General features: G+C 72.9%; 59 protein-coding genes and 1 pseudogene (2 of these 60 cut by a window edge). 25 read left to right on the top strand and 35 right to left on the bottom strand.

The window, feature by feature from the left end:
• Window positions 1-267: the end of a carbamoyltransferase HypF gene (hypF, locus tag ACZ6Q9_RS20755; RefSeq protein WP_396829405.1), read on the top strand. The gene continues 2,019 nt to the left of window position 1, outside the view; 267 of the gene's 2,286 nt are visible here — the last part of the coding sequence; its start codon lies beyond the left edge, outside the window; the stop codon is at window positions 265-267.
• A 16-nt stretch (window positions 268-283) separates the two neighbouring features.
• On the opposite strand, the gene hypE is transcribed toward hypF, so the two are convergent.
• Window positions 284-1,435, bottom strand: a complete 1,152-nt coding sequence (hypE, locus tag ACZ6Q9_RS20750) for a hydrogenase expression/formation protein HypE (RefSeq protein WP_396829404.1) — start codon at window positions 1,433-1,435, stop codon at window positions 284-286.
• Between the two features lie 101 nt (window positions 1,436-1,536).
• Here hypE and ACZ6Q9_RS20745 point away from each other — a divergent pair, with 101 nt between their 5' ends.
• Window positions 1,537-2,646 (top strand): RNA-guided endonuclease InsQ/TnpB family protein, encoded by a 1,110-nt coding sequence (locus ACZ6Q9_RS20745; protein ID WP_393449528.1) that lies wholly within the window; start codon window positions 1,537-1,539, stop codon window positions 2,644-2,646.
• A 120-nt stretch (window positions 2,647-2,766) separates the two neighbouring features.
• On the opposite strand, the gene hypD is transcribed toward ACZ6Q9_RS20745, so the two are convergent.
• From hypD to ccsA, 17 genes are all read right to left on the bottom strand, one after another.
• On the bottom strand, window positions 2,767-3,894 hold the full coding sequence (gene hypD / locus ACZ6Q9_RS20740; protein ID WP_393449531.1) for a hydrogenase formation protein HypD: 1,128 nt from the start codon (window positions 3,892-3,894) through the stop codon (window positions 2,767-2,769).
• 11 nt (window positions 3,895-3,905) lie between these two features.
• Complete coding sequence (locus tag ACZ6Q9_RS20735; protein ID WP_393449534.1) at window positions 3,906-4,178, bottom strand: HypC/HybG/HupF family hydrogenase formation chaperone; 273 nt, start codon at window positions 4,176-4,178, stop codon at window positions 3,906-3,908.
• Between the two features lie 21 nt (window positions 4,179-4,199).
• Complete coding sequence (locus ACZ6Q9_RS20730) at window positions 4,200-4,301, bottom strand: DUF6893 family small protein (RefSeq protein ID WP_393449537.1); 102 nt, start codon at window positions 4,299-4,301, stop codon at window positions 4,200-4,202.
• A gap of 33 nt (window positions 4,302-4,334) precedes the next feature.
• A complete protein-coding gene (locus ACZ6Q9_RS20725; protein ID WP_393449540.1) occupies window positions 4,335-4,538 on the bottom strand; it encodes a hypothetical protein in 204 nt (67 codons plus the stop codon).
• A 14-nt stretch (window positions 4,539-4,552) separates the two neighbouring features.
• Window positions 4,553-5,167, bottom strand: coding sequence for a DUF5947 family protein (locus ACZ6Q9_RS20720; protein ID WP_393449543.1), 615 nt, complete (start codon window positions 5,165-5,167; stop codon window positions 4,553-4,555).
• The gene (locus tag ACZ6Q9_RS20715) at window positions 5,164-5,775 is read right to left on the bottom strand and encodes a hypothetical protein (protein WP_396829403.1); all 612 of its coding nucleotides are present in this window, start codon (window positions 5,773-5,775) and stop codon (window positions 5,164-5,166) included. The genes ACZ6Q9_RS20720 and ACZ6Q9_RS20715 overlap by 4 nt, the downstream gene beginning before the upstream one ends.
• Window positions 5,768-7,567 carry a nickel-dependent hydrogenase large subunit gene (locus ACZ6Q9_RS20710; RefSeq protein ID WP_393449549.1) on the bottom strand — a complete coding sequence of 600 codons (1,800 nt, stop codon included), beginning with the start codon at window positions 7,565-7,567 and terminating at the stop codon, window positions 5,768-5,770. Before ACZ6Q9_RS20710 ends, ACZ6Q9_RS20715 begins: the two co-directional genes overlap by 8 nt.
• A complete protein-coding gene (locus ACZ6Q9_RS20705; protein ID WP_393262416.1) occupies window positions 7,564-8,688 on the bottom strand; it encodes an NADH-quinone oxidoreductase subunit B family protein in 1,125 nt (374 codons plus the stop codon). The genes ACZ6Q9_RS20710 and ACZ6Q9_RS20705 overlap by 4 nt, the downstream gene beginning before the upstream one ends.
• Window positions 8,685-9,224 carry a hemerythrin domain-containing protein gene (locus ACZ6Q9_RS20700; RefSeq protein WP_396829402.1) on the bottom strand — a complete coding sequence of 180 codons (540 nt, stop codon included), beginning with the start codon at window positions 9,222-9,224 and terminating at the stop codon, window positions 8,685-8,687. The genes ACZ6Q9_RS20705 and ACZ6Q9_RS20700 overlap by 4 nt, the downstream gene beginning before the upstream one ends.
• Window positions 9,224-9,580, bottom strand: a complete 357-nt coding sequence (locus ACZ6Q9_RS20695) for a hydrogenase/urease maturation nickel metallochaperone HypA (protein ID WP_393262411.1) — start codon at window positions 9,578-9,580, stop codon at window positions 9,224-9,226. Before ACZ6Q9_RS20695 ends, ACZ6Q9_RS20700 begins: the two co-directional genes overlap by 1 nt.
• Window positions 9,573-10,157, bottom strand: a complete 585-nt coding sequence (locus tag ACZ6Q9_RS20690; RefSeq protein WP_396829401.1) for a hydrogenase maturation protease — start codon at window positions 10,155-10,157, stop codon at window positions 9,573-9,575. The genes ACZ6Q9_RS20695 and ACZ6Q9_RS20690 overlap by 8 nt, the downstream gene beginning before the upstream one ends.
• Window positions 10,154-11,560: a hypothetical protein gene (locus ACZ6Q9_RS20685; protein WP_396829400.1), complete on the bottom strand. Its 1,407-nt coding sequence runs from the start codon at window positions 11,558-11,560 to the stop codon at window positions 10,154-10,156. The genes ACZ6Q9_RS20690 and ACZ6Q9_RS20685 overlap by 4 nt, the downstream gene beginning before the upstream one ends.
• Window positions 11,561-11,824: 264 nt before the next feature.
• Window positions 11,825-12,712, bottom strand: coding sequence for a cytochrome c-type biogenesis protein CcmH (locus ACZ6Q9_RS20680; protein WP_396829399.1), 888 nt, complete (start codon window positions 12,710-12,712; stop codon window positions 11,825-11,827).
• Window positions 12,709-13,248: a TlpA family protein disulfide reductase gene (locus ACZ6Q9_RS20675; protein ID WP_396829398.1), complete on the bottom strand. Its 540-nt coding sequence runs from the start codon at window positions 13,246-13,248 to the stop codon at window positions 12,709-12,711. The genes ACZ6Q9_RS20680 and ACZ6Q9_RS20675 overlap by 4 nt, the downstream gene beginning before the upstream one ends.
• Window positions 13,245-15,185, bottom strand: a complete 1,941-nt coding sequence (locus ACZ6Q9_RS20670; RefSeq protein ID WP_396829397.1) for a heme lyase CcmF/NrfE family subunit — start codon at window positions 15,183-15,185, stop codon at window positions 13,245-13,247. Before ACZ6Q9_RS20670 ends, ACZ6Q9_RS20675 begins: the two co-directional genes overlap by 4 nt.
• Entirely contained in the window at window positions 15,175-15,582 is a 408-nt protein-coding gene (locus ACZ6Q9_RS20665) for a cytochrome c maturation protein CcmE (protein ID WP_396829396.1), read from the bottom strand. The genes ACZ6Q9_RS20670 and ACZ6Q9_RS20665 overlap by 11 nt, the downstream gene beginning before the upstream one ends.
• On the bottom strand, window positions 15,579-16,340 hold the full coding sequence (gene ccsA, locus ACZ6Q9_RS20660; protein ID WP_396829395.1) for a cytochrome c biogenesis protein CcsA: 762 nt from the start codon (window positions 16,338-16,340) through the stop codon (window positions 15,579-15,581). Before ccsA ends, ACZ6Q9_RS20665 begins: the two co-directional genes overlap by 4 nt.
• Before the next feature lie 202 nt (window positions 16,341-16,542).
• Here ccsA and ACZ6Q9_RS20655 point away from each other — a divergent pair, with 202 nt between their 5' ends.
• The 9 genes from ACZ6Q9_RS20655 to qcrB are packed head-to-tail and all read left to right on the top strand — an operon-like array spanning window position 16,543 to window position 25,219.
• Entirely contained in the window at window positions 16,543-17,517 is a 975-nt protein-coding gene (locus ACZ6Q9_RS20655) for a cytochrome c oxidase subunit II (RefSeq protein ID WP_396829394.1), read from the top strand.
• Between the two features lie 21 nt (window positions 17,518-17,538).
• Window positions 17,539-19,467: a cytochrome c oxidase subunit I gene (gene ctaD / locus ACZ6Q9_RS20650; RefSeq protein ID WP_396829393.1), complete on the top strand. Its 1,929-nt coding sequence runs from the start codon at window positions 17,539-17,541 to the stop codon at window positions 19,465-19,467.
• On the top strand, window positions 19,464-20,093 hold the full coding sequence (locus ACZ6Q9_RS20645; RefSeq protein WP_396829392.1) for a heme-copper oxidase subunit III: 630 nt from the start codon (window positions 19,464-19,466) through the stop codon (window positions 20,091-20,093). Before ctaD ends, ACZ6Q9_RS20645 begins: the two co-directional genes overlap by 4 nt.
• Window positions 20,093-20,482, top strand: coding sequence for a hypothetical protein (locus ACZ6Q9_RS20640; RefSeq protein WP_396829391.1), 390 nt, complete (start codon window positions 20,093-20,095; stop codon window positions 20,480-20,482). The genes ACZ6Q9_RS20645 and ACZ6Q9_RS20640 overlap by 1 nt, the downstream gene beginning before the upstream one ends.
• Window positions 20,479-21,357 (top strand): cytochrome c oxidase assembly protein, encoded by an 879-nt coding sequence (locus ACZ6Q9_RS20635; RefSeq protein WP_396829390.1) that lies wholly within the window; start codon window positions 20,479-20,481, stop codon window positions 21,355-21,357. The genes ACZ6Q9_RS20640 and ACZ6Q9_RS20635 overlap by 4 nt, the downstream gene beginning before the upstream one ends.
• Entirely contained in the window at window positions 21,357-21,746 is a 390-nt protein-coding gene (locus ACZ6Q9_RS20630) for a c-type cytochrome (protein WP_393262377.1), read from the top strand. Before ACZ6Q9_RS20635 ends, ACZ6Q9_RS20630 begins: the two co-directional genes overlap by 1 nt.
• Before the next feature lie 4 nt (window positions 21,747-21,750).
• Window positions 21,751-22,605: a cytochrome bc1 complex diheme cytochrome c subunit gene (gene qcrC, locus ACZ6Q9_RS20625; RefSeq protein WP_396829389.1), complete on the top strand. Its 855-nt coding sequence runs from the start codon at window positions 21,751-21,753 to the stop codon at window positions 22,603-22,605.
• Entirely contained in the window at window positions 22,602-23,465 is an 864-nt protein-coding gene (locus ACZ6Q9_RS20620) for a ubiquinol-cytochrome c reductase iron-sulfur subunit (RefSeq protein ID WP_396829388.1), read from the top strand. Before qcrC ends, ACZ6Q9_RS20620 begins: the two co-directional genes overlap by 4 nt.
• The gene (qcrB, locus tag ACZ6Q9_RS20615) at window positions 23,462-25,219 is read left to right on the top strand and encodes a cytochrome bc1 complex cytochrome b subunit (protein ID WP_396829387.1); all 1,758 of its coding nucleotides are present in this window, start codon (window positions 23,462-23,464) and stop codon (window positions 25,217-25,219) included. Before ACZ6Q9_RS20620 ends, qcrB begins: the two co-directional genes overlap by 4 nt.
• Before the next feature lie 104 nt (window positions 25,220-25,323).
• On the opposite strand, the gene ACZ6Q9_RS20610 is transcribed toward qcrB, so the two are convergent.
• The 9 genes from ACZ6Q9_RS20610 to ACZ6Q9_RS20570 form a co-directional block, all read right to left on the bottom strand.
• A complete protein-coding gene (locus ACZ6Q9_RS20610; RefSeq protein WP_393449598.1) occupies window positions 25,324-26,193 on the bottom strand; it encodes a PhzF family phenazine biosynthesis protein in 870 nt (289 codons plus the stop codon).
• Window positions 26,190-26,420, bottom strand: a complete 231-nt coding sequence (locus ACZ6Q9_RS20605) for a hypothetical protein (RefSeq protein WP_393449601.1) — start codon at window positions 26,418-26,420, stop codon at window positions 26,190-26,192. The genes ACZ6Q9_RS20610 and ACZ6Q9_RS20605 overlap by 4 nt, the downstream gene beginning before the upstream one ends.
• 99 nt (window positions 26,421-26,519) lie before the next feature.
• Window positions 26,520-27,428 (bottom strand): inositol monophosphatase family protein, encoded by a 909-nt coding sequence (locus ACZ6Q9_RS20600; protein ID WP_396829386.1) that lies wholly within the window; start codon window positions 27,426-27,428, stop codon window positions 26,520-26,522.
• 550 nt (window positions 27,429-27,978) lie between these two features.
• Window positions 27,979-29,043 (bottom strand): N-acetylmuramoyl-L-alanine amidase, encoded by a 1,065-nt coding sequence (locus tag ACZ6Q9_RS20595; RefSeq protein ID WP_396829385.1) that lies wholly within the window; start codon window positions 29,041-29,043, stop codon window positions 27,979-27,981.
• A 386-nt stretch (window positions 29,044-29,429) separates the two neighbouring features.
• On the bottom strand, window positions 29,430-30,590 hold the full coding sequence (locus tag ACZ6Q9_RS20590) for an MFS transporter (RefSeq protein ID WP_396829384.1): 1,161 nt from the start codon (window positions 30,588-30,590) through the stop codon (window positions 29,430-29,432).
• 50 nt (window positions 30,591-30,640) lie between these two features.
• Window positions 30,641-31,033, bottom strand: coding sequence for a universal stress protein (locus ACZ6Q9_RS20585; RefSeq protein ID WP_393262355.1), 393 nt, complete (start codon window positions 31,031-31,033; stop codon window positions 30,641-30,643).
• Window positions 31,030-32,535, bottom strand: coding sequence for a tripartite tricarboxylate transporter permease (locus ACZ6Q9_RS20580; protein ID WP_393262352.1), 1,506 nt, complete (start codon window positions 32,533-32,535; stop codon window positions 31,030-31,032). Before ACZ6Q9_RS20580 ends, ACZ6Q9_RS20585 begins: the two co-directional genes overlap by 4 nt.
• On the bottom strand, window positions 32,535-33,281 hold the full coding sequence (locus ACZ6Q9_RS20575; protein WP_396829383.1) for a tripartite tricarboxylate transporter TctB family protein: 747 nt from the start codon (window positions 33,279-33,281) through the stop codon (window positions 32,535-32,537). Before ACZ6Q9_RS20575 ends, ACZ6Q9_RS20580 begins: the two co-directional genes overlap by 1 nt.
• A 5-nt stretch (window positions 33,282-33,286) precedes the next feature.
• Complete coding sequence (locus tag ACZ6Q9_RS20570; RefSeq protein WP_396829382.1) at window positions 33,287-34,288, bottom strand: Bug family tripartite tricarboxylate transporter substrate binding protein; 1,002 nt, start codon at window positions 34,286-34,288, stop codon at window positions 33,287-33,289.
• Window positions 34,289-34,387: 99 nt separating this feature from the next.
• Between ACZ6Q9_RS20570 and ACZ6Q9_RS20565 the strand changes: the two genes are divergently transcribed.
• From ACZ6Q9_RS20565 to ACZ6Q9_RS20525, 9 genes are all read left to right on the top strand, one after another.
• Window positions 34,388-36,082, top strand: coding sequence for a sensor histidine kinase (locus ACZ6Q9_RS20565; protein ID WP_393449619.1), 1,695 nt, complete (start codon window positions 34,388-34,390; stop codon window positions 36,080-36,082).
• On the top strand, window positions 36,079-36,753 hold the full coding sequence (locus tag ACZ6Q9_RS20560; RefSeq protein WP_393449622.1) for a response regulator: 675 nt from the start codon (window positions 36,079-36,081) through the stop codon (window positions 36,751-36,753). Before ACZ6Q9_RS20565 ends, ACZ6Q9_RS20560 begins: the two co-directional genes overlap by 4 nt.
• Before the next feature lie 182 nt (window positions 36,754-36,935).
• Window positions 36,936-38,075, top strand: coding sequence for a CapA family protein (locus tag ACZ6Q9_RS20555; RefSeq protein WP_396829381.1), 1,140 nt, complete (start codon window positions 36,936-36,938; stop codon window positions 38,073-38,075).
• A 115-nt stretch (window positions 38,076-38,190) separates the two neighbouring features.
• A complete protein-coding gene (locus ACZ6Q9_RS20550) occupies window positions 38,191-38,628 on the top strand; it encodes a DUF6463 family protein (RefSeq protein ID WP_396829380.1) in 438 nt (145 codons plus the stop codon).
• A gap of 374 nt (window positions 38,629-39,002) precedes the next feature.
• Entirely contained in the window at window positions 39,003-39,608 is a 606-nt protein-coding gene (locus ACZ6Q9_RS20545; RefSeq protein ID WP_396829379.1) for a winged helix-turn-helix domain-containing protein, read from the top strand.
• A gap of 169 nt (window positions 39,609-39,777) precedes the next feature.
• Window positions 39,778-40,416: a nucleoside/nucleotide kinase family protein gene (locus ACZ6Q9_RS20540; RefSeq protein ID WP_393262334.1), complete on the top strand. Its 639-nt coding sequence runs from the start codon at window positions 39,778-39,780 to the stop codon at window positions 40,414-40,416.
• A 162-nt stretch (window positions 40,417-40,578) separates the two neighbouring features.
• A complete protein-coding gene (locus ACZ6Q9_RS20535; RefSeq protein WP_393262331.1) occupies window positions 40,579-40,977 on the top strand; it encodes a TraR/DksA family transcriptional regulator in 399 nt (132 codons plus the stop codon).
• A gap of 44 nt (window positions 40,978-41,021) precedes the next feature.
• Window positions 41,022-41,894 carry a DUF72 domain-containing protein gene (locus ACZ6Q9_RS20530; protein WP_396829378.1) on the top strand — a complete coding sequence of 291 codons (873 nt, stop codon included), beginning with the start codon at window positions 41,022-41,024 and terminating at the stop codon, window positions 41,892-41,894.
• A gap of 301 nt (window positions 41,895-42,195) precedes the next feature.
• The gene (locus tag ACZ6Q9_RS20525; protein ID WP_357695769.1) at window positions 42,196-42,624 is read left to right on the top strand and encodes a DUF2267 domain-containing protein; all 429 of its coding nucleotides are present in this window, start codon (window positions 42,196-42,198) and stop codon (window positions 42,622-42,624) included.
• A gap of 112 nt (window positions 42,625-42,736) precedes the next feature.
• On the opposite strand, the gene ACZ6Q9_RS20520 is transcribed toward ACZ6Q9_RS20525, so the two are convergent.
• A complete protein-coding gene (locus tag ACZ6Q9_RS20520) occupies window positions 42,737-43,483 on the bottom strand; it encodes a PIG-L deacetylase family protein (RefSeq protein WP_393449640.1) in 747 nt (248 codons plus the stop codon).
• Window positions 43,484-43,741: 258 nt separating this feature from the next.
• Here ACZ6Q9_RS20520 and ACZ6Q9_RS20515 point away from each other — a divergent pair, with 258 nt between their 5' ends.
• Entirely contained in the window at window positions 43,742-44,077 is a 336-nt protein-coding gene (locus ACZ6Q9_RS20515; protein ID WP_393449643.1) for a hypothetical protein, read from the top strand.
• A gap of 9 nt (window positions 44,078-44,086) precedes the next feature.
• On the top strand, window positions 44,087-45,355 hold the full coding sequence (locus ACZ6Q9_RS20510; RefSeq protein ID WP_396829377.1) for a cupin domain-containing protein: 1,269 nt from the start codon (window positions 44,087-44,089) through the stop codon (window positions 45,353-45,355).
• Window positions 45,356-45,421: 66 nt separating this feature from the next.
• Here the strand turns inward: ACZ6Q9_RS20510 and ACZ6Q9_RS20505 are convergent, their stop codons facing one another.
• From ACZ6Q9_RS20505 to ACZ6Q9_RS20485, 5 genes and pseudogenes are all read right to left on the bottom strand, one after another.
• Entirely contained in the window at window positions 45,422-46,087 is a 666-nt protein-coding gene (locus ACZ6Q9_RS20505) for a hypothetical protein (RefSeq protein WP_396829376.1), read from the bottom strand.
• Window positions 46,084-48,747, bottom strand: coding sequence for an FtsK/SpoIIIE domain-containing protein (locus ACZ6Q9_RS20500; protein ID WP_396829375.1), 2,664 nt, complete (start codon window positions 48,745-48,747; stop codon window positions 46,084-46,086). The genes ACZ6Q9_RS20505 and ACZ6Q9_RS20500 overlap by 4 nt, the downstream gene beginning before the upstream one ends.
• Before the next feature lie 193 nt (window positions 48,748-48,940).
• Window positions 48,941-50,047: pseudogene (locus tag ACZ6Q9_RS20495) on the bottom strand (hypothetical protein); the annotation flags it as partial.
• 9 nt (window positions 50,048-50,056) lie between these two features.
• On the bottom strand, window positions 50,057-50,317 hold the full coding sequence (locus ACZ6Q9_RS20490) for a hypothetical protein (protein WP_089000636.1): 261 nt from the start codon (window positions 50,315-50,317) through the stop codon (window positions 50,057-50,059).
• A 124-nt stretch (window positions 50,318-50,441) separates the two neighbouring features.
• Window positions 50,442-50,846 carry a hypothetical protein gene (locus tag ACZ6Q9_RS20485; protein WP_396829373.1) on the bottom strand — a complete coding sequence of 135 codons (405 nt, stop codon included), beginning with the start codon at window positions 50,844-50,846 and terminating at the stop codon, window positions 50,442-50,444.
• 214 nt (window positions 50,847-51,060) lie between these two features.
• On the opposite strand from ACZ6Q9_RS20485, the gene ACZ6Q9_RS20480 reads away from it, so the two are divergent.
• From ACZ6Q9_RS20480 to ACZ6Q9_RS20470, 3 genes are read left to right on the top strand one after another with little or no spacing between them, the layout of a single operon-like run.
• Window positions 51,061-53,616 carry an ATP-dependent Clp protease ATP-binding subunit gene (locus tag ACZ6Q9_RS20480; protein WP_396829372.1) on the top strand — a complete coding sequence of 852 codons (2,556 nt, stop codon included), beginning with the start codon at window positions 51,061-51,063 and terminating at the stop codon, window positions 53,614-53,616.
• Window positions 53,617-53,630: 14 nt separating this feature from the next.
• Window positions 53,631-53,801 carry a hypothetical protein gene (locus ACZ6Q9_RS20475; protein WP_350686336.1) on the top strand — a complete coding sequence of 57 codons (171 nt, stop codon included), beginning with the start codon at window positions 53,631-53,633 and terminating at the stop codon, window positions 53,799-53,801.
• Window positions 53,801-54,151 (top strand): DUF3140 domain-containing protein, encoded by a 351-nt coding sequence (locus tag ACZ6Q9_RS20470; RefSeq protein WP_350704392.1) that lies wholly within the window; start codon window positions 53,801-53,803, stop codon window positions 54,149-54,151. The genes ACZ6Q9_RS20475 and ACZ6Q9_RS20470 overlap by 1 nt, the downstream gene beginning before the upstream one ends.
• 69 nt (window positions 54,152-54,220) lie before the next feature.
• Here ACZ6Q9_RS20470 and ACZ6Q9_RS20465 read toward each other — a convergent pair whose 3' ends face one another.
• A complete protein-coding gene (locus tag ACZ6Q9_RS20465; protein ID WP_393262304.1) occupies window positions 54,221-54,463 on the bottom strand; it encodes a hypothetical protein in 243 nt (80 codons plus the stop codon).
• A 19-nt stretch (window positions 54,464-54,482) separates the two neighbouring features.
• A protein-coding gene (locus ACZ6Q9_RS20460) for a LysR family transcriptional regulator (RefSeq protein ID WP_393262302.1) crosses the window boundary here: on the bottom strand, window positions 54,483-54,778 show its 3' end. Its footprint extends 700 nt past the window's final position; only the last 296 of its 996 coding nucleotides appear in the window; the start codon falls outside the window, past its right edge — the gene reads right to left on this strand; the stop codon is at window positions 54,483-54,485.

Below are 54,778 nucleotides of genomic sequence, written 5' to 3'. Positions count from 1 at the left end.
CGGATCGCCGCGCGCTTCCACCACGGACTGGCGGACGCCGTGGTGCGGGCGGCCGGAGCCGTCCGCGAACGCACGGGTCTGGCAAGCGTCGCGCTGTCCGGCGGCGTCTTCCAGAACGTGCTGCTGCTCGACCTCGTGGTGTGCGGCCTGGAGGCGGAGGGGTTCCGGGTGCTCGTGCACTCGCGGGTGCCGCCCAACGACGGCGGTATCTCCCTCGGCCAGGCCGTGGTGGCCGCGGCCCGGCACCGGGCCACCCCGTCCGGCTGAGCCGACGACCGCCGCGTCAGCAGATGCGCGGCAGCGGATCCCCGACCAGCATGTCGACGATGCGGGTGCCGCCGAACACCGTCTTGAGCAGTACGATCCCGGGCGGGTCGGCGGCGACCCGGCCGATGACCGCGGCGTCCTCGCCGAGCGGATGCCCCCGCAGCGCCGAGAGCGCCACGTCCACCTGCGCGCCGTCCACCACGGCGATGAAGCGTCCCTCACAGGCCACGTGGAGCGGATCGATGCCGAGCAGTTCGCACGCCCCGGTCACGGCGGGACGTACCGGTACGGCCGCCTCGTCGACGACCACGGCGACCCCTGCCGCCTGCGCCACCTCGTTGAGGATGGTCGCCACTCCGCCGCGGGTGGCGTCGCGCAGCAGCCGCACCCCGGGGGCGGCGTCCAGCAGGGCCGCCACGAGACCGTGCAGCGCCGCGGTGTCGGAGACGAGGTCGGCCTCGATGTCCAGCTCGCCGCGGGCGAGCATGATCGTGACACCGTGATCACCGATCGGCCCGGAGACGAGGATCGCGTCACCAGGGCTGATCTGTGCGGCGCCCAGCATCACCGGCCGTTCCACCACGCCGATCCCTGCCGTGTTGACGTAGCAGCCGTCGGCCTTGCCGCGCTGCACCACCTTCGTGTCGCCGGTGACCACCTGCACCCCGGCCCGCTGCGCCGCGACGGCCATCGAGGTGGCGATCCGACGCAGGTCGGCGACCGGAAAGCCCTCCTCGAGGATGAAGCCGGCCGACAGGTACAACGGGCGGGCGCCGCTGACCGCGAGGTCGTTGACCGTGCCGTTCACGGCGAGGTCGCCGATGTCACCCCCGGGGAAGAACAGCGGGGACACGACGTGCGAGTCGATGGTGAAGGCGAGCCGGCCGCCAGCCACGGAGAGCACCGCCCCGTCGTCGAGCGCCTCGAGCGTCGGGTTGCGGAACGCCTCGACGAACAGCCCCTCGACCAGGGTGTGGGTCGCCTTCCCGCCGGCGCCGTGCGCGAGGGTGACGAGATCCTCCCTGATCTTCGGCTTGCGCCGGCGCGCCCGTTCGATGCGCTGCAGGACCTGCTGCTCGGGCGACAGTCGCCCGGGCTCCCGGTCGACTGCCGCTTCGGCCTCGGCCACCGCGCGCTCGGCCCACCCGGCGGTACGTTCTGTCGTCATCAGAGTTGCGGCGTGGGAACCCGGCCGTTCAGGGCCGGGAGGAAACGCCGCTCCCTCCCCTCAATGATCGCGTAACACAATGGACCGCTAGAATGTGAAATGTGGGCGGGGTGGTGAAGAGGGCATACAAGTACCGCTTCTATCCCACCGGTGAGCAGGCCGAACAGCTCCACCGCACCTTCGGGTGCGTGCGTCTGGTCTACAACAAAGCCCTCGAGATGCGGACCCGCGCATACGCCACCCAACGCCGCTCGATCAGCTACGCGGAATCGTCGGCGGCTCTGACCGAATGGAAACGCGGCGAGGATCTGGCGTTCCTCAACGAGGTGTCCAGCGTTCCGCTGCAACAAGCGTTGCGGCATCTGCACGCCGCCTACGCGGCGTTCTTCGCCAAACGCGCCCGATACCCCCGTTTCAAGTCCAAGAGGAAGTCCCGGGCCAGCGCCGAGTACACCCGGTCGGCGTTTCGCTGGCGGGACGGGCAACTGACTCTCGCGAAGATGGACGCCCCGCTGGACATCGTGTGGTCGCGTCCGCTGCCCGAGGGCGTCGTACCGTCCACCGTCACCGTGTCTCGAGACGCGGCCGGCCGCTGGTTCGTGTCCCTGCTTGTCGAGGACCCGACCGTCGAGGCGCTCCCATCGGTGGATACGGCGGTTGGCGTCGATGTGGGGCTGACCAGCCTGGTGACCTTGTCCACTGGGGAGAAGGTCACCAACCCCCGTCACGAGCGGGCCGACCGGCGGAAACTCGCCAAGGCCCAGCGGGAACACGCGCGCAAGGAGAAAGGCTCGGCCAACCGGGCCAAAGCCCGACTCAAGGTCGCCAGGATTCACGCTCGAATCGCCGATCGGCGCCGGGACCACCTGCACAAACTGTCGACTCGACTCGTCCGTGAGAACCAAACGGTCGTGATCGAAGACCTGACGGTGCGGAACATGCTGCGTAACCACCGGCTGGCTCGCGCGATCTCCGACGCGGCCTGGTCGGATCTGCGGGCCATGTTGGAGTACAAGGCCGCCTGGTACGGGCGCACCCTGGTGACGGTGGACCGCTGGTTGCCGTCGTCCAAGCTGTGCGCGGACTGCGGGCAACTCACCGAATCCCTGCCGTTGACCATCCGTACGTGGCAATGCCCGTGCGGTGCGACCCATGACCGGGACATCAACGCCGCGAGAAACCTCCTGGCCGCCGGGCTGGCGGACAGGTGAAACGCCTGTGGAGCTGATGTAAGACCTCAACGGAGTCCCTCCGGGCGGGCAGTCGGCGACGAAGCAGGAAACCCCACGGGCGACCAGGGGGAATCCCGGCCCTCCAGGGCCGGGAGGATGTCAAACCCGCGTCGCCTCCGCCACCCGCTGCCGCGTGAAGCGGCCGAAGTTGTAATACGCGGCGCAGGCGCCTTCCGACGAGACCATGCACGTGCCGATGGGTGTCTCCGGCGTGCACGCGGTGCCGAACACCTTGCATTCCCAGGGCTTGAGCACACCCTTGAGCACCTCGCCGCACTGGCAGGCCTTCGGGTCCGCCACGCGCACCCCGGGAACGTCGAAGATCCGCTCGGCGTCGTAGGCCGCGTACTCGTCCCGCATCCGCAGCGCCGAGTGCGAGATGAACCCGAGACCGCGCCACTCGAAGTGTGGCCGCAGCTGCATGACCTGGCCGATCGCCTCCAGCGCCCGCAGGTTGCCGTCCCAGGGCACCACCCGGGTGTACTGGTTCTCCACCTCGCAGCGGCCCTCGGCGAGCTGCGTGAGCAGCATGAAGACCGACTGCAGGAGGTCCAGCGGCTCGAAACCCGCGCAGACCAGGGGCTTGCCGTAGTCGTGGGCGATGAACTCGTACGGTCGGCACCCGATCACGGTGGAGACGTGCCCGGGGCCGAGGAAGCCGTCGAGGCGCAGGTCGGGTGAGTCGAGGATGGCCTTGATCGCCGGAAGGATGGTGACGTGGTTGCAGAAGACCGAGAAGTTGTCGATCCCTTCGGCGGCCGCCCGCAGCACGGTCATCGCGGTGGACGGCGAGGTGGTCTCGAACCCGATCGCCATGAAGACGACCTTGCGGTCGGGGTTGGTCCGCGCGACCTTCAGCGCATCCAACGGCGAGTACACCATCCGGATGTCCGCGCCGGCCGCCTTGGCGTCGAGGAACGAGCCGCTGCCGCCGGGGACCCGCATCATGTCGCCGAACGCTGTCATGATGACGCCCGGCTGGTGTGCGATGGCGATGGCGTCGTCCACCCGGCCCATCGGGATCACGCAGACCGGGCAGCCGGGGCCGTGCACGAGCGAGACGTTCTCGGGCAGATAGTCCTCCAGCCCGTGCCGGTAGATGGTGTGCGTGTGCCCGCCGCAGACCTCCATGAACTTGTACTGCCGCCCGGGCTCGCACAAGGCGGCGATCTGCGTGGCCAACGCCTGGGCCTTGTCCGCATCGCGGTACTCGTCGACGAAACGCATCTGGTGATTCCCTAGCTGATATCGGATTCGGCGAGCGCCTGCAGCTCGTCGGTGTAGGCCTGTCCGAGGCCGTTCAACATGGCCAACGTGGCGGCCGCCTCGGTTTCGTCGATCTTCGACATGGCGAAGCCGACATGGACGAGCACCCAGTCGCCGATACCGACCTGGTCCGGGCCGAGCAGGCCGATGTTGATCGCCCGCCGAACACCCACCACGTCGACGATGGCGAGGTCGTCGCGGCCCGCCTTGATTTCGACGATCTCGCCCGGGATTCCAAGGCACATCGAGCTACTCGTCCTCTCCGGTCACATCTTTTCGATCTTGATGTAGCGCCGCAGCGCGGGAAGTTCCTTCCAGAACATCCCCATGACGGCCGCGCCAACCAGCAGCACCAACAGCTTCCGCACAGCTCACCTCCTTCGGGTCTCCGCCGGGCCGGTTCAGCCCGGCGGCAGGTTCGGCATGATCGGCAGGATCGGCTCGTGCTTTCCGGGTCGGATGCCGGTGGAGCGACGGGCGTCCACCGTCCCGTCCTCGTGATGGCCTGACTGCTTCCTCCGCCGCGAGTTGCCCTCCTCCACACCCTTGGTGTGCGCCGGGGCGTCGAGTTCGACATCGGGATCGCCCACCCGGATCTCGCCCATTCCCGCCTCCTTCATCAGTCGTTGCCGGACGGCCGATCGTGTCGTCGGCCGAGATCGTCGAAGAACCCGGGAATCTCCCGCCACACCGCGCTTCCCCCCGACATGCCCGTCCAGTGCCGGCGGATCAGCGCGACAAGTCGGAAGCAGTCGTCGACCGGCACCACCCACTGTTGGCCGTCGCCGCGCGGCGGCCCCGTCCACACCAGGAACGCCTCGACCCGTGGCTTCAGCTCGGCCAGCGCGGGTGACAGTGCCTCGATCGCCCGCCAGGCGCCGGCATCGATCTCCGACTCGGTGGTGCCGAGCGGACTCGGGTAGTGACCGAGCACTCGGCCGTCCTGCCGCTTCACGAAGAACACCAAACCGACCGGCACGCCGAGTTCGGCAACGGACAGGCCGGTCAACCGTCTGCCGTGGGTGGGGACGAGCTGGTACCGGCCGGCGCCGGCCGCCTCGCGGTCGAACAGAAGGGAGCACGGCGTGCAGGCGCACATCAGCTCCCCGTCCTGCTCGTCCCACACGTGCCGGTGTTCCGGGCCGACCGGCCCGGCGCACATGCCGCAGCGCTCGACCGCCGCCGCGCGCTGTCTCGCGCGACGGATCGCCCGCTGCAGGGCGCCGGCCGTCATGCCGTGCTGTCCAACGCCAGCGGCCCCGCGGCCTGCTCCACCTCGCTCGTCGTCGCCTCCGCGGTCCGGTCCGGCCGCTGCCACAGGGCGGCGACCGGGATCAGCGCCGGAGCCGGCGCGGGCGCCGCCACGTCCACCGCGGACAGCTCCGGCGCGAACGTCAACACCTGTTCCCGCACCAGGTCACGCAGCGCAGCGCCGCCACCGCCGCACGAACTCGCCGACAGGCTGATCCGCGCCACCTCGTCCTGGACACCGACCAACGCGATCTCGGCACCCTGCGCGCGCAGCTGCGGCCGGAGATCGTCGACCGCACGGGCCACGCGCCCTTCCAGCGGATCCGGGTGGATGCGGTGCAGCAGCAGCAGGTGCCGCAGCAGCTCGTCGTCGGTGAGCCGGTCGAGCGGGCCGGCGCTGTCGGCGGCGAGATCGGTGACCCGGGCCAGCGCCTCGCCGTACACCTCGGTCAGGATCTCGACCGCTTCCAACGCCAGCTCGGCGGTGCGGCCGGGGGTCTGCTCGAGCTGGCCGAGCACAGCGTCCAAGCGGGCCAGCCGCGGCTCGACGGCCGCGTCGTCGAGACGCTGGAGGTCCGGCTGCTCACCCATGGGACGCGCCGAACATCGGCGAGTGGATCTTTTTCAGGGTACGACCGCCGCCGACGTACATGTGCACCCCGCACGGCAGGCACGGATCGAAACTGCGCACCGCCCGCATGATGTCCACACCCTTGAAGTTCTCCGGGCCGTTCTCCTCGAAGATGGGCATGTTCTGGATCGCGTCCTCGTACGGACCGGGTGTGCCGTAGCTGTCGCGGGGACTGCCGTTCCACGGCGTGGGCGGGTACGGATGGTAGTTGGCGATCTTGCGATCCCTGATCACGAGGTGGTGCGACAGGGTGCCCCGGACGGCCTCGTGGAAGCCGCAGCCGATGGCCTCGTCCGGCACGTCGAACTCGGCGAAGACCCGCATGTCGCCGCCGCGCATCCGCTCCATCGCCCGTTCCAGGAAGTACAGCGACATCGCCGCGGCGTACGCGATGAAGTAGGCCCGTGAGCGGTCCCGCTCCAGCGCGTTCGACCAGCGCGGGATCTTCCACTCCAACGTCATCTCGGGCAGCCGCTGGCTCTTCGGAAGCGAGATCAGCACGCTCTGCCCGGTCGACTTGACGTACGGGGTGTCGACCATTTTCGCGAGCGCCGTGGTGTACAGCCGGGCGAAGCAGCCGCCTCCGGTGTCCAGCGCGAGATGCTCCCCGCTGCTCCTGTCGAACCAGCGGGGGCTCATCACCCAGCTGTACTTGTCGTCGAAATCGCGTTTCTGCGGGTCAGGCAGGGTGGTCTGGTTCCAGGGATGGCGGATGTCGACCGGATTGCCGAGCGGGTCGTACTTGACGAACGGTTCCTCCTGGCCGGCCCAGTCCTTGTAGTAGGAGCTGCCGAGCAGGATCCGGATGCCGAGGTTGATGTCGACCAGGTCCGTGGTGAGCAGCTTGCCGTCGACGACGATGCCAGGCGTGACGTGCATCGCCCGTCCCCAGGTCGTCATGGTCTCGTAGCGGTAGTCGACGACGTCGGGGTTCTGGAACGCGCCCCAGCAGCCGAGCAGGACCCGGCGGCGACCGACCTCCTCGTAGCCGGGCAGCGCCTCGTACCAGAAGTCGAAGATGTCGTCGTTCATGGCGACGGCCTTCTTGACGAAGTCCAGGATGCTGATCAGCCGGCTCAGGTAGTCGGTGAACAGCGTCGGCTGCGGCATCGTGCCGACGCCGCCGGGATAGACCGTCGACGGGTGGACGTGCCGGCCCTCCATCAGGCAGAACATCTCCCGGGTAGTCCGACTGACCTTCAGCGCCTCCTTGTACACCTCGCCCTCGAACGGGTTGTAGGCCCGCATGATGTCGGCGATCGTCCGGTAGCCGTGGATGTCCCGGCCCGGTGCCGGGGTCTTCTCGGCGCGGGCCAGCACACTCGGGTTGGTCTGCTTGACCATCGCCTCGCAGAAGTCGACGAAGACGAGATTGTCCTGGAACAGGGTGTGGTCGAACATGTACTCGGCGGCCTCGCCGAGGTTGATGATCCACTCGGCCAGGGGCGGGGTCTTGATGCCGTACGCCATGTTCTGCGCGTAGACGGAGCAGGTCGTGTGGTTGTCGCCGCAGATGCCGCAGATCCGGCTGGTGATGAAGCCGGCGTCGCGGGGATCCTTCCCCTTCATGAATACCGAGTAGCCGCGGAACAGCGACGACGTGGTGTGGCATTCGGCGACCACGCGGTTCGCGAAGTCGATCTTCGTGTAGACGCCGAGGTTGCCGATGATCCGGGTGATCGGATCCCAGGCCATCTCCACCAGTTCGCCGGGTTTCTGGCCGGTGGCCTTCTTGGCTTCCGTCGCTGTCACGGTCGGTACCTCTCCTCTGCTGCCTGACGCCGGGGGTCCGCCGGGCCGTACGGGCGCCACCGGGGGTTGTAGCCGCTGGTGAGCTCCGGGCCGTTGTGGTGCCACTTCGGTTCCTTGTTGGCGGTCACGTTGGTGATGCCGCGCAGCCGGCGGATCAACGCGCCGTACGGCTTGATGAGCAGCGTCGACAGGCTGCCACCGGGAGGCATGTCCATGAACGGCATGAACTTGTCGGGGAATCCCGGCATGGTGCAGCCGATGCAGATGCCGCCGACGTTGGGGCAGCCACCGACGCCGCCCATCCAGCCGCGCTTCGGGACGTTGCAGTTGATGACCGGCCCCCAACAGCCGATCTTCACCTGGCACTTGGGCGAGTTGTAGTCCTTGGCGAAGTCGGCCTGCTCGTAGTAGGCGGCCCGGTCACAGCCCTCGTGCACGGTCTTGCCGAACAGCCACTGCGGCCGCAGCATGTGGTCCAGCGGCGGAGGCGGGGCCGAGCCGGCGGCGTGGTAGAGCACCCAGGTCAGGGTCTCCATGAAGTTCTCCGGCTGGATCGGGCAGCCGGGCACGTTGACGATCGGCAAGCCGCCCTGGGACCGGAAGTCCCACCCGAGATAGTCGGCCAGGCCCATGCACCCCGTCGGGTTGCCCGCCATGGCGTGGATGCCGCCGTACGTCGCGCACGTGCCGGCCGCGACGACCGCCCAGGCCTTCGGCGCGAGCCGGTCGATCCACCAGTTCAAGGTCAGCGGCTCACCGGTGTTCTCGTCGTTGCCGAACGACGTCCAGTACCCGTCGCCGTTGATGTTCTCGTTCGGGATCGATCCTTCGATGACGAGGATGAACGGCTCGATCATCTCCCCACGAGCCGCTTTCCGGTACGGCGCCAGGAACTCCTCGCCGCCGGCCGTCGGCGACAGCACCTTGTTGTGCAGGTTGACCCTCGGCAGACCGGGAACGAGCCCGAGGACGATGTCCTCGATCGCCGGCTGACCGGAGGCGGTCATCGACACGGAATCTCCGTCGCAACTCATGCCCTCGGAGATCCAGAGAACAGTGACCTCGTCAAACCCGTTCTCGTGCGGGATCACCGCGCCGGTGTCGCGCATACCCTGCGTCATGTGCGGGGCCTCCCTTGCATCCGGTCCCGAAGCCGGTCGTAGATGGCTGCCAGCGGCGCCGCGAGGGCCAGCGCCGGAGGCCTGTCCGGTGCGTGCGGGTGCGGACGCGTGGGAGCGCGCTGCTTGCCCCGGTCGATCTCCTGCCCCAGCTCGCGGAGTGCCTGTTCGTCCGCCTGCCGGCACAGCAGCGGCATGAGCTGGTTCTCGTCGTCACGCACGTGCCGGGCGACGGCGGACGCCAGCCGCTCCATCAGCTGGTCCTGCGCCGGATCGCCGACCCCGCACCGGTCCAGTTGAAGCAGCAGCTCCTTGATGGGCGCATGCCCCGCGAGGTGTCCGTCGACCTGCCCGTCGTCCAACACCTTCGCGGCGAAGGGATAGAAGAGGACCTCCTCGAGCGCGGCGTGCTTCGACAGCTCCCGGATGAGGACGTCGACCACCCCGCGCCGCTGGGCGTCGGAGGCCGCCGCCCGATAGTCTCGGAACAACTGCTCGACCACGCGGTGGTCATGCCGCAGCAGTTCGACGGCGTCCATCAGGCCGGCTTTCGTGCGCCGGAGTTCACGGTGATGGACTCCAGGACGACGTCGTCGCTGCCGGTGACATCGATGTCCACGCCGCCGCACCCCGGACAGGCGACCATCGCGAGGTGGTCGTCGACCGGCCCGCTGCGACCGCAGTCATGGCACGTCACCGTCATCGGCTCCAGGACCAGGTCGACGGCGGCGTCCGCGGCGATGGTGCCGGCCGCGGCCAACTGGATGCCCTGCGCGACGATCTCCGGGTCCACCGGGTGACCCCCGATCCGCACCCGTAGCCCGGTGACCCGGCGGCCCGCGGCTCTGCGCACCGCGGCGGTCACGATCGCCTCGGACAGCCCCGTCTCATGCATGCGCGGTCACCTCCCTCTCGGCTGACGTCTGCTGGGTCGTCTCCCGCTGCTCCGCCGCGGCACCGAGCCGTGCGGCTTCCTCCTCCACGACCCCGACCACCATCCGGGCTGCCTCGTCGAGAGCCTCGGCGACCGGCGCCGACAGTTCCATGCGCTCGTCCATGACAGCGGGCTGGCATCCCACGACCAAGACGCGGCCGACGGTGCCGCCCAGGCTGCGCAGCAACCGGAGCACCGACTCCGGATCCATCCCGTGCCCGTCGGCTGCCGGTGCCGCCAGCGCGTCCGCCGGCCCCAGCGTCCAGCCAGGGTCGTCGAGGTCCACGTGGAGGACGGCCAACGTGCCAGGCGCCTCGTTCAGTGGCAACGCGTCCACCATGACCAACACGTCGTGGCGGCCGTCCAGCAGATCGTAGGCCAGATGCATCCCCCGGATGCCGTAATCGGACACATCCACCATCTCCGGCAGGACAGCGTCCCGGAGGCGCCGGACGACCTCGACGCCGAAGGCGTCGTCGCCGAGGAAGATGTTGCCGATGCCGGCGACCAGGATCCGCCCGCTGCCGTTGCTCCTCACGGCGCCTCCACCTCGCCGGCCAACGGCTCGACCTCTTCGGCACGGAAATGGCGTAGCCGCCCGTACCACTGGTGCAGTTCGGCGCCCGGGTCGTCGTCCACCGTCACGGCCAGGAACCGTGACCCGTCGACGTCGAGCAGGACCTGCTCCACCCGGCCGGTGCGGCCCTCCAGAAACATGTCGTGCGCGTCGGTGCCGCGTTTCCGGGGGCGCAACCGAACCCGGCTGCCCCGGGACAGCAGGGTGCCATCGACCAGGACGGTGTCGCTCTCCGGCGCGATCCCCGCATCGGCACCGGGCTCCCACCAGCGTGGTGAGGTGGCGGTACCGCCGTCTCGCCGCACGGGCTCCAGGCTCCGAACGGCGCCGTGCAACCGCGCGAACACCTCGGGCGGCATGGCGTCGACGCGGTCGAGGATCGCGGCGGCCCGGGGATCGGTGGCCCGCACCTCCCGCTTCTCGGCGTCGGTGAGCGTGAGCGTACGCAGCGAGAGGATCTCGTCGATCTCGGTCGCGTCGTGCAGATCGCCCGGGCTCTCCGGTGCGATCTGCGGATGGTCGTAGAGGATGATCGGCGACGAGAGCAGGACGTCAGCGGTGCCGACCTCGCCGGCCAGCACGGGGAAGGTGTGCACGTTGCGGCATTCCTTCGCCGCGTGCGCCGCCCACTCGGGCGGGTCGAGCAGTGACAGGAATCGACCCTGACTGACGGAGGCCAGGGTGTGGGTCGCCAGCAGGCAACACCGCAACGCCTCGTCGCGTGGGCTGGCTGCCGGAGTCGTCCGGTCCGTGTTCTCGACGTGTATCCGGAGCCGCAGCAACCGGAAGGGCGCCTGACACGGCACGGCGGAGATGGTGACCGATGCGGACAACGGCCATCGCCGGCGCACCACCCGCCCCGCCGGTTCGCCCCGATCGTCGACCAACAGGTCGACGTCCTCGCCGCCTGGGACCCGGATGTCGAGGCGACGGCCGCGGCGCAGGTCGGCGACCGACGCTTCGAGGTCGAACTCCTGTGGTACGGCCTCGTCGAAGCTGAGTTCCACGCGGCTCCCGGCATTTCTCCTGTCGACAGGCCGGTAGCCGCCGTCGGCCGTCCGCTCCTCGGCCACCCGTCTCTGCAGGTGCAGGAAGCGCACCCTGATCCGGACGACTGCGGTGTCCGGGACCTCCATCAGGCACTCGGTCTGCTGCCACGGTGACTCGGCCGAACCCGCCACCGTGCTGTCGCCGAGGCCCTGCGCATCCGCCCAGGCGGGGGGCACGAGGACACCGAACTGCCAACGGACGCGGTTCTTGCCCGAAGACCGCCGATAGGGGTAGAGCAGGTAGCCCTCGTACAGGATCGCCTCCGCGACCGCCTCGGCGCCGTGGATGCCACCGCCGCGCGGATGCGTCTGCATGGTGCTCCCTCCTCCGTGGCGCACGGAACCAGCTCCGGTGGGCTGTCACCCCGGTCTAGTCCATCCGGCCGGGTGGCCGTAAGTGCTCGTCGTCCCTGTGTGCCGACAGCACTCACCGGATCGGGTGAGCAGCTCCGAACCTGGGGATGCTCGTTCTGCCGACGGACGACAGGCCGACGGCACAAGCGGGCGCAGGGGGAGCGAGGCGGGCGCCGGTGCCGCCCGGCGAACGAGGTCGCCCGCGTGGGTGGGCACGGGCGAGTGTCAGGGGAGCAGCCGGCGGATCTCGGCGGCGGCGGGATGGTTCGGGGCGGCGGCCAGGAAGCGGCGCAGGGTCACCTCGGCCTGGGCCCGGTCGGACCGCCGCTGGGCCAGCCCGAGCACCAGCAGCGCGTCCGGCGAATCGGGGACGCGCGCCAGCACCTGCCGGGCCTCCCGTTCCGCGCCGGCCGTGTCACCGGCGCGGACCAACGCGAATCCCAACCGCAGCCGCACCCCGTCGTCGGGACGGGTTCGCAACGCCTGCCGGTACAGCTCCGCCGCCGCGTCGAAGCGGCTCTGCTGCTCCAGGTCCCGGGCGAGCAGCACGGCCACCGCCGCCGGATCCGGTGGCTCGCCGCCCTCGGTCGACCCGTCGAGGCGGGCCCCGGCGGCCGCCACCGCCACGACGACGGCGACCAGACCGAGCGAGCCCGCCCGCCAGGCCAGGCGGGCCGCCGCGCCGATCGGCGCCGGTTCCGTCGGTGCCGGCGCCGGCGCCCCCCGCGTACGGGGGCGCAGCGTCCGAACCGCGGCGTACCCGGCGCCGACCAGCGCCAGCGCTGGTACGACCCACAGCAGCAGCCCGGGACCGCGCACCGGCGGATCGGCCAGCACCTCCTCGCCGTAGCGCTGCACGAACCAGCGCCGGATGTCGTCAGGGTCGCGGCCCCGCGCGAGCTGGTCGGCCACCACCTGCCGCATGGCGGCGGCGATCGGGGAACGCGAGTCGGCCACCGACTCGCCCTGGCAGGACGGGCAGCGCAATCCGACGGCGACCGACCGGACCGGATCCTGCCGTGGTGCGGGCTGGCCCGCACGAACCATTCCGAGGACCGCCGCGGCCAGCAGGACGGCCAGCACGGCTCCGCCGAGGGCGTGACGCCGCCTCATCCGGCCAGCAGCGGGCCGAGCCGCTGTTCCAGCCACTGCCGGGTGACCACGCCCTGGCGCCGGTCCACGACCCGCCCGTCCCGGTCCACCAGGAAGGTCTCCGGCACGCCCCGGACCCCCCAGCCGATCGCCAGGGTGCCGTCGGGATCCGGCACCACCGTCATCGCCTTCGCGCCGGTCTCGCGCAGCAGCGCCCGTACCGCGTCGGGTCCGTCGCGCAGGTTGATGCCGACGATCCGCAACCCGGCGGGCTGGCCCTGCCGGCCGGCCTCCGCCAGCAGCGGCAACTCGTCGCGGCAGGGCCCGCACCAGGACGCGAAGACGTTCACCAGCACCGGATGCCCCCGCACGTCGGCGAGGTTGAACCGGCCCCCGTCGAGGGTCGTGCCGGCGATCGGCGGCGCGGGGTCCCCGGTCGAGGCGCCGACCGGCGCCGACCGGTCCGGCGTGTCGAGGCCGGCGGCGAGGCCGGTGCCGACGGCGGCGGTGACGACCAGCACCAGCGCTGGCCACAGCCGCCTGCGGAGCAGGCTCACACCCGTACCTCCGTCCGCTCGACAGCCGCCGCGGTCGGGACGGCGGCCCCGGGCGCAGGGCGGCGCCGCACCGCCGCCGGCACCGCGAGCAGCCCACCGGCCGCCGTCAGCCCGCCACCGACCCACAGCAGAGCCACCAGCGGATTCACCGCGAGCCGTACGGTCGCGCTGCCGCCGTCCGCGCCGGCGGCGATCAGCGTGACGTAGACGTCCCGGACCACTCCGGTGCGGATCTGCGGAACGGTGACGGCGGTGTCGTGGGCGGGGAAGTAGCGCAGGGCCGGCGCCAGTGTCCCGCCGCCGTCGCGCTCGAGCCGGGCGGTCACCGCCATCCGATCCGCGTCGCCCGTTCGGCGCACCTCCAGCAGCCGCACCTGGACCCCGCCGACGCGCAGGGCCTCGCCCACCCGGATCTCCCGCTCGATGCTGCTGCCGTACGCCGACGAGCCGGCGACCCCGGCGGCGACCAGCGCGATCCCGGCATGCGCCAGCACTCCGCCGAGCCTCGCAGCGGTCAGCCGGGGGGCGGCAGCGCCAATGCGGGCGGCCCGGGCGGCCTGCCCCGCCAGGCCGGTGAGGACGAACGCCGCGGCCCCGAACGCGGCGAGGGCGGGCGCACCGGGGCGGCCGGCCCAGCCCAGCACGGCCACGACGGCCAGCGCGACGCCGAATGGCACGCCCAGCCGGCGCAGCGCGCCCGCCCGCCGGGCCGACACCACCGCGGGCACCACGCCCATCACCAGGAGCACCACGACGGCCAGCGGCACCGCGGTCCGCTGGTAGTAGCGGGGGCCGACGGCCGTCCGGATCCCACCGAACGACTCGGACAGCAGCGGGAAGATCGTGCCGACCAGCACCATCGCCGCGATGGTGAGCAGCAGGACCCCGTTGACCAGAACGGCCGCGCCCCGCGACAGTACCGGCGTGCGGCTCCGCGGGACCGCGCCCGGGCCCCGCCATCCCACCAGCACGGTCGAGACCGCGACGGCGAGCACGACGAAGCCCAGCAGCATCGGTCCGAGCGGCGACTCGGTGAACGCGTGCACGCTGGCCACCGCGCCGGAGCGGGTGAGGAACGTGCCGAGCAGCACCAGCAGGAAGCTCGCGCAGGCCAGCACGACGTTCCAACCCGCCCGCGCCCGCGTACCGCCGAGCGCCGTGTGCAGCAGCGCGGTGGCGGTCAGCCAGGGCAACAGGGAGGCGTTCTCCACCGGATCCCAGGCCCAGTATCCGCCCCAGCCCAGCACCGCGTAGGACCACCAGGCGCCGAGCCCGATTCCGGCGGTGAGCGCCGACCAGGCGAGCAGGGCCCAGGGCCGGGCGGCGCGCAGCCAGTGGTGCCCGTCCCGGCCGGCGAGCAGCCCGGCGAGCGCGAACGCGAACGGCACGACCAGGCCGATGTAGCCCAGGTAGAGCAGGGGCGGGTGCACTCCCATCGCGGGGTGCTGCTGCAGCAGTGGGTTGGGTCCGGGGCCGTCGAGCGGCACCGGCCGCACCTCCCGGAACGGGTTCGCCGCGAAGTAGGTCAGCGCGAAGAAGAACATGCCGACCGCGCTGACCACGAGCATGGCGTACGCGTGCAGCCGGGCCGGGTACCGCGACGCCCGGGTTGCCAGCAGCGCGGCGATCGCGCAGTGGATGACCAGCCACAGCAGCAGCGAGCCGTCCAGCGCCGACCAGAGGCTGGTGACGGTGTAGTAGACCGGCACGTCCCGTCCACCGTTCTCGGCCACGAACCGGACGCTGAAGTCGTGGCGCAGCAGGGCGTACTCCAGCACGGCGCCACCGAGGACGGCGGCCAGGAGACTGGCGACGGTCGCGGCGCGCGCGACCCTGACCGGCCCGCCGGACAGCCCGGCGCGCAGCCAGAGCAGGGCGGCGAGGGTGGCCGTGACCAGGCCGGCGGCGAGGCTCGCGGTGCCGAACTCACCGGCCATCCGCCGGCCCTCCCGGGGTTGTCGGAGGCCGGTACTCGTTGCCGTGCCGAACGACGACCTGATCCGCGTCGAAGACCCCGTCGGCGGAGAAGCGGCCTTCGACGACGGCCGCCTCGCCCTCCCGGAAGGTCTCCGGCGGCACACCGCGCTGCCGTACGGCGATCTCGTGGCCGTCCTCCGCGAGCCGGAACTCCGTCCGATCGGAGGCGCGGCGCAGCGAGCCCGGCACCACCTGGCCGCTCACCCGCAGCCGTTCCTGACGGACCTCCGGATCCCGGGACACCTCCGCCGGGGTGCGGTAGTAGGTGAGAGTGCCCTGCATGGCGGCGGCCGCCAACAGGGTACCGGCGGAAAGGCCGACCAAGCCGACCGCGATCCGGCCGATGCGGCGGGTCATCCCGTCCGGACCGGCGTCCGGGCCGGGGTCGCCTGCCGCACCGCACGGGCGGACTGGCGTTCCAGGGCTGCCAGCCGGCGCAGCAGGACGTAGAGGGCCGCGGCCGTCGCGGCGGCGACCGCGAGCAGTAGAGCCGTCCCCATCCGGGGGTCGATCGGGGGGCGCTGCGGCGCGAGCACCGTCGCCTGCTGGTGCAGGGAGCGCCACCAGACGACCGAGAAGTGCACCACCGGTACCAGCAGGAACGCGGCAACGCCGACGGCGGCCACCGAACGGGCGACCCGATGGTCGGCGCTGTCCGCCGCGGCGTGCCGCTCGCTGAGCAGGCGGCGCAACGCCAGGTAGCCGGCGTACACCGCCAGCAGCAGGGCGCTGCTCACCAGCCGCGGATCCCAGGCCCACCAGGTGCCCCACACGAGATGGCCCCAGACGGCGCCGGTGGCGATCGTGGCGGCGGTCAGCACGATGCCGATCTCGGCCGCCGACCGGGCCAGCCGGTCGAATCGCAGATCCCGGTTGATCAGGTAGGCGCCGCTGCCGAGCAGGACGACCGTGAAGGCGGCGTACGCCACCCACGCGGCCGGGACGTGCAGGTACATCAGCCGCTGCGCCTGCCCCTGGAGCTGGTCCGCAGGCGCCACCAACCCGCCGGTCAGGGTCGCCGCGGCGGCCAGCCCGCCGGCGATCCAGGCCAGGGTGCGGCGGCCGGCGGCGGCCCGCGGGGTATCCGCGACGAGATCGAGGACCCGCTGGTGCATGATCTCCCTGTCCGCGCCCCGAACCGGGCGCTTCCGCTGGCTATCGCTCGAACAGGAGGCTAGCGACCCAAAGAAGGCGATAGGCGGCTTTTGGCATAATTGCGGACCAAGGCGGTTCGGGCCGCTACCGTCCCTGGCGGTGGACAGGTCAGCGGCGTCGACGGCCGGTGGGACCGCGCGGCGGTCGCACCGTCGCACCGTCATGGCGCTCGGCACCCTGGCGGCGCTGTTCGCCCTGACCTCCTGCGCCACGGACGCGCCGTCCACGCTCGACACCGCGGGGACCGGCGCCGCGCGCGTCGAGCGGACCTGGTGGCTGCTGTTCTGGATAGCCCTGGCGGTCTTCGTCGAGGTGATGGCGCTGCTGGCCTGGGCGCTGCTGTTCCGCCGCGCACCGACGACCCGGGTCCGGCACGGCCAGCCACTGCGCTTCGTGGCCGTCGCCGGCGCCGGCGTTCCGCTGCTCATCCTGGTCGCGGTCTACGGCGTCGGGCTGCGGGACCTGGCGATGCTCGGCGCCGGCCCGGAGCCGCAGGCGCCGACCATCGAGGTCACCGGCCACAAGTGGTGGTGGGAGGTGCGGGTGCCGGGGACCGACGGGGCGACCGCCAACGAACTCCACATCCCGGTGGGGGAGCGGGTCCGGGTGCGGCTGCGGACCGCGGACGTGCTGCACAGCTTCTGGGTGCCGCAGCTGATGCCCAAGACCGACCTGATCGCCGGCGAGACCCGTGAGACGTGGCTGCAGGCCGAGCGGGCGGGCACCTACCGTGGCCAGTGCGCCGAGTACTGCGGCACCCAGCACGCGCACATGGCGTTCCTGGTGGTGGCCGAGCCCCGCCCGCAGTTCGACGCCTGGCTGGCCCGACTCGGCTCGCCGGCCCGGCAGCCGCGGACCGACGCCGAACAGCGCGGCCGGCAGGCGTTCGTCCAGGGCACCTGCGCCGGCTGCCACGCCATCCGCGGCACCGGCGCCGACGGCCGGGCCGGTCCCGACCTGTCCGACGTCGGTTCCCGCTGGAGCCTCGGCGCCGGCGCGGTGCCGAACGACGCCGGCCACCTCGGCGGCTGGATCGCCAACCCGCAGACCGTCAAACCCGGCAGCTACATGCCGCCGCAACCGATCGACGCCGCGCGGCTGCCGGACCTCATCGCGTACCTGCGGTCGCTGAAGTGACCACCCGGGGGAGGTGACGACATGTCGACCGCTGCCGCACCGCCGGCCGGCGCGACCCGCGAGGACCTGGCACGGCTGGAACAGCACTGGGGTGAGCGGCCGTCCCTGGTCGCCTGGTTCGGCACCGTCGACCACAAGAGGATCGGGCGGCGCTACCTGGTCACCGCCGGACTGTTCTTCGCCCTCGCCGGCATCAGCGCGCTGGCGATGCGCACCCAACTGGCCCGCCCCGAATCCACCCTGCTCACCCCGGACGAGTACAACCAGCTGTTCACCATGCACGGAACGGCGATGATCTTCCTGTTCGCCACCCCGATGCTCTTCGGCTTCGGCAACTACCTGGTCCCGCTCATGATCGGTTCGCGGGACATGGCGTTTCCGAAGCTGAACGCGCTCGGCTACTGGATCTTCCTCTTCGCCGGGCTGTTCATGTGGGCCAGCCTGCCCTTCGGCGCGGCCCCGAACGCCGGCTGGTTCGCGTACGTGCCGTTGGCCGGTGAGCAGAGCATGCCCGGGATGAACATCGACGTCTACACCCTCGGGCTGCTGTTCCTCGGCATCGCCACCACCGCCGGCTCGATCAACTTCATCGTCACCGCGCTGAAGCTGCGCGCCCCCGGCATGTCGCTCGACCGGGTGCCGCTGTTCGTCTGGGCGATCGTCGCCACCGCGTTCATGGTGATCTTCGCGTTGCCCGCGTTGAACCTGGACAACGCGATGCTGTTCCTCGACCGCCGGTTCGGCACCCACTTCTTCGATCCGGAGGCCGGCGGAAACGTGCTGCTCTGGCAGCACCTGTTCTGGATCTTCGGCCATCCGGACGTCTACATCATCGTGCTGCCGGCACTGGGCATCGTCTCGGCGGTGCTGCCGGCCTTCACCCGCCGGGGCGTGGTCGGCTACGCGCTGGTCGTGCTCTCCATCGTGTCCATCGCGATCATCTCCTTCGGCGTGTGGGTGCACCACATGTTCGCCACCGGGCTGCCGCAGCTGTCCTACAGCTTCTTCAGCGCGGCCAGCACGATCATCACCATCCCGTCGGGCATCCAGATCTTCGCCTGGCTGGCCACCATGCTGCTCGGCCGGCTGGTCCTCCGGGTGCCGATGTTGTTCGTGATCGGATTCCTGGTGACCTTCGTGGTCGGCGGCTTCACCGGCACCATGTTCGCGATCACCGCCTTCGACCAGCAGATCACCGACTCGTACTTCGTCGTGGCGCACTTCCACTACGTGCTCGTCGGCGGCGCGCTGTTCCCGATCCTCGCCGGCATCTACCACTGGCTGCCGAAGATCACCGGCAGGATGTACCACGAGCGGCTCGGCCGGTGGGCCTTCGGGCTGGTGTTCACCGGCATGCAGGTCACGTTCTTCCCGATGCACCTCTACGGCCTGTGGGGCATGCCCCGACGCGTCTACACCTATCCCGGGGAGCTGGGCTGGGAGCGGTGGAACCTGGTCAGCACAGCCGGGGCGTACCTCCTCGCGGTCGGGCTGCTGCTCGTACTGATCGGAGTCGGGCACGCGATCCGGCGCGGCCGGCCGGCCCCGGCCGATCCCTGGGGCGGCGACAGCCTGGAGTGGGCGACCGCATCACCACCGCAGCCCTACAACTTCCCGGTGCTGCCGCGGGTGCACAGCCTGCACCCCGCCTGGGACGCCCAGAGCATGGAGTCGATGGGCGCGGGCGCCACGGGTGACCGGATCCTCGCCGACGGCCGGACGACGCTGATCACCAGCGAACTGGACGGCCGGCGCGAACGCGCGGTCCAGATGCCCGAGGCCTCCCTGCAGCCGCTCCTGGTCGCCGTGGAACTGCTCGTCTTCTTCACCGCGATGTTGTTCGCCTGGTACCCGGTCGCCGTCGCCGCCGCGCTGGCCGTCGCCGCGACGCTGGCCGTCTGGCTCTGGCCGCCGCGCCGGCCAGAGGCGGAGCCGGGGGTGACCGGATGAGAGCCGCCCGAGGCGGCATCGCGGCGGCCACCGGCGCCGAGGCGCTGACGACGGAACTGCCGGCCGGCCGCTCCGTCGGCTGGTGGGGAATGGTCATGTTCGTCGCCACCGAGGCGACCCTGTTCGCCTACCTGCTCGGCAGCTACTTCTACCTGCGCTTCCAGCACGGTTCGCCGTGGCCCCCCGACGGAATCGCCGAGCCGGCGCTGCTGCGCCCGCTGGTGATGACCGCGGTGCTGCTGCCCAGCAGCCTGCCCCTGATCTGGGCGGAACGCGGCATCCGCGCCGGGCAGCGCCGGCGGCTGAACATCGGCGTCGCCGCCACCCTGCTCCTCGGGCTGACGTTCCTGGCCCTGCAGGCCACCGAGTACGCCGAACTGCTGCGTGAGTTCACCATGACCACCAACGTCTACGGCTCGCTGTTCTACGCCATCACCGGGTTCCACGGCCTGCACGTGCTGGTCGGGCTGACCATGCTGAGCCGGCTGCTCGCCGAATCGCTGCGCGGCGGCAACCTTGGGGGCCACCGCCACGACCGGGTCCGCAACACGGCCATCTACTGGCACTTCGTCGACGCGGTGTGGGCCGCCATCCTGTTCACCGTCTACCTCTCGCCGTGGCTGTGATGAGCGTCCAGCCCGGTCAGCGCGCCCGCCTCGCCGGCGGGCTGCTGCTCTGGTACGGGGTCCTCGGCGGCGCGCTCGCCTGGGCCGTACACCTGATCGTCGCGTGGGGCGTCGACGAACTCACCTGCGCCGCCGGCTCCACGCGCGTCGGCGCCGTGCCGCTGCGTCTGGTCGTCACCCTGGCGGTGGTGCTGCCGGCGCTGGCCACCGTGGGATCGCTGCTCGCCGCCGGGCTGGCCTGGCGGCGCATCCGCCAGGACGGCGAGGACCGGTCGGTCTCCCGCACCAGGATGCTCGCCGTCGTGGGAATCTGGCTGAACCTGCTCTTCCTGACCATCATCGTCCTGGGCGGAGTCGCCCTGCTGGTGCTGGCGCCATGCCAGGGATGACCGCGACCGGCGGCGTGCCGCAGGAGGCGTCCGTCGTGGCCGGGCTGCTCGACATCCTGCTCGTGCTGACGCTGGCCCTGCTGGCCGCCGGCTACGGCCGCGGCGTGCACGAGCTCTGGGCGCGCCGCGGCGCGGGACGCGTCCTGCCGGGCTGGCGGGTGACCACCTTCGGCCTCGGCGTGCTGGTCGCGCTCGCCGCTCAGGGCCCTCCGCTGACCGACCTGGCCGGGCGGTCGTTGACCGGGCACATGATCCAGCACATGGCCCTGCTGCTGGTAGCCGGGCCGCTGCTCGCCGCCGGCGCTGCCGGGCTGCCGCTGACCCTCGCCTGCCCGCAGCCGCTACGGCAACGACTGGCCCGGCTCCGGGCTGCCCCCACCGCCCGGTGGCTGCGCCGGCCGATGACCACGGCTGCGCTGGCCGGTGGGGTGCAGACGCTGGTGTTGTGGGTCTGGCACCTGCCCGGGCCCTACCTCGCCGCCCTGCAGCAACCGCTCGTGCACGCCGTCGAGCATCTCTGCTTCGTCACCGCTGCCTGGCTGCTGTGGGCGCCGGTGCTCGGCGCGCCGCAGCACCGCCTGCCCGCCCCGATCGCGGTGCTGCTCCTGATCGCCACGATGCTGCCGGCCTCGGCCCTGGGCGCGGTGCTCACCTTCGCGCCGCGACCGGTCTACCCGGCCGAGGCGCTCGGCCCCAACCCGCTCACCGACCAACAGGTGGCGGGCCTGCTGATGTGGGCGCCGATGGACGTGGCCGTGCTGGTCGCGACGTTGACCATCTTCCTACGCTGGCTGCTGCGCCTGCACCGGCAGAGCCCGGACCGGGTGACCCCGCCGGAACCGAGCGGCCCGGTCGTCACCGGAGCGGGGGCGTGATGACGCGAAGAATCCGGTCGCTGTGGCCGGTCCTGCTGGTGTTGCCGGTCGTGCTCGTCGCGCCCGGCTGCGCCAGCACCGCCCCGCCGCCACCGCCGGAGGTCCGCGTCGGCTTCCCCGAGCGCGGCGCACAGCTCATCGTCGAGCACGGGTGCGGCTCCTGCCACGTCATCCCGGGCATCGACCGGGCGAACGGGCTGGTCGGCCCGCCCCTGACCCGCTTCGGCGCCCGCTCCTACATCGCCGGCGCGTTGCCGAACAACGCCGACAACCTGCGGCACTGGATCGCCGACCCGCAGGCGGTCGAGCCCGGCACCGCCATGCCGGACCTGGGCATCGACCCGATCGACGCGCAGGACATCGCCGCCTACCTGTACACCCTGGACTGAGGCCGTGGACCAACGAGCAACGATCACCGCCGGACGGGGCCGCAGGGTGCACCCCCGGCGGGCCCTCGCCGTCGGTGCGGTGCTGACGCTCGCCGCCGGACCCGGCGTCGCGGCGCAGCCCGACCCCCAACCGGCCACGTCCGCACCGGCCACGTCCGCACCGGCCACGCCAGCACCGGCCACGTCGGCGGCGTCCACGTCCGCACCGGCCGTGTCGGCACCGGCGGACCACGGCGCCGAGCTCTACCGGCAGCACTGCGCCAGCTGCCACGGCCCGCAGGGCCAGGGCGCCCAGCGGGGGCCCTCCCTGATCGGTGTCGGGCCCGCCTCGGTCGACTTCCAGGTCTCCACCGGCCGGATGCCGCTCTCGACCGAGCAGCAGCAGCCCCGACGTGCCGAGCCGGTGTTCTCGGCCGGCGAGATCGCGGCGCTGGTCGGCCACGTCGGCACCTTCGGCGGCGGCCCGCAGATCCCCCAGGTCGCACCCGGCAGCGTCACCAACGGCCGGGAGATCTTCGCCGCCACCTGCGCACCCTGCCACGGCGCGGCCGGGGCGGGCGCGTACCTGACCGACGGATCGATCGCCCCACCCCTGTACGACGCGACCGCGGTGCAGGTGGCCGAGGCGGTGCGGGTCGGTCCCGGTCTGATGCCGGTCTTTCCCAGCCAGGTCCTCACCGACCAGCAGGTCAACGACGTGGTCACCTACGTGCGGAGGTTGCAGAGCGACCGGCTGGACCGGGGCGGGAACCCGTTGGGCCGGTTGGGCCCGCTGGCTGAGGGACTCGTGGCGTGGATCGTCGTGCTGGGACTGCTCGTCGCGGCGGCGCGCTGGCTGGGCGGGAGGGCTGGCGAGTGAGCGACAGCGGTGCACCGCCGCCCGACCGGGGTGTGACCCGCCGCATCGTCACGGCCTTCCTGGTCAGCGCCGCCGGAGCGGTCGGCTTCGCGGTGACCTACGTCCTCGGCGGCCAGACGCAGTGGGAGGGCGTCTCGCTCGCGGTGGCCTTCGCCGGTCTGGCCGTGGGGCTCGCGGTCTGGGGGCGGCGGCTCGTGCCGTCCGGCGGCTACGTCGAGGAGCACGCCGGGTTCACCCCTCCGCCGCGCACGCAGGCGCTGGCGGCGGCGGAGTTCACGGCCGAGGACAGCCCGCTGCGCCGCCGTGGCCCGCTCGCCGCGCTCGGGCTGGCGCTGGCCGCCCTCGGCGTCACCGCGCTCTTCCCGCTGCGCTCCCTGCTGCCGTTCGACCGCGCCCGCCCGGTGACGGCACGGAAGGACACGCCCTGGGGGTTCGGTGTGCGGCTGGTGACCCGCGAGGGGCGACTGTTGCGCCCCGAGGACGTGCCGGCGGACACGATGGTCGTGGTCTTCCCGGAAGGCGACGTCGACGCCGGTGACGGGCCCGCCTTCGCGGTCCGTCTCGACCCGCGACGCTTCACCCGGCCACCGGCCGGCGGTCACCTCGACGGCTTGGTCGTCTACTCGCTGCTGTGCACGCACGCCGGCTGCCCGGTCCGCCTCTACCTGGCAGGTACCGGGCAACTGCTCTGCCCCTGCCACCAGTCCTCGTTCGACCTGCTCGCCGCGGCCCGTCCGGTGTCTGGCCCGGCCGCCCGAGCGCTGCCCGGGTTGCCGATCGAGGTCGGTCCGGACGGCCACCTGCGCGCCACCGGTGACTTCACCGCCCCACCCGGCGCCGGCTTCTGGGGCCGGCCGTGATCGTCGACCGGTTCGCCCGCGCCCTCGACGACCGGCTGCGGCTGTCTCCCGTCGCCCGCAGAGCCCTGGCCAAGGTGTTCCCCGACCACTGGTCGTTCATGCTGGGCGAGATCGCGCTCTACTCGTTCGTCGCGCTGATCCTCACCGGCGTCTACCTGACCCTCTTCTTCGACCCCAGCGCCGCCGACCGCGTCTACCAGGGCAGCTACGCGCCGCTGGACGGCGTCCCCACCTCCGCCGCGTACGCCTCGACGGTGCGGTTGAGCTGGGACGTGTCTGCCGGGTTGCTGATCCGGCAGACACACCACTGGGCGGCGCTGGTCTTCGTCGCCGCGATCGTGGTGCACCTGAGCCGGATCTTCTTCACTGGGGCGTACCGCAAGCCGCGCGAGATCAACTGGCTGATCGGCGTCACCATGCTGGCCCTGGCCCTGTTCAACGGCTTCACCGGCTACTCGTTGCCGGACGATCTGCTCTCCGGTATGGGCCTGCGGATCCTCGTCTCGGTGACGGAGTCCGTCCCGTTGGTCGGGCCGTGGCTGGCGTTCCTGGCTCTCGGCGGCGAGTTTCCCTCCGACGAGATGATTCCCCGGATGTTCGTCAGCCACGTGCTGCTGGTCCCGGCCCTCCTCGTCGCGCTGGTGTCGATCCACCTGGCGATCATCGTGCGGCAGACGCACAGCCAGTTCCCGGGTCCGGGACGGACCGAACACAACGTCGTCGGCTCCCGGCTCTGGCCCAGCTACGCCCTGCGCTCGCTGGCCCTGTTCGCCTGGGTGCTCGCCGTGCTGTTCGCCCTCGGCGGGCTGGTGCAGATCAACCCGGTGTGGATCTACGGACCGTTCGAACCGTCCGAGGCCACGTCCCCCGCCCAACCCGACTGGTACGTCGCCTTCGGCGACGGGGCGCTGCGCCTCTTCCCGCCGTGGGAGATCCGAATCGCCGGGTACCTCGTGCCCGCCCCGTTCGTCCCCGGGGTGGTGCTGGGCGGGCTGACCTTCCTCGCCCTGTACGCCTGGCCGTTCGCCGAGCGGCTGCGCACGAAGGACCGCCGGCCGCACCAACTGCTCGACCGCCCCCGCGGCCACCCCGCGCGCACCGGCATCGGCGTAACCGCCATCACGTTCTACGGGGTGCTGACCGTCGCCGCGGGCGACGACATCGTCGCCCGGCTGCTGGACGTGCCGACCCATGACGTGCGCTCGCTGCTGCAGGTGCTGGTCCTGCTGCTGCCCGTGGCGGCCGGGCTGCTCGCGTACCTGGTGGCGCGGGCCCTGAACCGCGGCGACGCCGCCGGGATCGGCGATCTCACCCGCGCCGACCTGCGGCGGGCCGTCGGTGGGCCCCGCCGCGGCGGCGACGCGGGGCGGGCGCACCAGCCGCCCGGTCCTGCCGCACAGGCGCCGCCCCTGCCCGGCGAGCGGATCGAGATGTGGTCCGAGGGCGACCTGTGGCGGTGGCGCTACCGCGACGACGCCCGCAACGTCACCATCCACGGCAACCTGTCGGGGGAGTCGGAGCAGGAGGTGGCCCGTGCGTCCCGGCTGGCGTACCCGGGGGTGGGCCGCGTCGTCGTTCCCGGGCCCCCGCCGCCGGCTCCCGGCCTCCGGTCCGCGCTGCGCCGCTGGGGCGACGCCGCGCTCGGGGTGTCCCTGCTGGTGACGGCCCTGGCCCAGCGGCGGCGGGCGCGCAAACCGGCCCGTTCCGGCCCGGACCGCGACGGGCCGGACGGGCGGTCGGGCCCGTCGGACTGACCGGTACGGCGATGACGGAATCGTGGTGGATTCCACGGAGTTGGACTCGGTGCGCTGACGCTCGTCGCCATCCTGGCCACCCCCGCCCGGACGGCCCGGATGCGTCAGGCCGCCGTGCCCTCGAGTCTGCTTCGGACAACGGCCGTCCCGCCGACCCGGGTCAGGATGCCCTCACGGGTGGTCGTCGCGGTGGCGAACACCAGGGACGGACGTCCGGCAGAGTGTCCCTGTTCGACTTCGACGCTGTTCCGGCCATGTGTCACATGAAGATGCGCGGCGAGGCATCCGCTGCTGTTGGCGTTGACCACATCCTCGCCGACTCCGATGGCGGGCGCGAACATGCGCGCCATCGCCCTGCCGTTGACCGGAGACATCGTGTAGGCAAAGCAGCCGAGGTAACCGAGGCGGCGGCATTCAGCGGCGAGCCGGGGCAGATCCGGTCGCAGCGAGCGCAGGATCGGCGCCGTCTTGACGGGCACGAGCAGTCGCGGCGTTCCCGGCGATGCGACGGTCGGGGTGTCGTTCGTGGCGATGGCGTCCGGCCCGATACCGAGGGCGCCGAGGACCCCGTCGAGGCCCGCGGGAACGCCGTCCTGAAGACCGATAAGGCCCTGGTCGAACCACACCTCGATGCCGTCGTCGCGCTCGACCGCCGTGGTGCCGAAGATGCGGCCGCCGGTCCGCTGGTGCCCGTGATGCTCTGTTGCCCCGCGACGGCGCAGCAGGAACGTTTGGGCGGCCACGGTGCCGTGCCCGCAGTTGGTGAGTTCGCCATGCGTGGTGAAGAACCGGACAGTGTCCGTGCCCGTGTCCACGAACGCCGCGTGTGAGGTGCCTGCATCGCGAACCGCCACGCGGCGTGCGCCATCGTCGAGCGCCGGGTCGTCGACCAGCACGGCGGTGGGGCTGCCGCCTTGTCCCCGGAGCGTGCAGGCGTCGACGATCGTCACATCGCGGCGGGAGAAGTTAGTCAAGCCGGCATTCCTTCGCCGGTAACTGCCGCGTGGCCGGCGAGGGCACCGGCCCAGTCGTCGGACCAGCGGACAAGTGGGGACAGCGCCTGGTGGGCGTCGTGCCCGAGCGCGCTGAGGGCGTACGCGGTATCCGGTTGCTGCTCGGCGATGCGGGCCTTTGGCAGCTCGGTCGGTCGGTGCTGCAAGTCGATTCCGCCCGCCTTCTCCAGCGCTTCGGTTTCCGACACGGTACCGCCTCGCGGTCGTTCGCCTTCGCTGCCGCCGACAAACGCAGCGCCCGGCACCGGCCTCGGGCCCGGCCACCTGGTCGTGGTGACCATCAGCGTTCACCGGGTGTGATTACTGTGGCAGAGCGCGGCAGCGGCAGTCGGCGAAGGTCGAAGGGCTTGGCTGGCGGGCTGCTGCTCAGCGCATCGATCGGTGGTCGTCCGCCAACCGGTCGGCGCCGGTGTTGAGGACCTGCAGTGCCGCGGTGTGCACGAGGCCGCTGCGCGCGAACAGCGCCGGCCCGGGGCGGGCTGTGCCTGCCCGTCAAGCCCGCTGAAGCGCCCACCAGCCTCCTCGACGATGAGCGACGTAGCCGCGTAGTCCCACACCTGTCCCCGGGTCTGGACGGCGAGGTCCAACTGCCCGGACGCGACGAGCAGTGCAGCATGGGTGCTCCACGGCGCGGTCGAGGTCATGGCACTCAGCGGTGCGATCATCTCGCGTTCAGCCTGGAAGAGTTCATCGTCGGTGGGAATCACGCCGAGTCGGCTTCCGCGCAGGATGTCCGGCCTGTCGACGTCAACGGTGATCCGTCGCTCGTCGGTCAGTGTCAGTCCGGAGAAGTCCGCTTGGAACGCGCCGCCGCCCCGCTGCGCCCACCAGACTTTCCCCTGCGCGGGAACCGCGGCCACCCCGACGACGATCTCGCCAGCCTCTTCCAACGCGACGAGCACCAACCACCGGTTGTCACCGGCGACGAACAGCGCGGTGCCGTCTATCGGGTCGACGATCCAGCGACGGCTGCCCCCACCGCTCTGCCCGGCTTCCTCGCCCAGGACGGCGTCGTCGGGCCGCGTGTCGGCCAGGACCTCTCGGATGGCGGCTTCGACGGCGCGGTCGGCTTCCGTCACTACGCTGCCGTCCGACTTCAGCTGCCGGGGAAGCTGAGCGAGGGCCGCGAAATACCGCAGACCCACTGCGGCACCGGTCAGGGCGGCACGTCGAGCAAGCAGAAGGTCGTTTTCCATGGGCACCATCCTTGCCTATCTCGGGGCCACCGACCGCCCGCTACAAGGCCATGGACGAGCGTCGGGCCATCAAGGTCCTCCTCAACCCCTGACGAACCGCGCCACCCCTGGGAGGGCGACCGCCATGGCAGCGAACGCCGCGCTGCGTGAGTTCCAACGCGGAAAGGAACCAGTGCTGGACAGGACGGCTGGCGCCAGCTTCGCGGGCAAGGTCGCATTCGTGACGGGTGCGGCGAACGGGATCGGTCGCGCCACCGCGCTCGCGTTCACGCCCGCGCCCCGTTTGGCCGAATCCGAGAGCCCGCCGCACCCAAGGCAGGGCGGAGCGAAGAGGAGGACACTGTTGACGTATCCGAGGCAGTTCTGGTCGTCGCATTCCTGAAGCCAGGGCCTGCTGCTGGAACCGTCGGCGAGACGAGTCCTACGACGGGTACGCCTACGCGGTCCGGCCGCCCACGTTGTCCACGCCGACACATCACTCCGCGAGGGAGGGCGCGGAGCGCGACAGTGCACGGGCCGCGCCCTCCCCCTCACCGCTGAGGCCGGCGCCTCAGACCCGGGTGACCCGTACCGCGTCGGCGATCACGTATCCGCCGGCGCTGCTCCAACGGCTCACACCGACCAGGTTGCGGTCGGCGGCAGCGAGGTTGAAGGTGCCGATCGAACGCCAGACGCCGCCGTTGGTGCGCTGGTCCACGTGCACCGTCTGGTTTCCCGCCGCGGTGACGATCACGTACGGCGTCGCGCTGTTGTAGCCGGGGTCCGCCGGGTGCCGCACCTCGACGCGGTAGTTGCCGGACTGCGGAATGCTGACCTTGAACCATGCCGCGTCGCTCGCGGCCACCGGGTTGGCGAACCGATAGTCGGCTCCGTACCGCTGTGCCGAGTAGGTCGACGTGCCCCAGTTGGTGCTCGCGCTGAAGCGGCCCGCGGTGGCGTTGTCCACGATGGTGCTGTATGCGGGCGGGGGAGTGCTGCCGAGCCCCAGGTACTGCGCGATGCCTTGGGCGTGCCCGTGGGCGGTGGCGGTGATGAAGTCGGCCCGCTTGAGCAGGTTCGCGTCGGCGACGGTGTCGATGAACAGGTTCTCGGTGAGGACCGCCGGCATGGTGGTCTCGCGGAGTACGTGGAAGTTGGCCGTCCGCTGGCCCCGGTCGGCGACCCCACCGATCGTCCGCATGCCCGCGAGGACCCTCGAGTGCAGTGCGTTGTGCAGGTTGACCGTAGCCGAGTCCGCCGTCGGGTACCGGTAGCTTTCGAAGCCGGTGCCGCCGCCCGAGTTGATGTGGACGCTCACGAACAGGTCGGCGCCCCATGCGTTGGCGTCGTCGGTGCGGTAGGTGAGGCTGCGGGTGACGTCGGTCGTCCGTGACATCCGCACGTCGACGCTCCAGTTGGCCAGCAGGATGCTGCGCAGCTGCAGGGCGATGTCGAGGGTGAGTGCCTTCTCCTGCAGGCCGTTACCGACCGCGCCGGGGTCGGTGCCGCCGTGCCCCGGGTCGATGTAGACGCGGGGGATCGCGGCTCGGGCCTGGCCGGCGACGACGGGCGCGAATGCGGCGCCGGCCGCGGCGGCCAACAGAGTACGGCGCCGCAGGGGGGTGTTGCTGAGCATGGGTGCCTCTCAGATGGAGGGATGAGCACTGGGGAAGTTGTGAGGCGCCCACCACGGCACCGGTCTGGCGCCGTCTGCCTCCGCCCGGCGAACCTCGCGTACGGGAGCGTGCGCGATGACGCCACGTCGTCGAAGGGCCGCGTTCAGCGGTGGCATGCGCGCTCGGCCGACGTGGCGGCAACGTCTGCTGCCGCCGCCGGCAACGCGCGTGGAGTCCATGGAAGCCTCACGGCGGAGACTGTAACCACCGTCGATGTGTCCGGGAAGGACGTTTACGTGTTCGTGATCTTGGAAAGCGACCGGGCGCGCAGACGTTCTCGCCGGCGGTGGTCGTCCAGGTGTCCACGTCAGGTCCGATTCCCCCACTCGGCGAGCGAGGGCCGCGCTCAGGGTTCCGGGGGCGGCCGGTGCAGGCCGGTCGCGGCGACGGCCGCGCCAGCCAGGCCGGCGGCGGTGCAGGCGAGCACGCCCGCCGCCCCGGCGCCGGCGGCGAGCGCACCGGCGGCGCTCGGGATGAGCACCTGGCCGAGCCGGTTGCCGGTGAGGCGCAGGGACATCGCCCGGCCGCGCAGCCCGGGCGGCGCGGCCTCGGCCAGGAACGACATGGTCAGCGGTTGCCCGGCGCCCAGGCCCAACCCGGAGACCGTGACCACCACGGCCATTGCCCACAGCGGCAGGGGCGGCAGCAGCAGACCGAGACCGGCGGCGGAGATCGCGACGGTGCCGACGAGCAGCCGGCGCCGACCGACGGCGGCGACCAGCCGGCCGAGCAGCAGCCGCGAGGTCATCGACGCGACCGCCCGTAACCCCAGCAGCACGCCGATGGTGCCGGCGGCGATGCCCCGCTCCGCACCGAGGGCCGGCAGGTAGACCAGGGTGATGTCGACCGCCGCCAGGACGACGCAACTGACCGCGAGGGCACGCACCAGTCCCGGCTGCCGGAGCAGGCCGCCCAGCCCACCGGCGGCCGGCCCCGCCGCCTGCCGATGGTGCGCCGACGGACGGAGGAACGCGGCGGCGACCAGCAGGGGCAGGGTGAGCGCGGTGGCGCCGAGGAAGATCGCCCCGGTGTCCGGGATCGGGCGGTCACCGCCGAAGGCCACGATGAGGCCGGGACCGAGCGCCTGGCCGAGCGAGGCGGCGAAGGTGTAGTAGCCGAAAGCCGTGTCGTACCGGTCCGCCGCGGTGCGGTTGGCGACCAGCGCCTGTTGGCCGACCACCGCGAAGAGGTGGCCGGTGCCGAGGACCATGCTGGCCACGACCAGGCCGGCGACCGAGTCGGCGAACAGCACGAAGCAGGCGCCGGCGGCGGCGAGCAGACCCGAGCCGGCCAGCACGATCCGGCGTTCGCCGAACCGGTCGACCGCGTGGCCGGAGGGGACCGCGAGCACCAGCGGCACGACGGCGAAGCTGGCCCCGAGCACGCCGAGCCAGGCCGCCGGCACGTCCAGGTCCAGCGCCCGGTACGCGGACGCCGGGCGCAGCATGAAGGTGACCGCCTGCACCACGACGGTGTGGGCGAGCAGCAGGCCCGTCTGGGTACGCACGGGGACCCCGGTCAGCCCGGAGTCCCCGTGAGCGGTGGAGGGCACTCCACTCAGTCGGCCTTCACCGCGAGCACCGGGCAGGGCACCCGAAGCAGGATCTCCTGTGCGGTCGAACCCATGATCAGCTTGCCCACCGGGGTGCGGTGCCGGATGCCGATCACCACCAGCGAGATCTCCTCCGTGTCGACGATCTCCGCGATCTCCTCGGCCGCGTCCCGCCCGCGCATCAGCTGGCGGACGGTGTGCGGCACCCCCTCGGCGGTCAACTCTCGCACCACCTGGGCCAGGTCGTCCTCCTGGGCGAAGCGCGGGTCGACGTAGGCGTCGCCGCGCGACGTGTTCACCACCAGCACCGGCTCGTCGCGGAACCGGGCCTGCTCCACGGCGGCCCGAAGGGCCGCCTCACCAAGGGCCGAGGGGACGTACCCCACCAGCACCGTCATCGGGTCACCAGCCTTTCGCGAACAGGTCGAACGACGAAGCGGCCGAGCACCGGCCAGAGCAGCACCACCAGGACCACGGCGTAGACCGTCCAGGACACCCAGCCGCCGATGAGGCCGTGCAGCTCGCCGCCGGAGAGCTGCAACGCCCGTCGGCCCTGCAACTCGGCGCGCGGGCCGAGGATCACCCCGACGATCAGCGGCAGGATCGGCAGCCCGAAGCGACGCATGCCGAAGCCGAGCAGGCCGAGGGTGAGCAGCAGGAACAGGTCGAACGGCTGGGCGTTGACGGCGTACGCGCCCATCGAGGCGAAGAAGAGGATCCCGGCGTAGAGGTACGGGCGGGGGATCCGCAGCAGCCGCGCCCAGGCGGGCGCGAGCGGCAGGTTGAGCACCAGCAGCAGCAGGTTGCCCACGAAGAGGCTGGCGATCAACGTCCACACCAGGCCCGACTCCCGCTCGAAGAGCAGCGGGCCGGGCTGGATGCCGTACTGCTGGAAGGCGGCCAGCATCACCGCGGCGGTGGCGTTGGTGGGCAGGCCGATGGCCAGCATCGGTACCAGCGTGCCGGCGGCGGAGGCGTTGTTGGCCGCCTCCGGCCCGGCGACGCCCTCGATCGCGCCCCGGCCGAACTCCTCCGGGTGCCTCGTCAGCTTCTTCTCCGTGGCGTACGACAGGAACGTCGGGATCTCCGCCCCGCCGGCCGGCAGCGCGCCGAACGGGAATCCGTACGCGGTGCCGCGCAGCCACGGCTTCCAGGACCGTTTCCAGTCCTGCCTCCCCATCCACGGCCGTCCGACCGGGATCACCTCGGCGGCGCGGCGGCGCAGGTGCGCGGCGATCCAGAGCGCCTCGCCGACGGCGAAGATGCCGACCGCCACCACCACCACGTCGATGCCGTCGGCGAGCTGCGGGATGCCCAGGGTGAGCCGCTGCTGGCCGCTCACCGCGTCGATCCCGATCGTGCCGATGACCAGGCCGATCAGCAGCGAGGCGAAGCCGCGTACCCGGGACGCGCCGAGCACCGCGGTGACCGCCACGAACGACAGCAGCATCAGCGCGAAGTAGTCGGGCGCGCCGAGGCTGATCGCGAACCGCACGACCGGCGGGGTCACCACCACCAGCAGCAGGGTGGCGATGGTGCCGGCGACGAACGAGCCGATCGCGGCGGTGGCGAGAGCCTGCGCGGCCCGGCCCGCCTTCGCCATCTTGTTGCCCTCGATCGCGGTGATCACCGAGGACGACTCGCCCGGGGTGTTCAACAGGATCGAGGTGGTCGAGCCGCCGTACATGCCGCCGTAGAAGATGCCGGCGAACATGATGAACGCCTGGGTGGGCTCCATCCCGTAGGTGACCGGCAGCAGCAGCGCCACCGTCATCGCCGGGCCGATCCCGGGCAGCACGCCGACGGCGGTGCCGATGGTGACCCCGAGCAGCGCGATCAGCAGGTTCATCGGGGTCACCACGTTGGCGAACCCGTCGAGCAGGTTTCCGAGGTTGTCCATCACAGGATCCCTTGCAGCACGCCCGCGGGCAGGTTCACGCCGAGCCCGATGGCGAACGTGTAGAAGGTGATCAACGACAGCGCGACGGAGATCAGCAGGTTGCGCACGTGGTGCCGGTTGCCCAGCGCGAACGCCGAACCCCAGAACAGCAGCGTCCCGCTGATCACCCAGCCCAGCCGGTCGATGAGCACCGCGTTGACTCCGAACGCGCCGATGAGCAGCAGCACCGTCCGCCAGTCGATCGGGGTGGTCAGGTCGACGTCCTCGCCGGCCTCCGGCTCCCCGGCGCCGCCACGGGCCACGTCCACCGCGTAGATCGCGGCGACGATCAGCAGCAGCACCCCGAGCAGGATCGGCACCGGCTTCGGGCCGATCGGGTCGGCGGTGCTGATCGCGTGCCCGGTGCGGGCCGCGTCGACGAGGACCAGCGCGCCGACGAGGGCGAGGAAGGCGCAGACGGCGTACTGGGCCCGGTCGCGGCGCGGCGTCGCCGCCGGTTCCGCGTCGGCCGGGGCGGGACCGCCCGGCACGGCCGAGGGCTCCCTTGGCCCGACCGGCGTACGCGCCGCGCCCAGCCGTCCCGCCGCCGAGGCGGGCGCCACGTCCGGGCCGGGAACCGTCGGCGTCCCGCCCGACGTGGCCGGGTCCGGACCGGTCGGCTGGCCCGGCACCGGCGCGGTGACCGGTCCGTCGGCGGCGCCCGGGCGGGGCGGCGGGTCGCCGCCCCGCTCCGGTCGGGTGGTCATGCCGGTCATGCCAGTCCGAGCTGTGTGAGCAGGTCCGCCACCGACTTGTCCTGCTCGGTGAGGAAGGTGGCGAACTGGTCGCCGGTGACGAAGGCGTCGGTCCAGCCGCGCTTGGTCAGCTCGGCCTTCCACTCGTCCGACTCGTGCATCTTCGTCAGCGCGTCGATCCAGACCTTCTTGTCGGCGTCGCTGATGCCGGGCGGCGCGACGATGCCCCGCCAGTTGGTGAAGACGAGGTCGATGCCGGACGACTTCAGCGTCGGCACGTCCTTGAGCGCGTCGATCGGGGCCGCGCTGGTGACCGCGAGGACCCGGATCTGACCGGCCTCGACCTGGTCGAGGAACTCGCCGAAGCCGCTGGCGCCGAAGGCGACCTTGCCGCCGAGCACGGCCGGCAGCAGCTCGCCGCCGCCGTCGTACGAGACGAAGTTGACCTGGCGGGGGTCGATGCCGACGGCCTTGGCGAGCTGCATCGGCAGCAGGTGGTCCGGGCCGCCGGGAGACGAGCCGCCGCCGACCGCGATGCCCTTGGGGTCGGCCTTCCACGCCGCGACGAGGTCGCCGATGGTCTTGTACGGCGAGTCCTTCGGCACCACGATGGCGCCGGCCTCCTCGATCATCTTGGCCAGCGGGGTGGTCTGGGTGAGCGTCGCCGACGACTTCGAGGTGTACGAGGCACCGACCACGCCCAGCCCCATCTGCATGGCGAGCTTGCCGTTGCCCTTCTCGTTCACCATGCGCTGCAAACCGACAGTGCCGCCCGCGCCCGGCAGGTTGAAGACCTGCACCCCGGTGGCGATCTTGGCGTCCTCCATCACCTTGGCCGCGGTGCGAGCGGTGGTGTCGTACCCGCCGCCGGGGGTGTTCGGCACCATGATCCGCAGTCCGGTGGCGGGTCCGCCGCCGGACCCGCCCTCGTTCTTGTCCGCGGTGGCACCGCAGGCGCCCAGCGCCAGCGCCGTGGCGACCGAGACGCCCATGACCAGCAGTTTTCTCCGAGTTGCCATCATGTTTCTCTTCCGTTTCGAAGGAGTCCGGCGGCAAGATGATGGCCTCCGGGCGAACCCTATGTCTGCGTTCTGTCACCAGCGGAAGTTGAGGTCTTTGTGGTCACGGTCACCCCCCGCCGTACGTTGGCCGGGCAGTTGCTCGTGCTCCAGCTCGCGATCATCGTGGTCGTGCTGGTGGCGGTGGCCGCCGTCTCGCTGGCCCAGTCCGCCGCCACCTTCAACCGGGTGGAGGGGCGGCGGGTGGCCGCCCTCGGCGAGCAGCTCGCCGGCAACCGGCTGCTGCGTGAGCGGATCAACCAGCCGGCGCCGGCGGAACTCGTCGCCCCGCTGGTGCAGAACGCGCTGACCCAGTCCGGGGTGACCTCGGTGACCGTGGCCGACGCCCGGGGCCGGGTGGTCAGCTCCACCGACCCGACGCTGGTGGGGAGCCCGCTCGAGCTCGGCGACCCCGAGGTGGCACGGGGCCGGAGCTGGTCCGGCGAGCTGGCGGTCGGCGACTCGCGGGAGCTGGTCGCCCAGGTGCCGGTGCTCGGCGACCGCAAGGACAACCTCGGGCGGCATCTCGGCGTGGTGATGATCGGGGAGGCGTCGCCCGGATGGTCCCAGCGGCTGGTGGGCGCCTCGTCGTACCTCTTCACCTACCTGGGCATCGCCAGCCTGCTCGGGGTCGTCGGCTCCTGGCTCCTGGCCCGCCGGATCAAGCGGCAGACCCTGGGCCTGGAGCCCCGGGAGATCGCCGGCCTGGCCGAGCACCGGGAGGCGCTGCTGCACGGCATCGCCGAGGGGGTGATCGCGCTGGACCCGCAGCAGCGAGTCACCCTGGTCAACGCGGTCGGCCGGCGGCTGCTCGACCTGCCCGAGCACTGCCTCGGCCGCACCCTCGCCGAGCTGAGGATCTCCGGCCGGCTGCGGGACGTGCTGGCCGGCGCCGACCACGAGCCGCAGGCCCGGGACGAGGTGGTGGTGCGCGCCGGCCGGGTGCTGGTGATGAACCGGATGACGGTCAGCAAGGACGGCCGTCGGCTCGGCTCGGTGACCACCCTGCGGGACCGCACCGAACTGGCCCGTCTGGAGCAGGAGATCGGTTCCTTCCGCAGCACCACCGAGCTGCTGCGCGCCCAGACCCACGAGTTCGCCAACCAGTTGCACACCATCTCCGGGCTGATCCAGATCGGCGAGCACGACGAGGTGGTCCGGTACGTCGACGCGCTGAGCCGGCACCGGGCCTCCCTCGACCTCACCGTCACCAGCCGGATCCAGGACACGGCGGTGGCGGCCCTGCTGATGGCGAAGTCGGCGCTGGCCGCCGAGCGCCGGGTGGAGCTGCGGATCTCCGAGCGGACCGGCCTGGACCGGTTGGAGCCGGCGGTCGCCGCGGACGTCGCGACGGTGCTGGGCAACCTGGTCGACAACGCCGTGGAGGCTGTGGCCGGCGGCCGGGAGAGCCGGACCCCGGTGCCGTCCGGCAGCCCGGACGGCACCGGAGCGGACGGCGGTGACGTCCCGGACGGGCCGGCCTGGGTGGAGGTCGAACTGCGCCAGGACGCCTCCTCGGTGGAGATCGTGGTCCGCGACTCCGGCCCGGGGGTGGCCCCGCAACTGGCCCAGGAGGTCTTCACGCACGGGTTCACCACCAAGGCGGCGCGCGGCGGCGAACGGGGCATCGGACTGGCGCTCACCCGGCTGGTCTGCCACCGTCGCGGCGGCGAGGTTGCGGTGACGAACACCGAGGAGGGCGCGATGTTCACGGCCCGGATGTCGGTGACCGGGGCAGTGGAGGTGAGCCGGTGATCGACGTACTGGTGGTCGACGACGACTTCATGGTGGCCCGGATCCACCGCGGCTTCGTCGAGCGCATCGACGGCTTCCGGGTGGTGGGCACGGCCAGCACGGGCGAGGAGGCGATCGCCGCCGTCGACGAGTTCCGCCCCGACCTGGTGCTGCTCGACCTCTACCTGCCGGACATGTTCGGCCTGGATGTGGTGACCCGGCTGCGGGCCGCCCGGCACGACTGCGACGTGCTGGTGATCAGCGCGGCCCGGGAGGCCGAGGCGGTGCGTCGGGCCGTCCGTTACGGCGCGGTCAACTACCTGCTCAAGCCGTTCGGCTTCGACGAGCTGCGGACCCGGCTGGAGCAGTACGCCGCCCGGCGCAACTCGTTGCGCGCCACGGTGGTCAGCGACCAGAACGACGTGGACCGGGTGCTGTCCCGCAGCGGCGCGCACATCGCCACCTCCGCGCTGCCCCGGGGCCTCAGCGGGGAGACCGCCGAGCTGGTGGAGCGCGCCCTGCGGGGGCACGCCGGGACGCTCTCCGCCGCCGAGTGTGCCAACGCGGTGGGCATCTCCCGGGTCAGCGCCCGTCGCTACCTGGAACACTTCGCCGACACCGGGCGGGCGGAGGTCAGCCTCCGGTACGGCTCCGCCGGCCGCCCGGAGCGTCGCTACGTCTGGGTCTCCTGACGATCGACGGCTCCGTGCCGCAGGCACCTGGCGCCCCCGGGGAGGCGCCTGGCCGGGCTCGCCGCGGTCGTCCCGGGACGATGCCGGCATCTGGCCCTTCCTCCCTGGAAGGACGTTTTCCTCTCTCCCGACGCTCTGTGCGAAGCATCGGCATTATGTGCTGAATGAGGAGAATATCGGCTGTGGCACTGCTGGTGATCGCTGCTCTGGCGTCCGGCTGCGACGCGCCGCAGAGGGAGACGACAAGCGAACCGCCCAGCGCCGCCGCCACCAGCGCCGGACCCCGAAACACACTCACCGTGGTGGCGGCCGGTGACCTGCTCGTACACCCCGCGCTCACCGAGCAGGCAGCCACCGATGCGCGCCGAGCAGGACGCGACGGCCACGACTTCACCCAGGTGCTCGCCGCGGTCCGCGCCCGCGTGAGCGCCGCCGATCTGGCCATCTGCCACATGGAGACGCCCCTGGCCGAGCCCACCGGCCCGTTCACCGGCTGGCCGAACTTCAGCGTGCCCCCCGCACTGGCCGACGCCGCCGCGTGGGCAGGCTTCGACACCTGTTCCACCGCCTCCAACCACTCTCTGGACACCGGGGCCGAGGGCATCGCCCGTACTCTCGACAACCTCGACCGGGTGGGCCTGCGGCATACGGGCACGGCCCGGACCGCGGCGGAGAGCCAACGCCCGAATGTCATGGACGTGGGCGGCGTCAAGATCGGACACCTCTCGTACACCCTGAGCTTCAACGACATCCCGCTGCCGCCGGGACGGCCGTGGGCGGCCAACCTGATCGACGCGGACGCCATCCTCGCCGAAGCGCGGCGGGCCCGCGTCGCCGGCGCGGAGATCGTCATCCTGTCGATGCACTGGGGCACCGAGTACCAGAACGAACCGAACGCCGACCAGGTCGACCTCGCGAGCCGGCTGCTGTCCTCGCCCGACATCGACCTGATCGTCGGCCACCATGCGCACGTGGTCCAGCCCTTCGAGAAGGTCGGCACAAAATGGGTCGCCTACGGCATGGGAAACCTGACCGCCCGGTTCGGTGACGGCTCGGCGGAAAACACTCAGGACGCGGTCGTGCCGGAGTTCACCTTCACCCGCACCCCGTCCGGTGGGTGGGAGGTCACCGGCGTGACCGTGCTGCCAACCTGGATGGAGTACCGACCGCGGGCCCGCGTCGTCGACCTGACCGCCGCGCTGAGCGACCCGGTGGTGCCCGCCCCGCGTCGGGCGCACTACGCCGCGATCGCACGGCGGATCAACGGATACGTCGACCTGCGGGATGCCTTCTCCGCCGGGCTGCGGATGCCGCACCAATGATCAAGTCGGCTTCACGTCCCCTTCACGCGCCCGTGCGGATGTTCCCTCTCACGAGGGAGGGGGCCACCCCTCATCGGGGAGGCGCGGCCCCGGGCAGGAGGCGGAGGCTAGGGGCATGATCAAGAAGAAATTGACGATCGGCGCCGGATGGTCGATGGCGGCCATCGGAGTCCTGCACGCCGCGGTCTTCCTGCCCCACCCCTACTGGAGCGAGTGGCTCACCGGCGGACTGCGCTCGGGCGAAGGCGGTGACGCGTCCCTGTCCGTGTTCTGGGCGCTGCCCGGGGGCTTCGTCGTCCCCCTGGTCCTGTTCGGCCTCCTGGTAGCGCGGCTGGGGCGGCGCGGCGAGTGCGCGCCGGCCTACGTCGGCTGGACAGTGGCCGGCTGGGCGGCCGGATGCGCACTGCTTGTCGGTCCCAGCGGCTTCCTGCTGGGCCTCATCCCGGCCGGGCTGCTCATCGCCGAAGACCTGCTGGCCCGCCGCGGGGCCGCCGGGCGCGGCGTAACGGGGCCGGCAGTCGGGCGCGAGGAGGCCGCGCGGCCACAGCGCTGATCGCCGCCAGTACGGCAGCCGCCGGTCGTGACCACCTGGGCAGCGTCTCCGTGCACGTCGCCGCTTCGCCACGCCATCCGTGGGAACGTGCCCGACCGCCGTGCGGTGCCGAGGCGGGCCAGGGTCACCCGCGCCGGGACACGTCACCTCGACGGACGTGAACCGGACGGGGACCCCCCGTATCGGGTCAACCCGGCGGCTCTGCTGTAATCATCAGGCTTCGTACGCAGAGCGAGCGTTCGGCTCCGATGCGTTCGTCAATTGTCACATTCATGCAACGTAGCCGCCCCTTGACCCTCGCCCGGGCGCCGGGAAGCATCGATGAAGCGGCGTCCCGGGCCGTGGGGAGATACCCGGACCAGCCAAGGAGGACCATGTCGGTCAGCCCCGCCTCGTCGCGCGCCGGATGGCATACGTCCCAGCCCGCTGTTCCCGGTCGGCCCCCCGGCGGCCAGCGCCGCCCCGCCAACACGGCCGCTCCGATGCTCACGGTGACGCTGAACATCCCGCTGGCCTGCGAGGAGTCGCTGACCCCACCCGCCCGTCGGCTGCTCGAGGCCGCCCGGGAGATGCTCGAACGCGGCGAGGGCACCATCACGGCCGCCACCGTGGAGCGTCGGCCCGACGCCGTGCCGGCCGGCCGGTCGCCGTCCCGCCCGGCCACCGCCCCCACGATCCCCGCCCTGCACATCCTCGCCTCGTCCCGCTCCGTGCTGCGCGACGGCGAGCCGTTGTCGCTGACCCGGCTGGAGTTCGACCTGCTGCTGCACCTGGTCGCCCACCCCCGCCGGGTGTTCACCCGGTTGCAGCTGCTCAACGCGGTGTGGGGCTACGAGCACGCCGGGGTGCGCACGGTCGACGTGCACGTCCGCCGCCTGCGCGGCAAGGTCGGCGTCGACGTCCCGTTGGTCACCACCGTCTACGGCGTCGGCTACCGGCTGGCCGACGACGCCCGCGTCACCATCGACCGCAGCGGCTGACCTCGCGCCCGCAGTGGCCCGATCGCCGGCGAGTCGCGCCGGTCGCGACCGGGCGCGTTGCCCTCCCGGCCCCACCCCGCAGCGTGCCGGCCGGTGGGGCCGTCGGCCCACGGCGGGACATGCCGATCAGTCGCTAGAGCGCACTGACAGGTAACGGCACGATGGTCGGATGCGGATCCGTCCCATCACCCCGGACCGGCTGGTCACCGAGCTGACCGAGCGGTTCGCCGGCACCGTGAGCGCCGGGCGGCTGCGCGTGGCCGTCGACGGCCCGCCCGCCGCCGGCCCGGACGCGCTGGCCGCCGCGCTGGTCGACCCGCTGCGCGCGCTCGGCCGGCCCGTGCTGCACGTGCGCGCCGACGACTTCCTCCGCCCCGCCTCCGTCCGCCTTGAGCACGGCCGGACCAACCCCGACGCGTACTACGAGGGGTGGGTCGACGAGGCGGGGCTGCGCCGGGAGGTGCTCGACCCGGCCGGGCCGGACGGCTCCGGGCGGGTGCTGCCCTCGCTCTGGGACGCCCGCGCCGACCGGGCCAGCCGCGCCGCGTACGTCGACCTGCCACCCGGGGGCGTCCTGCTGGTCAGCGGGGCGCTGCTGCTCGGCGGAGGCCTGCCCTTCGACGTCACGGTCCACCTGGCGCTCTCCCCGGCGGCCCTGGCCCGGCGCACCGACCCAGCGCTGCGGTGGACGCTGCCCGCCTTCGCCCGGTACGCCGACGAGGTGGCCCCGGCCTCGTTCGCCGACGTCGTGGTGCGCGCCGACGACCCCCGACACCCGGCGCTGGTGGAGTCCGCGGTGTCCTCCTGACCGCCGCGACGTCCGGAAAAAGTGGCCGGTTTGATCGTCGGCGGGCCGGGGTATTCGGCCGGCTCACAGAGCACGGGTGATCCACCCGCGCGCAGACGACCACGGCCCGGGCGCACGCACCGGCGCCCCGGCGGACCTTGAGGCCCAGAAAGGCAGGCAGCGATGCTCGTCCACGACAAGGTCGGTACGGGCCGATCCCAGGCGGAGATCGACCAGATCCGGCGCTCCCTGCAGGCCCGCTACGACGAGCTGTCCGCGGAGTACGAGCAGGCGGTGCTGCAGAGCCAGGTGCTGCGGCTGGTGGAGGTCGGCGACACCGCCGGCGACGACCAGGCCGACAGCGGCACCAAGACGGCCGAACGGGACACCGCGCAGTCCCTGCTGCGGACCATCCTCGACCGCCGCACCCAGTACGAGCACGCCCTCACCAGGCTGGAGGAGGGCACCTACGGCTTCTGCGAGGGCTGCTCCGCGGCCATCCCGGTCGAGCGGCTGGAGATCTTCCCCTCCGCCACCACCTGCGTGCAGTGCAAGCAGAGCCGGGAGCGCCGGGCGGCCTGACGCGAGCGGTTGCGGGTCGGTCCGGGACGCGGTGGACTCCACCCATGGGTGAGATCAAGGTGGGCACCGCCTCCTGGACCGACCGCACGCTGCTGGACTCCGGCTGGTACCCGCAGACCGCCGACAACCCGGAGAAGCGGCTGGCGTACTACGCCCGGCAGTTCCCGCTCGTCGAGGTGGACGCCACCTACTACTCGCCGCCCGCCGAGCGGACGGCGCGGCTGTGGGCCGAGCGCACCCCGGCCGGCTTCACCTTCAACGTCAAGGCGTTCAGCCTGCTCACCGGGCACCCGACCCGGGTCGACGCCCTCTACAAGGACCTCCGGCCCGACACGGAGAAGAAGAACCTCTACCCGGACGACCTGCCGCCGCAGGCGTACGAGGAGGTCTGGACGCGGTTCCTCAGCGCGCTGGACCCGCTGGTCGAGGCGGGCCGGCTCGGCGCGCTGCTGTTCCAGTTCCCGCCCTGGTTCACCATCCGCCGGGACAACAAGCAGTACCTCCTGGAGGTGGCGAAGCGCTGCGCCCCGCTGCGCCCGGTCTACGAGTTCCGGCACGCCTCCTGGTTCGCCGGCGACAACGCCGACGAGACGCTCGCCTTCCTGCGCCAGCACCGGCTGGCGTACGTCTGCGTGGACATGCCGCAGGGGCACCGCTCGTCGGTGCCGCCGGTGCTGGCCGCCACCGCGGACCTGGCGGTGGTCCGCTTCCACGGGCACAGCGACAAGTGGACCAGCAAGGACATCCACGAGAAGTTCGGCTACCGCTACTCCGCCCGGGAGTTGCGCGACTGGGCGCCGAAGCTGCGCGAGCTGGCCGACTCCACCGAGCAGACCCACGTTCTCCTCAACAACTGCTACCGCGACTATGCGCAGACCAACGCCGCCACCCTCGCCGGGCTGCTCGACGCCGGCTGAGCCGCGCCCTGCTCTCATCCCGTCCGGGTGAAGCCCGCTCACCCCGCCGCCGCGCAGCATGGACGGTGCGTGCGGTCGACCGCGACCGCGGAACCGACACCACGGAGGTGGCTGGAGATGACGGTTCGGGTGGTACCGGATCGACGACGCGGCGTGCTGCACGTCGTCGGGTCGTCCGGCGACGCCCGGTGGGTGCCGCGCGCCGACCGGGTCAGGCCGACCCGGCAGCCGCGCGGTCCGGTGGGGCCGCCGCGACGTGACGACGACCGACGGTGGGAGACCGACGTACGGGGGTGGAGAGATGGCTGAGCAGTTGCAGTCGGCAATCGAGTCCTCGATGCAGAAGACCAACGAGATGTTGAGGGACATCGAGCAGGCCTACGGCTGGCCGAAGGAGCAACGCAACCAGTCCTACTGCGCGATGCGCACGGTGCTGCACCTGTTGCGCGACCGGATGCCGGTGCAGGAGAGCGTGGAGTTCGCCGCGCAGTTGCCGGTGGTGGTGCGGGGGATCTACTTCGACGGCTGGAAGCCGATGGACGTGCCGGTCAAGCTGAACCGGGACGACTTCCTGCTGGAGGTCCGGCAGCGCTTTCCGTACGACGTCGAGGGCGGCCCGGAGCGGGTGGTGCAGGTGGTGCTGGACACCCTGCGCCGGCACGTGACCCAGGGCGAGTGGCAGGACGTGAAGGACACCATGCCCAAGGACATGGCCCGGATGATTCCCTGACGGGCGCGTCGACGAGGGCTCGCTCCACCGGCGTGGGGCGGGCCGCTCGCGCGTTCCGGCGGAGGCGTTGTTCGCCTCGACCGTGGTGCCGAGCAGGATCGCCGCGGCAGCCCTACCAGAGGTCGAAGTGGAAGACCTCGAAGGCGGCGCCGTAGCGGACGCCGAGCCGGGCGCCGGCGGGCCGGCCCAGCCCCTCGAGGAACTCCTCGGCGTCGAAGCTGCCGTCGCCCAGCCCGGCCAGGTACGCGTCGTGCGCCCGCAGCGAGGCGACTCCCCGGTCGAAGGTGTCGGTGACGTCCACCCCGTGGGCGGCGAGCGGGGAGGAGGCCGCCCACACCTGGCGTACCCCGCCCCACGGTTCGACGCCGTCGGCGAGCTGCTCGGGGAACACCCAGCGGTTGCCGGCGTCGCGGACGGCGTCCAGCACCGCCCGCCCGGTGGCGATGTGGTCGGCCTGGTTCAGCGCGTACGCCCCGTCCCAGGTGTCGCGGAAGTTGTTGGTGATGACGATCTCGGGGCGATGCCGGCGCACCACCGCGGCCAGCTCGCGGCGCAGCGGCACGCCGTACTCCAGGATGCCGTCGGGCAGGCCGAGGAACTCCACCGTGTCCACCCCGACCAGCGCGGCGGAGGCCCGCTGCTCCTGCTCGCGCACCTGGCGGGCCTGCGCCGGTGGCATCCCGTCGATGCCCGCCTCGCCGCTGGTGACCAGGCAGTAGACGACCTGCTTGCCCTGCGCCGTCCAGCGCGCGACCGCGGCGGCGGCGCCGAACTCCAGGTCGTCGGGGTGCGCCACGATCGCCAGCGCGCGCTGCCACTGCTCGGTCACGGGCTCCAGCGGCCCCGGCCCCTCGGTCATCGCCACCTCCTCGTCGGCCTGACCATCCTGACACCGCCGGTGCGGGCTCGCCGCCCGGCACCGCCGAACCGCGGGGTGAACGCCTGCCTCGGCCGTCCTGCCGTACCGCCGGACTGACCGCCCACCCGGCACGGCGAACCGCCGGTGTGAGCCGAAAAGGACGTCTACGGTGTGGTTAGAGAAGATCGGGCGTGGGGTACCACCCGCTGCACGACGGACCCCGGCGCACGGCGGGGCGGCACATCCGAGGGAGCACCGATGGCACTCAACGACGACGACATGCAGACCACCGGCGGCGGCCTTGAGGGCCCGGCCGACGGCGGCGCGACCCCCGGCCAGCAGGACGGCGGCGCCGACGGCAGTGCCGACCGCGGTGCCGACAAGGGCGCCGACCGTGGTGCCGACAAGGGCGCTGACCGTGGTGCCGACAAGGGCGCTGACCGGGGCGCGGACCGGGGCGCGGAGGGCCCGGCCGACGGTGGTGCCACGCCCGGCCAGCAGGACGGCGGCGCCGACGGCGGGGCGGAGGGCCCGGCGGACGGCGGTGCCACCCCCGGCCAGCAGGACGGCGGCGCCGACGGCAGCGCCTCCTGACGGACCGCCGTGACCCACATCGTCCCGCCGGGCGGCCACGGCCGCCCGGCGGTTCCGTCCGCACCCACGACCGCGCTGGCCCGCTGCGTGTCGGTCGAGCCGGCGAAGTTCGCCGCCGCCCACTGGGGGCGCACGCCGCTGCTGTCCCGCGCCGACGAGCTGCCCAACCCCGCGGGGTTCGCCGACCTGCTCAGCCCCGCCGACGCCGACGAGCTGCTCAGCCGGCGCGGCCTGCGTACCCCGTTCCTGCGCATCGCCAAGGACGGCCAACTCGTCCCGGCGGCGCGCTTCACCGGCGGCGGCGGCGCCGGGGCCGAGATCGGCGACCAGGTCCTCGACGAGCGGGTCCTGGAGCTGTACGCCGGCGGCGCCACCCTGGTGCTGCAGGGCCTGCACCGCACCTGGCCGGCCCTGATCGACTTCGCCCGCGACCTCGGCGTCGCGGTCGGGCAGCCGCTTCAGGTCAACGCCTACCTGACCCCCGCCGGCAACCAGGGCTTCGCCACCCACTACGACACCCACGACGTCTTCGTCCTCCAGGTCGACGGCCGCAAGCACTGGCGGATCCACCCGCCCGTGCTGCCCGACCCGCTGGAGCAGCAGACCTGGGGCGGGCGGGCCGACGAGGTCGCCGCCACCGCCGACGGCCCGCCCGCGCTCGGCGTGGTGCTCGGCCCCGGCGACGCGCTCTACCTGCCCCGCGGCTGGCTGCACAGCGCGCAGGCGCAGGAGTCCAGCTCGCTGCACCTGACCGTCGGCGTCCGGGCACTGACCCGGTACGCCCTGGTCGAGGAACTGCTCGCCCTCGCGGCCGAGGACCAGCGGCTACGCGCCACGCTGCCGTTCGGCACCGACGTGGCCGACCCGGACGCGATCGAACCGGAGCTGACCGAGACCGTCGAGGCGCTGCGGGACTGGCTGCTGCGGGCCGACCCGGCGGCGGTGGCCGCCCGGCTGCGCCAGCGCGCCTGGCCGGCCGCCCGGCCGGCGCCGATCCGGCCCCTGGCCCAGGCAGCCGCGCTGGCCGCGCTGGACGCCGACACCCGGCTCGCCCCGCGCCCCGGCCTGCGCTGGCAGCTCGCCCCGCAGGGCGACCGGGTGGCGCTGCGCCTGTTCGACCGCACCATCACCCTGCCCGCGTCGTGCGCGCCGGCGGTGCGCGCCCTGCTCACCGGCGAGGCCACCCGGGTCGGCGACCTGCCGGGCCTCGACGACGACGCCGACCGGGTCACCCTGGCCCGCCGACTGCTCCGGGAGGCCGTCGTCGTCCCGGCCTGACGCCGCGCCCCGCCCGCGGGACGGACACCGGGCCTGCCCGCTGACGCCCACGCGACCGGCGCGGGGTCAGCGGGCGAGGGCGAGCAGCAGGACCGTGGTGAGCAGGCCGGCACCGAGGACCACGGCGACCGGGCGGGGGCCGAGCACCGCGTGCCGGCGGTCGGCCAGGGCCTTCGCCGGCACCAGGCCGACCAGCGGACCCAGCAGGGTCACCACCAGGGCCAGCACGGGCAGCCCGACCGCGAGTTCGCCGCCGTACCGGTCGCCCGCCGCCCGCGCCGCGCCGCCCAGGGCGTACGCGACCACGGCGCCGGCCACACCGCAGAGCGCCAGCAGCGGGTTCACCGAGCCCGGCAGGTCACCGGGCTGGCGGGTGCGGTTCAACAGGTCGCGTACGCCGTCCAGCAGCGACACCGGGTCCGCCGTGGCGCCCGGCGCCGGGGCCGGGGGCCCGCCCGCCCGACGGCCGCCCCCGCCGAGTCGCCCGCGCAGCTGCTGCCACAGGTGGGCGACCTCGGCGTCCACCCGCTCCTGCAGCTCCCGCGCCGCCACCAGCTCCCGCTCGGCGCGCGCGACCTCGGCCTCGGCCTCGGCGACCGCCCGTTCGGCGGCGGCACACTGCTGCGCGTACCAGGTGTGCGCCTCGGTCCGCTGGTCGCGCACCCGCGCCGTCAGCTCGGCCAGCCGCCGCAGCTGCGCCGCGTACGTCTCACTGGTCACGGGTTCGTTCATCGGGACGGTCCATAAGGGATGATCACCTGACCGGTGCGGTGCACCGCCCGGTCGAAGAAGAGCCCACGCCAGGGGCGGGGATACCAGTCCGGGCCGCCGGTGCCCGGATAGAGCGACGAGCCCAGTTCGCCGCCGTGCGCGTCCAGCGCCACCCAGGCGCCGATCTGGTCCGTCCGGGCCGCCGGCCCGCCCAGGTCGGCGCGCATCCGGGCGACACCCCGCCACCAGGCCAGCACGTGCGTACGCCGTTCCGGCCCGTCGTGCAGGATACGGCGCAGCTCCTCCAGCCCGGTACGCCGGCCGACCCGCGCCGCCAGCGCCCCGGCCGCCGCGTCGACCGCGAACAGCAGCAGGTAGTGCGGGATGCCCGGCGCGCCCAGCCCCTCGGCGGTCTCGGCCATCAGCTCCCCGACGGTCTCCTCGTCGTACCAGGCGGCGTCGTCGGCGAGGTCCTCGTAGAGGGAACGGGCGGCCGGGTCGGCGTCCGGGTCGAGGCAGGCGATGGAGAAGCGGGCCGTGCCGGGGCGGTGCTGCCGGGCCAGCGAGCGGGCCGCCGCGTCGAGCACCGCGCACGCCTCGTCCACCCGCGTGCCGAGCACCGCCAGGTTGCGCCCGGGGGCCCGGGGCAGCCGCAGCACCGCCGAACGGGCCTGCACGTCGATGATCTCGCCGAGCAGCGCGACCGGCGTCCGCGGGTGGCCCGCCTCCGGCGCGGTGAGCGCCCGGAAGTCCGGCGCGTCGGCGAGCCGGGGGATCGCGTCGCCGTCGAAGAGCCGGGCCGGGGCGGCGTCCTGAGGGCGCATCCGCCACAGCCGGTGCTGCAGCTCGCTCCACGTCTCCCAGTCGCTGGCCGACGGGATGCGGGCCACCTGGTTGCCCTCGGCCATGCCCGACTCGGCGTTGACGACCGCGTGGTGGCGGGGCAGCGACTGGGCGGCGTCGTTGCGTTCGGCGAGGATCCGCAGCGCCTTGGGCAGCGCGATGCGCAGCGTGAACTGGGCGACCAGGGCCGGCCGCCCCCAGAGCGCCTCGATGCCGCGCACGTCCTGCGAGGCGAGCACCAGGTGGATGCCCTGGGACCGGCCGCGCCGGGCCAGGTCCTCCAGCAGGTCGGCGGCCTCCCGGGCGACGACGTCGCGCCCGGCCAGCAGCATCTGGAACTCGTCGACCACCGCGACGATCCGCGGCCAGTGCCCCGTCGGGTCGACCGCGCGCAGCTCGGCGAGCTTGGTGACCTCGTGCTTCTTCGCGGCGTCGGCCCGCCGGCGCAGCTCCTCGGCGAGGAAGCGCAGCAGCGCCAGGCCGAACTCCCGGTCGGTGTTGACGTTGATCCCGACGAGCCGCATGTGCGGCAGCCAGCTCGGGTCGCGTCGGCCCTGGGCGAACCGGGCGAAGGAGACCCCCTCCTTGAAGTCCAGCAGGTAGAACTCCAACTCTGTGGGGGAGTAGCGGGCCGCCAGCGCGCCGATCCAGGCGAAGATCAGGTTCGTCTTGCCGGTGCCGGACGGGCCGCCGATCAGCGCGTGCGGCGGGTAGTCGCCCAGGGTGAGCAGGACCGGCCGGCCGTGCGGCCCCTCGCCGATCGGGGCGGTCAGCCCGGTCGCCGAATCCTCCCGCCACATCTGCTCCGGGGGCGGGAGCAGGTCGGTGAACGGGGTCGGGGCGGGGCCGGCGTTCACCCGCGCCGCCACGTCCCGGCAGGTCTCGGTGACCAGGGCCGCGGGCGGCGGCGGGTCCGACCTGACCGGCAGCCCACCGATCCGCGCGCCGTCGGGGTCGACCGTCACCCGGGTCACCGTGGGGTCGTCGGGCAGCGACACGCCCCGGACCACCAGGTGCACCCCGCAGGCCGCCCCGGTGCGCACCACCCGGTCGAGCTGGCCGCGCTCGTGCCGGGACAGCTCGTCCCCGCCGAGCAGCACCGCCACCCGCCACGGCTCCGGCCGGCGGCCGGTCGCGGCGGCCAGCTCGCGCAGCGAGCCGTGCTCCCCGGCCAGCACCGTCTCGTTGATCCGGCGGATCTGCTCCACCAGGTCGTCGAGCAGGCGGGCCAGCCCGCCCGGGCCGACGAAGGTGAGCAGCCCGGCGGTGCCGAGCGGGGCGAAGCCGGCCAGCCCGCCGCCCAGGTGCTCCGGGTCGTAGCCGATCAGCCGGACGGCGCCCGGGTCGGCCCGGCCGACGGCGCGCAGCAGCAGCGCCGACACCACCGCCTCGCCGCCGTCCCGGTCGTCCCCGGTCAGCTCCACGTGGCCGGCGTCCAGCAGCGGCACCAGCGCCGGCACCGGTTCCGCGCCCGGGATGCGGACCGTGCCGATCCGCAGCGCGCCGGGCGGCTCGGCCCGCCGCGCCGGGGTGGGGCGCCACCGCGCCCAGTCGGCGGACGCGGCGCCGGGGGCCTCCCGCCGCGCGGCGTCCGCCGCGCGCCGGGCCAGCTCGGCGATCCGCGCCGCGTGCCGGTCGTCGATGTCGGCCAGCCGGCGGTCCCGCTGCGCGCCCACCCGCTCCGGCACGACCGCCGCGGCCCGCCGTACCTTCGCCAGCCGCTCCCGGGCCGTGGTCAGCTCGGTCTGCGCCGTCGACAGCCGGGTCCGGGTCGCGCCGAGGGCCTCGCCGAGCATGCCCCGGACCCGGGTGACCAGCTGCGTCCGCCGGTCAGCCATCGACGCCCCGCGGCCGTGGCTCCCCGGCCCCGCCGGACACGGGCCGACCCGTCGGCGGGCTCGACCAGGCGCGACCGGCGCCGGGCCGGTCGGCGCCCGGCGCGCCCCGGCCGGCCGCCGGCCCGCCGGGTGTCCCCGCTCCGCCCGGTGCCGGCGGGTCGCCAGGGGCGGCCCGGCCGCCGCCCGCCGACTCGTTCCGCCGGGCGGCGGCCCGGTCCCGTACCGCGGCGGCCCGCTCGTGCGCCGAGGCCGCCCGGTCGGACGCCGCGGCGGCCCGCTTCCGGGCATCGGCCACCCGGTCCCGCGCGTCGGCGGCGCGCCGCTCCCACTCGGCGTCGGCGGCCCGGTCGCGCGCGGCGTCGGCCCGGCGGTCCCGCTCGGCGGCGGCCTGCCGCTCCCGGCCGGCCTCGGCCTGCCGCTCCCGGCCGGCCTCGGCCTGCCGGTCCCGCTCGCCCTCGACCGGCAGGTCCCGGCCGAGCCGGGCCAGCAGCACGCCGGTCAGCACCCCGGCGGTGACCGCGGGGTCGGCCGCGTGCGGCTGCTCCGCCTCGCCGCGCCGCGGCGGCGGCATCCGGCAGACCCGGGTCAGGAGGGTGTCCAGCACCGGCGCGGGCAGCCCGGGCAGCAGGTCCCGGACCCGGCCGTCCAGCTCACGGCGCAGTCGTCCCAGGTCGTCGGCGCGCGGCGGGTGCCCCAGCAGCTCTCCGGCCAGGTCGCGCAGCAGCGGCGGCGCCAGCGCGGCCAGACCGAGGCCGACGTCGGCGTGCGCGCGGCGCAGCTCGCGGTGCAGCCGGTCCCGGTCGCCGGCCCGGACCCCGCCCACCACCCGGCGCAGCAGCTCCCGGGCGTCGCCGACCCGCTCGTCGGGCTCGTCCGGCGGCCCCTCCCGGCCGCCGGTCAGCTCGGCCACCCGCACCGACCACCAGCGGCGCAGCTTCACTTCGCCGGCCGGCTCGGGCGCCGGGGCGACCGGGGCCGCCTCGCGCGGCGCGTCGTGTGCCGGCCGGCGCTGCTGCTGCTCCGGCCCGGGCGGCGGCGCGCCGTCGGGGCCCAGCCCGATCGCCGCCAGGTACGCCGACAGCTGCTCCTGCGCGACGCGCAGCGCGTAGCCGGCGGTCTCGGCGTGCTCGGTGGCGGCGGACAGCTCCGGCACACCCATCGGGTCGGCCGACTCCTGGCGCACCCAGCGCAGCCGCTCGGCGGCCAGCCCGAACTTCTCCAACGCCAGGGCGAGCTGGGCGAGCGGCAGGTCCTCGGCGGCGGCGCGGACCTGCCCGCCGATGTCCTCGACGATGGACACGGCCCGGCCTCAGAGCGTCGCGACGTAGAGCTGCGCCTGCTCGACCGCGACGAGTGTCGCGGCGAGGCACTCCTCCAGCTCCTGGCTGGCCTGGGTCAGCGAGGACTGGGCCGCCTCGACCGTCTCGTGCCCGCTGCCCTCCAGCGCGCCGGCCAGTGTCTGCTGCGCCTCGGCCAGCTTCTCGCCGGCCGCCTGCACGGCGCTCTGGCCGTCGCCGATCTGTTGGAGCGCGACATCGATGGCTGCCTTGAGCTCGGCGACGCTCGCCACGGCGAAACCTCCTGGGGGCGGGGAGGCCTCCATTAGAGCCTATCGGTTGCGGTGAGAGAACATCCGCCCTGTCAGTGTTCCTGCCCCGCTGACCGGTTGTCGACCGGAAGCACCGTGAGTCCGATTAACGGGACTCGTCGGAGGGCTCGGTCCGGTCCCGCAACCAGCGCGGGCCGTACACCTCGGCGCCCAGTGCCGCGACCCGTTCCCGCAGCTCACGGTCGGCGGTGACGACCAGCCAGCGGCGCTCCGGCGTGCCGGCGACCAGCTCGACCACGGCGTCGTCCCCGGACCCCGCCGCGGCGACCACCCGGACCCCGGCCGCGCCCGGCACGTCCCGCGCCCGGCCCTCCACCACCAGCAGCACCTCCACCGGGGCCGGCAGGTCCGGGGGCAGCCCGTCGTCGGCCACCCGGGCCAGCGAGTCGCGCAGCCGGGCGGTGGCGCCCGCGCGGTCCCGCCACCAGCCGTCCGGGCGGGAACCCACCACGTTGGCGGCGTCCACGATCAGCAGCGGCGTCGGTTCCATGCCGCCAGCCTGCCACCCCGCCCCCGCCGCCGACAGGTGTAAGGAAGGGACCCTTCCTCTACCCCAGGCGTTAACAGGGGGCCCTTCCTTACACGCCCCGCCTGCGCCAGCGTGCCGGGCGTACGCGGGTCGCCTCGGCGGGCGGCGGCGTTTGTCGGGCCGACCGCCGGGTAGCCCCTGGCGACCGTGCCGCGCCCGAGCAGCGGAGGAAGACATGATGGGACCCGGTGACTTCGGCTCCGACCCCTGGGACGAGTTCCTGGCTCGGTACTTCGGCCGGGGCGAGGGTGGGCGCCGACCCGCGCACCGGGTCGACATCACCCGGCTGATGACCGCCGACGCCCGGGAGATGCTGGCCGACGCGGCCCGGCGGGCCGCCCAGCGGCAGAGCACCGACCTGGACACCGACCACCTGCTGTGGGCGGCGCTGCAACGCGAGCCGCTGCGCGACCTGGTCCGCCGCGCCGGCGCCGACCCGGACACCCTGCTCAACGCGCTCGGCGGGCGCGGCGACGGCGCGCCCCGGGGCGAGGTGCCGCCGAACCTGTCGCTGACGCCGGCGGCGAAGCGGGCGCTGCTCGACGCCCACCAGTTGTCCCGGGCGATGGGCGCGAACTACATCGGCCCCGAGCACATCCTGATGGCGTTGCCGCTGAACCCGGAGTCGCCCGCCGGCCGGATGCTCGCCGCCGGCCGGATCCAGCCCGAGTCGTTGCAGGCGGCCAGCGCCGAGCGCGGGCCGATGGCCGGTCCGAAGCCGGACCGCGGCACCCCCACCCTGGACCAGTACGGCCAGGACCTCACCGACCTGGCCCGCAACGACCAGATCGACCCGGTGATCGGCCGGGCCGACGAGATCGAGCAGGCCGTCGAGATCCTGTCCCGGCGGACGAAGAACAACCCGGTGCTGATCGGCGAGGCGGGCGTCGGCAAGACCGCGATCGTGGAGGGCCTCGCCGAGCGGATCTGCGACGGCGACGTGCCGCAGACGCTGCTCGGCAAGCGGGTGGTCCAGCTCGACCTCGCCGGGCTGGTCGCCGGTACCCGCTACCGGGGCGACTTCGAGGAGCGGCTGAAGAAGGTGATCGACGAGATCCGCGCGCACCGCGAGGAGCTGATCGTCTTCCTGGACGAGATCCACACCCTGGTCGGCGCGGGTGGGGCGGGCAGCGAGGGCGGCATGGACGCGTCCAACATGCTCAAGCCCGCGCTGGCCCGGGGCGAGCTGCGGGTGATCGGCGCGACCACCCTGGACGAGTACCGCAAGAGCATCGAGAAGGACGCCGCGCTGGCCCGCCGGTTCCAGCCGGTCTTCGTGCCGGAGCCCAGCGTGGAGGACACCGTGGCGATCCTGCGTGGCCTGCGGGACCGCTACGAGGCGCACCACCAGGTGCGGTTCACCGACGAGGCGCTGGTCGCCGCGGCCGAGCTGTCCGACCGGTACGTCACCGACCGGTACCTGCCGGACAAGGCGATCGACCTGATCGACCAGGCCGGCGCCCGGGTCCGGCTGCGCACCCGCACGCCGGCCTCCGACGTGCGCGAGCTGGAGACGCAGCTCGACGACGTACGCCGGGACAAGGAGCAGGCCGTCGCCGACGAGCAGTACGAGAAGGCGTCCACCCTGCGCGACCGGCTCGCCGAGCTGGAGGAGCAGATCCGCCGCGCCCGGGGCGACGAGGGCGCCACCTCGCAGGTGCCGGCGGTGGGGCCGCGGGAGATCGCCGAGGTGGTCTCCCGGGCCACCGGCATCCCGGTCAACCAGCTCACCGAGGAGGAACGCGACCGGCTGCTGCGCCTGGAGGGTTATTTGCACGAGAAGGTGGTCGGCCAGGACGACGCGGTCACTGCGGTCGCCGAGGCGGTCCGCCGCTCGCGGACGGGGCTGGCCGACCCGGAACGGCCGATGGGCAGCTTCCTGTTCCTGGGGCCGACCGGCGTCGGCAAGACGGAGCTGGCCCGGGCCCTCGCGGAGGCGCTCTTCGGCGAGGCCGACCGGATGGTCCGGGTGGACATGAGCGAGTTCCAGGAGCGGCACACGGTGAGCCGGCTCGTCGGCGCCCCGCCCGGGTACGTCGGCTACGAGGAGGCCGGCCAGCTCACCGAGGCGGTGCGCCGCCGCCCGTACGCGGTGGTGCTGCTCGACGAGATCGAGAAGGCCCACCCGGACGTGTTCAACATCCTGCTCCAGGTGCTCGACGACGGTCGGCTCACCGACAGCCAGGGACGTACGGTCAACTTCAAGAACACCGTCCTGATCATGACGAGCAACCTCGGCTCGGAGCTGATCACCGGCACCCAGCGCGCGGTCGGGTTCGGCACCGGCGCGCCGGGCACCGACGCCGAGCGCGAGGAGCTGCGCGAGCGGCTGATGCGCCGGCTCCAGGAGAACTTCCGGCCGGAGTTCCTCAACCGCATCGACGAGGTGATCATCTTCCGCCGGCTGGAGGCCGAGCAGCTGCGCCAGATCACCGAGCTGATGCTGGAGGAGACCCGCCGCCGCCTGCACGCCCAGGACATCGAGGTCGACTTCACCACCGCCGGCATCGACTGGCTCGCCGAGCACGGCTACCAGCCGGAGTTCGGCGCGCGGCCGCTGCGCCGGGTCATCCAGCGGGAGGTGGACAACCACCTCTCCCGGATGCTGCTGGAATCGGCCATCTCGCCCGGCCAGAAGGTCGTCGTCGACGCCCGCGACGGCCGACTCGCCTTCGACGTGACCGCCGGCGAGCGCGGATACACCGCGGCCAGCACGTCCCATCCCCGATGACCCGGAGGGCGGACATGACCGAACCCGAGGAGACCCAGGAAGAGACCGACCGCACCGATCCGATCCTGGCGCCGCCGACGGCGAACCCCGCCCGGGTGCAGGTGCCGCCGGAGGGCCTGGGTCAGCAGCAGGGCGACGAGCCGGAGCCGGCGGCGTCCGACCGTCGCCGTCGAGAGGAGGGCTGATGGTACGCGAGCAGCGGCTCGATCCCGAGGTGGAGGTGCTCTGGGACGACTTCCACGCCCAGGTGAACGTCCCGTCGGAGAAGCTGCGGCAGTGGCTGCTCACCCGCGGCTCCGGGGAGGAGGCGTTCGGGCCGAACCCGGACCTCGACCTGCCCGCGCTGGGCCGGGAGATCCTCAAGGTGCTCACCAAGCGCAAGGTCGACCTCACCCCGGAGGACATCAAGGTGATGCAGGACGCGATCGACGAGATCGAGAACCTGCTGGAGGCCAAGCCGGACCGCGGCAACGCCGACGACGAGTGGCGGCACTCGCTGCTCGACCTGGGCCACGACGTCCTCGTCGAACGCTGAACCGTCCCCGTCGACACGCGGGCCGGCGCGCCCCGGGAACACCTCCCGGGCGCCGCCGGCCCCGTGTGCTCAGCCCTGGTCGCTCTCCAGGCTGCCGATCGTCAGGCCCGCGGCGTCGGCCGCCGCCTCCCGGTCGGCGCGCGCCCGCTCCTCCCGGGTGAGCAGGGTGGCGTACTCCGTGATGTCCGCCGGGTCGGGCACCTCGGGCAGGCGGCGCAGGAAGGCCTCCACGTCGCGGGCGGCGGACGTGTGCGCGGCGGCCGCCTGCCGGAGGATCTCCCGGTCGTCGGCGGCGGGGTAGAGATCGGTCATGCCCGCCAGATACCCGACATCACGCCGTTCGCACCCGGTCCGTCCCGGCGGCCGTCAGCCCCTGCGCCCCGAAGCCCGGGTTGCGCAGCAGCCAGGACAGGTATTCCGGATGTGCCGCCAGCGAGTCGGTGTACGCGGCCAGCGCGGTCTCCAGCACCACCTCGGCGTCCCGGGCGGCGGGGGAGTCGGGGTGCCACCCGAGCATCAGCCGCCAGCGCAGCGGGGTCCCGGCCAGCATCCGGGTGACCAGCCCGGCGACCGGACGGAAGGTCGCCTGGCACAGTGCCACCGCCTCGCCGGAGTCGACCATGTCGA

Source organism: Micromonospora sp. NPDC049139 (genome assembly GCF_055586845.1).
The sequence above is the reverse complement of the archived record's forward strand: the minus strand, read 5'-3'. Positions and strand labels throughout refer to the sequence as shown.

Coding starts and splice junctions, on each gene's coding strand:
- hypE (WP_396829404.1), bottom strand. CDS start 1,435: ATGACGACAGAACGTACCGCCGGGTGGGCCGAGCGCGCGGTGGCCGAG.
- hypD (WP_393449531.1), bottom strand. CDS start 3,894: ATGCGTTTCGTCGACGAGTACCGCGATGCGGACAAGGCCCAGGCGTTG.
- ACZ6Q9_RS20735 (WP_393449534.1), bottom strand. CDS start 4,178: ATGTGCCTTGGAATCCCGGGCGAGATCGTCGAAATCAAGGCGGGCCGC.
- ACZ6Q9_RS20725 (WP_393449540.1), bottom strand. CDS start 4,538: ATGGGCGAGATCCGGGTGGGCGATCCCGATGTCGAACTCGACGCCCCG.
- ACZ6Q9_RS20720 (WP_393449543.1), bottom strand. CDS start 5,167: ATGACGGCCGGCGCCCTGCAGCGGGCGATCCGTCGCGCGAGACAGCGC.
- ACZ6Q9_RS20715 (WP_396829403.1), bottom strand. CDS start 5,775: ATGGGTGAGCAGCCGGACCTCCAGCGTCTCGACGACGCGGCCGTCGAG.
- ACZ6Q9_RS20705 (WP_393262416.1), bottom strand. CDS start 8,688: ATGACGCAGGGTATGCGCGACACCGGCGCGGTGATCCCGCACGAGAAC.
- ACZ6Q9_RS20700 (WP_396829402.1), bottom strand. CDS start 9,224: ATGGACGCCGTCGAACTGCTGCGGCATGACCACCGCGTGGTCGAGCAG.
- ACZ6Q9_RS20695 (WP_393262411.1), bottom strand. CDS start 9,580: ATGCATGAGACGGGGCTGTCCGAGGCGATCGTGACCGCCGCGGTGCGC.
- ACZ6Q9_RS20685 (WP_396829400.1), bottom strand. CDS start 11,560: ATGCAGACGCATCCGCGCGGCGGTGGCATCCACGGCGCCGAGGCGGTC.
- ACZ6Q9_RS20680 (WP_396829399.1), bottom strand. CDS start 12,712: ATGAGGCGGCGTCACGCCCTCGGCGGAGCCGTGCTGGCCGTCCTGCTG.
- ACZ6Q9_RS20670 (WP_396829397.1), bottom strand. CDS start 15,185: ATGGCCGGTGAGTTCGGCACCGCGAGCCTCGCCGCCGGCCTGGTCACG.
- ACZ6Q9_RS20665 (WP_396829396.1), bottom strand. CDS start 15,582: ATGACCCGCCGCATCGGCCGGATCGCGGTCGGCTTGGTCGGCCTTTCC.
- ccsA (WP_396829395.1), bottom strand. CDS start 16,340: ATGCACCAGCGGGTCCTCGATCTCGTCGCGGATACCCCGCGGGCCGCC.
- ACZ6Q9_RS20655 (WP_396829394.1), top strand. CDS start 16,543: ATGGCGCTCGGCACCCTGGCGGCGCTGTTCGCCCTGACCTCCTGCGCC.
- ctaD (WP_396829393.1), top strand. CDS start 17,539: ATGTCGACCGCTGCCGCACCGCCGGCCGGCGCGACCCGCGAGGACCTG.
- ACZ6Q9_RS20645 (WP_396829392.1), top strand. CDS start 19,464: ATGAGAGCCGCCCGAGGCGGCATCGCGGCGGCCACCGGCGCCGAGGCG.
- ACZ6Q9_RS20640 (WP_396829391.1), top strand. CDS start 20,093: ATGAGCGTCCAGCCCGGTCAGCGCGCCCGCCTCGCCGGCGGGCTGCTG.
- ACZ6Q9_RS20635 (WP_396829390.1), top strand. CDS start 20,479: ATGACCGCGACCGGCGGCGTGCCGCAGGAGGCGTCCGTCGTGGCCGGG.
- ACZ6Q9_RS20630 (WP_393262377.1), top strand. CDS start 21,357: ATGACGCGAAGAATCCGGTCGCTGTGGCCGGTCCTGCTGGTGTTGCCG.
- ACZ6Q9_RS20600 (WP_396829386.1), bottom strand. CDS start 27,428: ATGGAAAACGACCTTCTGCTTGCTCGACGTGCCGCCCTGACCGGTGCC.
- ACZ6Q9_RS20595 (WP_396829385.1), bottom strand. CDS start 29,043: ATGCTCAGCAACACCCCCCTGCGGCGCCGTACTCTGTTGGCCGCCGCG.
- ACZ6Q9_RS20585 (WP_393262355.1), bottom strand. CDS start 31,033: ATGACGGTGCTGGTGGGGTACGTCCCCTCGGCCCTTGGTGAGGCGGCC.
- ACZ6Q9_RS20580 (WP_393262352.1), bottom strand. CDS start 32,535: ATGGACAACCTCGGAAACCTGCTCGACGGGTTCGCCAACGTGGTGACC.
- ACZ6Q9_RS20575 (WP_396829383.1), bottom strand. CDS start 33,281: ATGACCACCCGACCGGAGCGGGGCGGCGACCCGCCGCCCCGCCCGGGC.
- ACZ6Q9_RS20570 (WP_396829382.1), bottom strand. CDS start 34,288: ATGGCAACTCGGAGAAAACTGCTGGTCATGGGCGTCTCGGTCGCCACG.
- ACZ6Q9_RS20550 (WP_396829380.1), top strand. CDS start 38,191: ATGATCAAGAAGAAATTGACGATCGGCGCCGGATGGTCGATGGCGGCC.
- ACZ6Q9_RS20545 (WP_396829379.1), top strand. CDS start 39,003: ATGTCGGTCAGCCCCGCCTCGTCGCGCGCCGGATGGCATACGTCCCAG.
- ACZ6Q9_RS20540 (WP_393262334.1), top strand. CDS start 39,778: ATGCGGATCCGTCCCATCACCCCGGACCGGCTGGTCACCGAGCTGACC.
- ACZ6Q9_RS20535 (WP_393262331.1), top strand. CDS start 40,579: ATGCTCGTCCACGACAAGGTCGGTACGGGCCGATCCCAGGCGGAGATC.
- ACZ6Q9_RS20530 (WP_396829378.1), top strand. CDS start 41,022: ATGGGTGAGATCAAGGTGGGCACCGCCTCCTGGACCGACCGCACGCTG.
- ACZ6Q9_RS20525 (WP_357695769.1), top strand. CDS start 42,196: ATGGCTGAGCAGTTGCAGTCGGCAATCGAGTCCTCGATGCAGAAGACC.
- ACZ6Q9_RS20520 (WP_393449640.1), bottom strand. CDS start 43,483: ATGACCGAGGGGCCGGGGCCGCTGGAGCCCGTGACCGAGCAGTGGCAG.
- ACZ6Q9_RS20515 (WP_393449643.1), top strand. CDS start 43,742: ATGGCACTCAACGACGACGACATGCAGACCACCGGCGGCGGCCTTGAG.
- ACZ6Q9_RS20505 (WP_396829376.1), bottom strand. CDS start 46,087: ATGAACGAACCCGTGACCAGTGAGACGTACGCGGCGCAGCTGCGGCGG.
- ACZ6Q9_RS20500 (WP_396829375.1), bottom strand. CDS start 48,747: ATGGCTGACCGGCGGACGCAGCTGGTCACCCGGGTCCGGGGCATGCTC.
- ACZ6Q9_RS20485 (WP_396829373.1), bottom strand. CDS start 50,846: ATGGAACCGACGCCGCTGCTGATCGTGGACGCCGCCAACGTGGTGGGT.
- ACZ6Q9_RS20480 (WP_396829372.1), top strand. CDS start 51,061: ATGATGGGACCCGGTGACTTCGGCTCCGACCCCTGGGACGAGTTCCTG.
- ACZ6Q9_RS20475 (WP_350686336.1), top strand. CDS start 53,631: ATGACCGAACCCGAGGAGACCCAGGAAGAGACCGACCGCACCGATCCG.
- ACZ6Q9_RS20470 (WP_350704392.1), top strand. CDS start 53,801: ATGGTACGCGAGCAGCGGCTCGATCCCGAGGTGGAGGTGCTCTGGGAC.
- ACZ6Q9_RS20465 (WP_393262304.1), bottom strand. CDS start 54,463: ATGACCGATCTCTACCCCGCCGCCGACGACCGGGAGATCCTCCGGCAG.